The organism is Kitasatospora sp. NPDC087271 (assembly GCF_044744605.1).
GTDB lineage: Bacteria > Actinomycetota > Actinomycetes > Streptomycetales > Streptomycetaceae > Kitasatospora.
In genome coordinates this window covers 196,906-254,576 of the sequence record NZ_JBIUYQ010000005.1, presented here as the reverse complement: position 1 = coordinate 254,576, position 57,671 = coordinate 196,906, and the positions used below count along the sequence as shown (strand labels likewise).

The 57,671-nt window shown below is 73.6% G+C and carries 40 protein-coding genes (2 of these 40 only partly in view); 20 read left to right on the top strand and 20 right to left on the bottom strand.

The genetic code is table 11. The features are described 5' to 3' along the window. A protein-coding gene (locus ACIO9K_RS11595) for a hypothetical protein (RefSeq protein WP_400328742.1) crosses the window boundary here: on the top strand, nt 1-1,863 show its 3' portion. Its footprint begins 189 nt before the window's first position; only the last 1,863 of its 2,052 coding nucleotides appear in the window; the start codon falls outside the window, past its left edge; the stop codon is at nt 1,861-1,863. Nucleotides 1,864-1,907: 44 nt separating this feature from the next. On the opposite strand, the gene ACIO9K_RS11590 is transcribed toward ACIO9K_RS11595, so the two are convergent. Both ACIO9K_RS11590 and ACIO9K_RS11585 read right to left on the bottom strand, forming a co-directional pair. Continuing rightward, nucleotides 1,908-2,402 carry a hypothetical protein gene (locus ACIO9K_RS11590; protein ID WP_350883659.1) on the bottom strand — a complete coding sequence of 165 codons (495 nt, stop codon included), beginning with the start codon at nt 2,400-2,402 and terminating at the stop codon, nt 1,908-1,910. 183 nt (nt 2,403-2,585) lie between these two features. Continuing rightward, nucleotides 2,586-4,154, bottom strand: a complete 1,569-nt coding sequence (locus ACIO9K_RS11585) for a CehA/McbA family metallohydrolase (RefSeq protein WP_400328739.1) — start codon at nt 4,152-4,154, stop codon at nt 2,586-2,588. A 200-nt stretch (nt 4,155-4,354) separates the two neighbouring features. Here ACIO9K_RS11585 and ACIO9K_RS11580 point away from each other — a divergent pair, with 200 nt between their 5' ends. Next, nucleotides 4,355-5,287 carry a polysaccharide deacetylase family protein gene (locus ACIO9K_RS11580; RefSeq protein WP_400328736.1) on the top strand — a complete coding sequence of 311 codons (933 nt, stop codon included), beginning with the start codon at nt 4,355-4,357 and terminating at the stop codon, nt 5,285-5,287. A gap of 49 nt (nt 5,288-5,336) precedes the next feature. On the opposite strand, the gene ACIO9K_RS11575 is transcribed toward ACIO9K_RS11580, so the two are convergent. The 3 genes from ACIO9K_RS11575 to ACIO9K_RS11565 all read right to left on the bottom strand — a co-directional run bounded on the left by ACIO9K_RS11575 (nt 5,337) and on the right by ACIO9K_RS11565 (nt 7,046). Continuing rightward, on the bottom strand, nt 5,337-5,720 hold the full coding sequence (locus ACIO9K_RS11575; RefSeq protein WP_063346419.1) for a barstar family protein: 384 nt from the start codon (nt 5,718-5,720) through the stop codon (nt 5,337-5,339). Between the two features lie 41 nt (nt 5,721-5,761). Continuing rightward, nucleotides 5,762-6,415, bottom strand: coding sequence for a 4'-phosphopantetheinyl transferase superfamily protein (locus ACIO9K_RS11570; RefSeq protein ID WP_363581774.1), 654 nt, complete (start codon nt 6,413-6,415; stop codon nt 5,762-5,764). Between the two features lie 502 nt (nt 6,416-6,917). Next, a complete protein-coding gene (locus ACIO9K_RS11565) occupies nt 6,918-7,046 on the bottom strand; it encodes a hypothetical protein (RefSeq protein ID WP_400328732.1) in 129 nt (42 codons plus the stop codon). Nucleotides 7,047-7,185: 139 nt separating this feature from the next. Here ACIO9K_RS11565 and ACIO9K_RS11560 point away from each other — a divergent pair, with 139 nt between their 5' ends. Together ACIO9K_RS11560 and ACIO9K_RS11555 are read left to right on the top strand one after the other, a co-directional pair. After that, nucleotides 7,186-7,692, top strand: coding sequence for an SDR family oxidoreductase (locus ACIO9K_RS11560; RefSeq protein WP_400328729.1), 507 nt, complete (start codon nt 7,186-7,188; stop codon nt 7,690-7,692). 25 nt (nt 7,693-7,717) lie between these two features. Then, nucleotides 7,718-8,527, top strand: a complete 810-nt coding sequence (locus ACIO9K_RS11555) for an SMP-30/gluconolactonase/LRE family protein (RefSeq protein ID WP_363623698.1) — start codon at nt 7,718-7,720, stop codon at nt 8,525-8,527. A 57-nt stretch (nt 8,528-8,584) separates the two neighbouring features. On the opposite strand, the gene ACIO9K_RS11550 is transcribed toward ACIO9K_RS11555, so the two are convergent. Next, nucleotides 8,585-8,794 carry a hypothetical protein gene (locus ACIO9K_RS11550; protein WP_363581784.1) on the bottom strand — a complete coding sequence of 70 codons (210 nt, stop codon included), beginning with the start codon at nt 8,792-8,794 and terminating at the stop codon, nt 8,585-8,587. Nucleotides 8,795-9,055: 261 nt separating this feature from the next. Between ACIO9K_RS11550 and ACIO9K_RS11545 the strand changes: the two genes are divergently transcribed. Further along, nucleotides 9,056-9,541, top strand: coding sequence for a cysteine/serine endopeptidase inhibitor (locus ACIO9K_RS11545; protein ID WP_400328726.1), 486 nt, complete (start codon nt 9,056-9,058; stop codon nt 9,539-9,541). 124 nt (nt 9,542-9,665) lie between these two features. Here ACIO9K_RS11545 and ACIO9K_RS11540 read toward each other — a convergent pair whose 3' ends face one another. Further along, entirely contained in the window at nt 9,666-10,820 is a 1,155-nt protein-coding gene (locus ACIO9K_RS11540; RefSeq protein ID WP_363623702.1) for a serine hydrolase domain-containing protein, read from the bottom strand. Between the two features lie 462 nt (nt 10,821-11,282). Here ACIO9K_RS11540 and ACIO9K_RS11535 point away from each other — a divergent pair, with 462 nt between their 5' ends. The 5 genes from ACIO9K_RS11535 to ACIO9K_RS11515 all read left to right on the top strand — a co-directional run bounded on the left by ACIO9K_RS11535 (nt 11,283) and on the right by ACIO9K_RS11515 (nt 15,820). Further along, the gene (locus ACIO9K_RS11535) at nt 11,283-12,671 is read left to right on the top strand and encodes an FAD-binding oxidoreductase (RefSeq protein WP_363623727.1); all 1,389 of its coding nucleotides are present in this window, start codon (nt 11,283-11,285) and stop codon (nt 12,669-12,671) included. A gap of 183 nt (nt 12,672-12,854) precedes the next feature. After that, entirely contained in the window at nt 12,855-13,805 is a 951-nt protein-coding gene (locus ACIO9K_RS11530; protein ID WP_363623706.1) for a DUF6528 family protein, read from the top strand. 288 nt (nt 13,806-14,093) lie between these two features. Beyond that, a complete protein-coding gene (locus ACIO9K_RS11525) occupies nt 14,094-14,393 on the top strand; it encodes a hypothetical protein (protein ID WP_350880739.1) in 300 nt (99 codons plus the stop codon). Beyond that, nucleotides 14,390-15,001 (top strand): acyl-CoA thioesterase, encoded by a 612-nt coding sequence (locus ACIO9K_RS11520; RefSeq protein WP_400328721.1) that lies wholly within the window; start codon nt 14,390-14,392, stop codon nt 14,999-15,001. The genes ACIO9K_RS11525 and ACIO9K_RS11520 overlap by 4 nt, the downstream gene beginning before the upstream one ends. 342 nt (nt 15,002-15,343) lie before the next feature. Next, nucleotides 15,344-15,820, top strand: coding sequence for a DUF2267 domain-containing protein (locus ACIO9K_RS11515; RefSeq protein ID WP_079135401.1), 477 nt, complete (start codon nt 15,344-15,346; stop codon nt 15,818-15,820). Here the strand turns inward: ACIO9K_RS11515 and manA are convergent. From manA to ACIO9K_RS11480, 7 genes are all read right to left on the bottom strand, one after another. Further along, nucleotides 15,703-16,962, bottom strand: coding sequence for a mannose-6-phosphate isomerase, class I (gene manA / locus ACIO9K_RS11510; RefSeq protein ID WP_400328717.1), 1,260 nt, complete (start codon nt 16,960-16,962; stop codon nt 15,703-15,705). The genes ACIO9K_RS11515 and manA overlap by 118 nt on opposite strands. A 24-nt stretch (nt 16,963-16,986) precedes the next feature. Continuing rightward, nucleotides 16,987-17,937, bottom strand: a complete 951-nt coding sequence (locus ACIO9K_RS11505) for an ROK family protein (protein WP_363623712.1) — start codon at nt 17,935-17,937, stop codon at nt 16,987-16,989. A 209-nt stretch (nt 17,938-18,146) separates the two neighbouring features. After that, nucleotides 18,147-21,188, bottom strand: coding sequence for an alpha-mannosidase (locus ACIO9K_RS11500; RefSeq protein WP_400328714.1), 3,042 nt, complete (start codon nt 21,186-21,188; stop codon nt 18,147-18,149). Nucleotides 21,189-21,231: 43 nt separating this feature from the next. Beyond that, entirely contained in the window at nt 21,232-22,500 is a 1,269-nt protein-coding gene (locus tag ACIO9K_RS11495; protein ID WP_363623716.1) for a glycosyl hydrolase, read from the bottom strand. Between the two features lie 76 nt (nt 22,501-22,576). Then, entirely contained in the window at nt 22,577-23,494 is a 918-nt protein-coding gene (locus tag ACIO9K_RS11490; RefSeq protein WP_363623717.1) for a carbohydrate ABC transporter permease, read from the bottom strand. 5 nt (nt 23,495-23,499) lie between these two features. Further along, the gene (locus ACIO9K_RS11485) at nt 23,500-24,372 is read right to left on the bottom strand and encodes a sugar ABC transporter permease (protein ID WP_363581806.1); all 873 of its coding nucleotides are present in this window, start codon (nt 24,370-24,372) and stop codon (nt 23,500-23,502) included. Between the two features lie 97 nt (nt 24,373-24,469). Then, a complete protein-coding gene (locus ACIO9K_RS11480) occupies nt 24,470-25,759 on the bottom strand; it encodes an ABC transporter substrate-binding protein (protein WP_400328709.1) in 1,290 nt (429 codons plus the stop codon). Nucleotides 25,760-25,929: 170 nt separating this feature from the next. On the opposite strand from ACIO9K_RS11480, the gene ACIO9K_RS11475 reads away from it, so the two are divergent. The 4 genes from ACIO9K_RS11475 to ACIO9K_RS11460 all read left to right on the top strand — a co-directional run bounded on the left by ACIO9K_RS11475 (nt 25,930) and on the right by ACIO9K_RS11460 (nt 34,661). Beyond that, complete coding sequence (locus ACIO9K_RS11475; RefSeq protein WP_363623721.1) at nt 25,930-27,006, top strand: LacI family DNA-binding transcriptional regulator; 1,077 nt, start codon at nt 25,930-25,932, stop codon at nt 27,004-27,006. Between the two features lie 215 nt (nt 27,007-27,221). After that, nucleotides 27,222-29,666, top strand: coding sequence for a discoidin domain-containing protein (locus tag ACIO9K_RS11470; RefSeq protein ID WP_400328705.1), 2,445 nt, complete (start codon nt 27,222-27,224; stop codon nt 29,664-29,666). An 82-nt stretch (nt 29,667-29,748) separates the two neighbouring features. After that, nucleotides 29,749-33,969 (top strand): NEW3 domain-containing protein, encoded by a 4,221-nt coding sequence (locus ACIO9K_RS11465; RefSeq protein ID WP_400328702.1) that lies wholly within the window; start codon nt 29,749-29,751, stop codon nt 33,967-33,969. Next, on the top strand, nt 33,966-34,661 hold the full coding sequence (locus ACIO9K_RS11460; RefSeq protein WP_400328699.1) for a hypothetical protein: 696 nt from the start codon (nt 33,966-33,968) through the stop codon (nt 34,659-34,661). Before ACIO9K_RS11465 ends, ACIO9K_RS11460 begins: the two co-directional genes overlap by 4 nt. Nucleotides 34,662-34,720: 59 nt before the next feature. On the opposite strand, the gene ACIO9K_RS11455 is transcribed toward ACIO9K_RS11460, so the two are convergent. The 4 genes from ACIO9K_RS11455 to ACIO9K_RS11440 form a co-directional block, all read right to left on the bottom strand. Then, the gene (locus ACIO9K_RS11455) at nt 34,721-35,908 is read right to left on the bottom strand and encodes a DUF4157 domain-containing protein (protein WP_400328696.1); all 1,188 of its coding nucleotides are present in this window, start codon (nt 35,906-35,908) and stop codon (nt 34,721-34,723) included. 266 nt (nt 35,909-36,174) lie between these two features. Continuing rightward, nucleotides 36,175-36,534: a nuclear transport factor 2 family protein gene (locus ACIO9K_RS11450; RefSeq protein ID WP_363624678.1), complete on the bottom strand. Its 360-nt coding sequence runs from the start codon at nt 36,532-36,534 to the stop codon at nt 36,175-36,177. Then, nucleotides 36,531-36,833 carry a muconolactone Delta-isomerase family protein gene (locus tag ACIO9K_RS11445; RefSeq protein WP_400328693.1) on the bottom strand — a complete coding sequence of 101 codons (303 nt, stop codon included), beginning with the start codon at nt 36,831-36,833 and terminating at the stop codon, nt 36,531-36,533. The genes ACIO9K_RS11450 and ACIO9K_RS11445 overlap by 4 nt, the downstream gene beginning before the upstream one ends. 71 nt (nt 36,834-36,904) lie before the next feature. Beyond that, a complete protein-coding gene (locus tag ACIO9K_RS11440; RefSeq protein WP_400328690.1) occupies nt 36,905-38,098 on the bottom strand; it encodes an MFS transporter in 1,194 nt (397 codons plus the stop codon). A 100-nt stretch (nt 38,099-38,198) separates the two neighbouring features. Between ACIO9K_RS11440 and ACIO9K_RS11435 the strand changes: the two genes are divergently transcribed. Continuing rightward, on the top strand, nt 38,199-38,705 hold the full coding sequence (locus ACIO9K_RS11435) for a MerR family transcriptional regulator (protein ID WP_400328687.1): 507 nt from the start codon (nt 38,199-38,201) through the stop codon (nt 38,703-38,705). Here ACIO9K_RS11435 and ACIO9K_RS11430 read toward each other — a convergent pair. Both ACIO9K_RS11430 and ACIO9K_RS11425 read right to left on the bottom strand, forming a co-directional pair. Beyond that, nucleotides 38,654-39,892: a cytochrome P450 gene (locus ACIO9K_RS11430; protein ID WP_400328684.1), complete on the bottom strand. Its 1,239-nt coding sequence runs from the start codon at nt 39,890-39,892 to the stop codon at nt 38,654-38,656. The two genes, ACIO9K_RS11435 and ACIO9K_RS11430, sit on opposite strands and share 52 nt — an antisense overlap. Before the next feature lie 193 nt (nt 39,893-40,085). Continuing rightward, nucleotides 40,086-43,292 (bottom strand): M28 family peptidase, encoded by a 3,207-nt coding sequence (locus ACIO9K_RS11425; RefSeq protein WP_400328681.1) that lies wholly within the window; start codon nt 43,290-43,292, stop codon nt 40,086-40,088. 302 nt (nt 43,293-43,594) lie between these two features. Between ACIO9K_RS11425 and ACIO9K_RS11420 the strand changes: the two genes are divergently transcribed. The 5 genes from ACIO9K_RS11420 to ACIO9K_RS11400 all read left to right on the top strand — a co-directional run. Continuing rightward, nucleotides 43,595-45,043 (top strand): helix-turn-helix domain-containing protein, encoded by a 1,449-nt coding sequence (locus ACIO9K_RS11420; protein ID WP_400328678.1) that lies wholly within the window; start codon nt 43,595-43,597, stop codon nt 45,041-45,043. A gap of 353 nt (nt 45,044-45,396) precedes the next feature. Beyond that, entirely contained in the window at nt 45,397-46,254 is an 858-nt protein-coding gene (locus tag ACIO9K_RS11415) for a sterol desaturase family protein (RefSeq protein ID WP_400328675.1), read from the top strand. 69 nt (nt 46,255-46,323) lie between these two features. Continuing rightward, entirely contained in the window at nt 46,324-55,566 is a 9,243-nt protein-coding gene (locus tag ACIO9K_RS11410) for an amino acid adenylation domain-containing protein (RefSeq protein WP_400328672.1), read from the top strand. Continuing rightward, nucleotides 55,553-57,232 (top strand): phytoene desaturase family protein, encoded by a 1,680-nt coding sequence (locus ACIO9K_RS11405; RefSeq protein ID WP_400328669.1) that lies wholly within the window; start codon nt 55,553-55,555, stop codon nt 57,230-57,232. The genes ACIO9K_RS11410 and ACIO9K_RS11405 overlap by 14 nt, the downstream gene beginning before the upstream one ends. A 5-nt stretch (nt 57,233-57,237) precedes the next feature. Then, nucleotides 57,238-57,671: the beginning of a phytoene desaturase family protein gene (locus ACIO9K_RS11400; protein WP_400328666.1), read on the top strand. 1,252 nt of this gene lie beyond the right edge of the window; 434 of the gene's 1,686 nt are visible here — the first part of the coding sequence; it begins with the start codon at nt 57,238-57,240; its stop codon lies off the right edge, out of view.

Here is a 57,671-nt window from a genome sequence, read left to right as displayed (position 1 = left end):
CCCGGGGTGCGGTACTTCGTCCAGGCCAAGAACACGATCAGCGTGTCGGCCGCGCCGACCTCGGACTTCGGGTCGGTGCTGGGCCAGTTCGTGCGGCAGTACGTGACGGACAGCCGGCCCGGGGACGTCTATCTGCTGGCGACCTCGACCGAGGCGTCCGCCCGGGTGCGCAGGGAACTGCGCAAGTTGACGGAGGCCGCGCGGCTGAGCCGGTCGAGCAGCGCGGAGCTTCCGCTCAACGGGGCCGAGCGGGACGTCCTGGAGAAGACCGAGGGGCTTGTCCGGGCGCACTACGAGACGGCGACCGGGCGCGCGATCACGGCGGTGGAGCTGCGGGAGATCCTGGCCCGGATCAGGGTCAGCTCGCTGGACGTGCGGGAGGGCGGTTCGCTGGAGTCGGCCGCACTGCTGATGCTCAGCGTCCGGTCGGCGATCGGACCGCGGCTGCTCTGGGGCGGCCTGATCGCGCTGGCGGTGTCGCTGGCACGGGACAGGCTCGCGATCGATGCCGAGGGTCTGCGGGCGCGGATGGGCAAGTACGTCCGGGACCACCCGGAGCCGCCGGGGCCCGGCGCGAGCGGGCTGCTGAACCGGGAGACGGTGGCCGGGCTGGCGTTCGGCCGGGAGGTGGTGCTCGCGGAGGCCTCCTTCGAGGGGCGCGAACTCGTCATCGCGGACTTCCGCAGGTTCGACGAGGCCGGGGCGAAGCGCGTCACCTTCGCGGACGGGCACGTCGAGTGGGCGCCGGGGGAGCGGTGGAGGGTCGTCGGACGGTGGGCCACCTGGGCGGGACTGGAAAGGCACCTCGAAAACCGTGCGGAGGAGTACCGGGACCGGCGGGTGCTCATGATCCCCGCCACGTTCACGGACGACCCGAGTGACGCACCGGCGGCCCGCGCGCACGCGGAGCACTGCGCGAACCTCGCCGAACGCGTCGAGGACGCCTTCGGCTGCCGGCACTGCGGCGACGCCGTGTCCGAGGCGGGCGCACCGCTGATCGAGGTCGACGAGGAGGGCCGCCCCGAGGACATCGGCCTGGTGCACCAGGAGTGCCTGCGGCCGACGGACCGGGTGCTCGGCGGGGTGGACGGCGAACTCCTCCGGGAGAATCCGCGGTTGCGCAACTTCGACTACGCGGGCTGGATCGCCGCCCTCCAGGGCGGCCAGTGGATGTTCGGCGGGATCGCGAGGGCGCAGTTGCCGGTCGCCCGCATCGCCTGGAAGTCGGAGTACGACGACTTCTCCCGGGGCGGCTGGTGTGTCCGGATCTCGTTGGAGGACGGCGGCGCGAACTACGTCACCGACCGCGGTCGGGTGGCCCGGCGCTCGGAGCGGAGGGCGGCGGAGGGCGCCGAGCGGATGAACGCGGACTTCGCCGCCGCGCGGAGGTCGGGGGACCCTTGGTGCTACACGCCCGACGGCTCCGGATTCGCCCCCTACTCGAGGCTGCTCCGCCAAGGGGAGGAGCCGATCCCGTGCGTCCGGGCCAAGGCGGTGCGGTACACCCGGGCCATCGAAGAGGCCTACTCGGACTGCCGGCGGTACTACGCGCCACTGGCGTACCTGGTGGACGCGGAGACCGGGGACCCCGTGGTCGTGGACGGGGTGATCACACTGCTCACCGATCCGCTGGAGCTGGACTCCTACGTGCGGAACTGGGCGCGCAGCGGCGTCCAGCTGCCCGCGTTCACGGTGGCCGGGATCCTGAGCGACGAGCAGTTCGACCGCTTCGTCCGGCTGGCGATGACGCGGGGCACCAACCTGGTCGTCAACCCGAAGCTGGCCCTGGACGGCTCCCTGGTGAGCGGGTACCTGTTGGACGTCTTCGAGGACCTGACGCGGGGCGCCGCGCCGGTCCTGTAGCGGGGCCGGGTGCCCGGGGCCGGGGCCTCGGGCACCCGGCGGGGTCACCAGCCGAGGAGGTGGGTGCGGCGGGTGAGGGCGGCGAGGATGGACTCGGCGGCGCCGGCGGGGGTGAGGGAGCTGGTGTCCAGGGTGTGCGGGCCGGGGACGGCGCCCGGGGTGGGCTGGAGGACGACGAGGTGGAGGGCGGCGCCGGTGGTGCGGCTCTCGCGGCGGAAGGTGTCGAGGGTGGGCGGGGCGGCCGGGCACTCGACGATGACCTGGTAGCCGCCGGTCGCGTAGGCGAAGGCGGCCTGCGCGGCTGCGGCGAGGGCGGTGGTGTTCTGCCGCTCGGCCTCGGGGAGGTGCGGCGGGAGCTGGCCGCGCCGGATGACCCGCAGGAAGTCGTGCGCACGCAGGTGGACGCTCGGGTGCAGCTCCTCCGCGAGCCGGCTCGCGACCGGGCTCTGGCCGGCCCCGGCCGGGTCGACGAGCACGAGGACGCCGCCGGCGCCCCGGCCGCCCCCGAGCTCCGGCCCACCTACGGTCGTACGGTTCACAGCTGCTGATCCCTTCGCGGGCCGGGGACGGACGGGTAGCCGGGGCGAGGCGGTCGGAGTGCGGACGGGCCGGCCGGCCCGGATACGGACAGCCGACCGCCTCGTCCCTACGACTGGTGCTTTCGGGGATCAACCTAGTCCACGCCGGTGCCCCGAGTCGTCCCCACTCCTGCACCGGGGCGCTCAGCGGTCCTCGACGCGCAGCACGATCGGGTTGGTGAGGGCCGCCATCGGGCCCCAGGGGAGGTCCGGGCCCATCGCGTTGCCCTTGCCGGGCGACCCGTCCGGCTTCGGGTGGCGGACCTCGGCCCGGACGTAGGCGGCGAGCGAGGCCGTCGTGCGCCAGACCACCGTGCCGGAGCCGTCGGCGGGCAGTGACTCCTGGTGCAGCTGGCCCTCGTCGGTGAGGAGGCGGACCGTCCCGCCGGGGACGCCGGAGACGGCGAGCCGGACGTCCAACGGGGCGTCCGCCGGGACGGCCAGCTCCTCGCCGATGCCGGCCCGGCGGCCGTGCCCGGTGACGGTGAACTCCAGCTGGACGGAGGCGGATTCGGCGAGCCAGCTGCGCCCGTCGCGCAGCCCGTCGAGGATCGCGTCCCGGGTGAGGTCCTCGGCCAGGACGACGTTGTGCGGGGAGCCGATGACCTGCGGGGCGCTGTGCGCGTCGCTGTTGCCCAGGGCGGGCAGCCAGGAACGGCCCTCGCGCAGGGCGACGGCGAGCCGGCCGTCCCAGGTGTCGACCGCGGACTCGTCGTCGTACGTCCAGGGCCCGTTCCACACCTCGACGCCGTCGGCCTGCTCGTAGCCGAACTTCCACTGGCAGGCGACGTACGGGCAGTACGGGTGCGCGGGCACCACCAGGCCGCCGGAGCGGTGGACCTGACGGACGAAGCGCGGGTGCTCCTCGTCGCGGGAGCGGTAGCGCCAGTCGACGAACTGGCCCGCTTCGAGGCCGAGGGCCAGCCAGTGGCCGTTGCGGGTGGTGATCTCCTCGCCCGGGATGATCAGCAGGTCGGCGCCGGCCAGCGGGCCCCAGACCGCGTGCGAGGAACTGGTGTTGTGGTCGGTGGAGACGATGAAGTCGAGGCCGGCCGCGCGGGCTCCGGCGGCCACCTCCTCCGGGAGGCGCCGTCCGTCGGAGTGCACGGTGTGCAGGTGGCAGTCGCCCCGGTACCAGGCGCGGCCGCGGCCGCGGGCCCGCTCGGACGGGTAGTGCGGGGTGAACGCCGGCCCGGGGGCGCCGAACCGGAGGGTGACCTGGACGTGGTAGTCCAGCCCCTGCGGCGCGATCTGGTAGGGGCCGAGGGCGAGGTGCCAGGTGCCCGGGTTGATCGGGCCGGGGAGGTAGCCGGGGGTCGCGGTGTCGCGGGCGAGGCTGAACTCGGTACGGAAACCGCCGGACCAGCCGCGGAAGCCGGGGCCGCCGAGGTCGGTGCCGCGTTCGTCGAAGATGCCGATGTCGCAGGAGTTGCCGGGAGTGCCGGCCGGGACCGGGGGCTTGTCGTAGCCGTAGCTGACGGCGATCTCGCGGACACCGGCGGGGACTTCGACGGGGAGGTGGACGAAGTCGGGGGAGCCGGTGGGGAGGTGGCCGGTGAGGGTGAGGGTCCGCTCGGTGCCGGGTGCGCCGGGTGCGGCGGCGGCGGCGGGGGTGGTCGCGGCCAGGCCGAGGGCGGCGGCGGCTCCGGTGGTGAGGCCGGTGCGGAGGAGGTCGCGACGGGCGGGGCGTGGGGTGTCGTGGTCGGCGGGCATCGGGTCCTCCGGGGCAGATCGGGCGGGGTCCGTTCGGCTCCTTACCCGTGGTGGTGAATCAGGGGTGAGCCGGGGCCCACGGGCGGGGGGCGGGTCGGTGAAGGGGGTCGCCGTCGGCCGGGTCGGCGAGTTGCGGGCGGTGATGAATAGTCCGTTCATATTCATAGCGAGCGGATCGGATCATCGCGGAGGAGACGGGTGTGGCACTGAGTCGGCGGGCGCTGCTGGCGGCGGTGGCCGGGAGCACGCTGGCGGGGTGCGGGCCCTCGGCGGGCGGCGGGGCGGCGGCCCCGGCGGCTTCCGCTTCGGTTTCCGAGGCCGCCGAGGCCTCGGCGATATCGGCGGCGACGCCGTCGGAGCCCCCGACGCCCGCCCCGACCACCCCGACCAACCCGACCAACCCGACCGCTGCGCCCGGGCGCCCGGAGCCGTCCCGGGCCGAGCTGGTCGCCCGGTACGGCGGCACCGAGCCGAAGCAGTGGGGGATGGAGGTCACCGGGGTGATCACCGAGCTGCCCGCCGGCGAGAGCGCGACGGCGCTCACCTTCGACGCCTGTGGCGGCCCCGGCGGGAACGGGTACGACGCCGACCTGATCGACTTCCTGCGGAAACGTTCCGTCCCCGCCACGCTCTTCCTGAACGCCCGCTGGATCGACGCCAACCCGGACGTGTTCGAGCAGCTCGCCGCCGACCCGCTCTTCGAGATCGGCAACCACGGCACCGTCCACCGCCCGCTCTCGGTCACCGGCCGCTCCGCCTACGGCATCGCCGGCACCGGTGGCGTCGGCGAGGTGTACGACGAGGTCGCTGGCAACGCGCACAAGCTCGCCGGGCTGCTCGGCCGCCCGGTGCGCTTCTTCCGCTCCGGCACCGCGCACTACGACGACGTCGCCGCCAGGGTGGTCGCCGACCTGGGGGAACGCGCCGCGGGCTTCACCGTGAACGGCGACGGCGGGGCGACGCTCAGCGCCGCCGAGGTGCGGCAGGAGATCGCGGCGGCCCCGCCCGGGGCGATCGTGATCTGCCACATGAACCACCCGGGCGGCGGCACCGCCCCCGGGGTGGTGGCGGCGGTGCCGGGGCTGCTGGCGGCGGGGCGGCGCTTCGTCCGGCTGTCGGACGTGCTGCGGTGAGGCGCGGGCGTGCCGCGTTGCGGCGACGTGCGCGGACCGCGTTGCGGCGTTAGGCCAGTCGGAGGCCTCCCGGGTGCTCCTCCTCGATGATCCGGACCAGCCAGTCGAACACCGTCGGCCCCTTGCCGGCCCTGGCGGCGGCGAGGTCGGCGCGGACGTGCTCGCGGTTGGCGGGGTGGCAGTGGGCCAGCCGCAGTTCCAGCTGGCGGACCGTCTCGGGGTAGCCGAGGTTGCGCCGGGAGACCGCGTGGTCGCGCCACTCGATCAGGTAGTCGCCGTCCTCGGGGGTGCCGTAGCCGCCGCGCAGGCAGTCGGCGAAGGCGTCGAGGTTCCGGCCGAAGTAGCCGTCGCTGCCGATGGTCTCACCGACCACGTCCCAGAAGTCGTCCAGCGTGTGGATCCGGGTGCCAGCTATCACATAGGTCACGGTCACGGGGTCGAGGATATGCCGAGTGCGGTCGTCGGTGCGCCGGACTACCGGGCGACCGCGATGGCGGTGGCGAGCAGGCCGTCACCGACGGCCCAGCGGCCCTCGAAGCCCTCGATGCGGCGGCCGTTGACGTTCGGGCCGGGGACCAGCAGCCGGGCGGTGAAGGAGCCGTCGGGGGAGAGGACCAGGTCGGCCTCGCTGAAGTCCAGGAACTGCTCGGTGAGCGGGAACCACGCCTTGTACACGGATTCCTTGGCGCTGAACAGGATGCGGTCCCACGGGGTGCCGGGGTGTTCGGCGAGCAGTTCGACGATCCGCTTCCCCTCCTCGGGCAGCGCGATGACGTCCAGGACGTCGTCCGGGAGCGGCAGGGCGGGCTCGGCGTCGATGCCGACCGAGGCGAGGTCGCCGGAGTGGGCGACGGCCGCCGCTCGGAAGCCCTCGCAGTGGGTGAGGCTGCCGACGACGCCGTCGGGCCAGCTCGGGGCGCCGCGCAGGCCGGGGACCAGCGGGCGGTAGGGGATGCCGAGGCGGGTGAGGGCGGTGCGGGCGCAGTGGCGGACGGTGGTGAACTCTCGGCGGCGCTTGGCCACCGCCTGGACGACGGCGGCCTCCTCGGCCGGTTCCAGCCGGGCCTCCGGCGGGTCGTCGTAGGACACCTCGGTCACGACGGCGTCCGGCAGCAGGTCCCCGATCACACGCTCCCCCTCGGTCGGTGCGCGGACGGCCGCCGCGCGGATCGAGCCTAACCCGGGTGGGGGTGGTCCCGGCGGGCCTTCCGGGGAAGATCCGCCGGGACCACCCGGAGCACCGGGAGCACCGGGAGCACTGAGGCCAACTCGCGGTACTGCTCGGCGTCGTCCAGCGACCGCAGCGGCCGGCCGCCGTGGCTCGACGGCCGGCCGAGGCCAGGCCCCAGCTGCGCGGGTAGCGCACCAGGCTCTGCGGGCCGCCGATGAGCGCGATCTCGCGCTCGACGTCCGGGCTCCAGTCGTCGGGCAGGTTCGGGTGGTGGAGGAAGCGGCCGAAGTGGCTGCGGGTGCCCTCGGGGAAGTGTCCGGCGGCGAGTTGGCGGGCGAAGCGGCTGCGGCGCAGTTCGTCCCAGCCGCCGTCGTAGCGGCCCCGGTGACGGGCAGGGGGGAAGAGGCCGGTCAGGCCTTCCAGGACGCCGTAGTACTGGTCGAAGGCCTGCTGCAGCGGTTAGTTGGCGCGGTCGTCGGCGGCGCAGGGGTCGCGGCGGCGGGGGTCGGCCGGCGGGTCGACGGGCCGGTCGGTGTGCGGGGTGGTCTGCGGAGCGGTCTGCGGGACACGGCGGACAGCGGTGTGCATCGGCCCTCCTTCCGGCTTGCCGCGAGTGGGCTCGGCGCTCATCGTGCTGAAGGGCGGGGCGCGCTGTCAATCGTCAACTTGACTGCTGGGAAAGGGTGTTGCCGACGCGTTGCGGTGTGTTGCGGCGGATGTCGCGGGGGTGGCGGGTGTGTTGCGGGCGGGAGTTCGACCTTGTGACGGGCTCGCGGCGGTTACTAACTTGCGGAGCGGAAGTAAGTTCGGAGCGGGCCGAGGGCGCGCCCTCGGGCCTTGGCGAAGGGGAGGTCGGTGCCCGTGCTGGAACTGCTGCACGCCCGCGTGCCGGTGCGGACCACGTGACGGGTGGCGCGACCGTCCGGCGGTGACGGAGCGTACGGACTGGGCGAGTGCTCCGAGGCCGGCCCGGGCGCCGGGCGGGCCAGGGCGGGCCAGGGCGGCGGTCGCTCCCGGCTTCGTCCCGGTGGAGCGCAACCGGCGCGTGTGGACGGCTCCGCAGCCGAGCGCCGCGATGCTACGGTCGTCCCCACTGGGGCGGTTCGGCAGTGCGGCCGAGGTCGCGCGGGTGGTCGGCTTCCTGGCGGGCGGGGAATCCTCGATCGTCAGTGCCGCCCGCCTCGCCGTGGACGGAGGAACGACCGCGATGCTGCCCGAAGCCCCGCTGCGCTGACACCTTGTTCGAGGAGGGCCCCGCTGTGCGTGCCGAACCGGTCGCCGACACACCGTACCTGGAGCTGGGCGAGGGCCCGCTGTGGGACCAGTCCGCGCAACTGCTGCGCTGGATCGGCATCCCCGACCGGCGGGTGCTCACCCTGGACCCGGCCTCGGGCGCGATCGGCTCGGTCGAACTCGACGCCACCCCCGGCACCTTGATGCCGTACGGCGACGGCGGGCTGATGCTCGCCACCGAGCGCGGCTTCGAACGGTTCGATCCGGCCACTGGCCGCACCACGCTGGTCGCCGCCGTCGAGGCCGACCGCCCGGACCGCCGGATGAACGACGGCAAGACCGACCCGTACGGCCGACCGGTCGCCGGCTCGATGGGGCGGGGGGAGCCGCGCGAGCCCGGATCGCTGTACCGGCTGGAGCGCGACGGCGGTGTCCGGGCGATCCTCGGCGGGCTCGACATCCCCAACGGCCTCGCCTGGCCGGAGCCCGACCGGCTCTGGCACATCGACACCACCACGCGCCGCATCGCCCTCTACCCCTACCCCGAGCACGGCCCCCTCGGCGAGCGGATCCGCACGCTCGACGTCTCCCACCTGCCGGGTTACCCGGACGGCATGACGCTCGACGCCGACGGCAACCTGTGGGTGGCGTTCTGGGACGGCTGGGCGGTGCGCTGCCTCTCGCCCGAGGGCGAGGTGCTGGCGTCGGTCGAGCTGCCGGTGCCGCGCGTCACCAGTTGCGCCTTCGGCGGGCCGGACGGGCGGACGCTCTACATCACGTCCGCCCGGTCCGACCAACACCCGCTGTCCGGCGGTCTGTTCAGCGTCCAGGTGTGAGGGGTCCGGGTGTGAGGGGTCCGGGTCTGGCGGCGCCGGGTTCGAGGGGGCGCGACCCTACTGCCCGAGCAGGCGGGCGAAGTCCAGCCCGAGGCTGCCGAGCACCGGCAGCGCGCCGAGGTCGGTGACGGCGCCGACGGGGATGCTGTAGCCCTGGTTCACCGCGCGGGGCGCGGGCGCGCCGTTGGCGGACACGGCGTTGGCGGGTGCGGCGGCGGCCGGGATCAGGGCGGCGCCGAGGAGCAGGGCGGCGAGTGCGGTGCGCATGGGGCGGGGCCTCCGGGGGTGGGCGTGGTGGCCTGTCAACACCCTGCGGCGCGGTGCGGTCACGTATCTTCGCCCCTTCGGCCGTATTGGTAAAGATTCCTGCCTTGTGTTCATGTCAACATGGCGGCGGTCTGGACCATGCCACCGTCGGGCGCATACGTTCTCTTCACTCGGACGGGCATCGGGCGATCTCGCTGAACCCCCTTGCGGCTTCGGCGACTTCTGCCTGTCATGCCCATGGCTAGAGAACCGGAGGGAACCATGCGCGCCATCAGCAAGAACCTCAGGATCCTCGCGGGCGCCCCGCTCGCGGCCGCCGCCCTCATCGCCCTCACCGCCGGCACCGCCAGCGCGGCGATACCGATCAACACGCCCATGTCCGGCAAGGCCACCTACTACAACGACGCCGGCTACGGCGCCTGCGGCACCCAGATCAACGCCTCCAACCAGATGCTCGTCGCGGTCTCCCACGCCTGGTGGACCAGCGCCAACCCCAACAACGACCCCCTGTGTCAGGGCATTTCGGTCAAGGTCAGCTACCAGGGCAAGACCGTCACCGTCCCCGTCCGGGACAAGTGCCCCTCCTGTGACGCCGGCCACCTCGACCTCAGCCAGCCCGTGTTCGCCCAGCTGGCCCCGCTCGGCCAGGGCGTCATCAACGGCCTCACCTGGCAGTTCGTCAAGGCCGGCCTGAACGGCAGGACCGTCGAACTCTCCGAGCCCGTCACCGGCTCCACCATCGGCTGAGACTGCGGATGAGCGACCGTGCCCGCCCCGTGACGCGGGGGCGGGCACGGCCGTCGCCCGGGGCCGCTTCCGGGCCTGGATGTTTCAGCGCCTCAGCGCCTCAGCGCCTCAGCGCCTCAGCGCCTCAACGGCAGAGCGCGGCGTCGACGGCGTCGGCGACGCGCTGCTTGACGTCGGCGGAGGGCAGGGTGGTGACGGCGATGTCGGCGGCGCGACCGTCCTCGGTGACACCACCGCGGGTCACGTAGCCCGGGAGCGTGCCGCCGTGGCCCCAGTACACGCCGCCGCAGGACAGCGGGCGGCTGGCGAGGCCCAGCCCGTAGCGGCCGCCGGGGCCCATGTACTCGGCGGGGACGGTGACCTGCATCTGGGCGAGCTGGGCCGGGGCCAGCAGCTCGCCGCCGAGCAGGGCACGGAAGAAGCGGTTGAGGTCGCTGTTCGTGGACACCAGGGCGCCGGCCGTCCAGGCCCAGGACATGTCCTGTTCGGTGACGTCCAGCGGCTGGCCGCCGGGCTCCTCGGTGAAGTAGCCGTGCGGGTGGCGCTCGTGCACCGTCATGTCGCCCTGGGCGGGGAAGTACGTGTGGCGCAGGCCGATGCGGTCGATGACCCGCCGGGTGATCTCCTCGCCGGCGGGCCGCCCGGTGACCTTCTGGATGATCAGACCGGCGATCAGGTAACCGGTGTTGCAGTACTTCCAGCCCTTGCCGGGCTCGAAGTCGGGCTTCTGTGCGAGCGCGAGGTCGAGCAGGTCGCGGGGCTCGTGGTACTGGGAGAGGCTCTGGTCGGGCAGGAAGTGGGTGTAGTCGGGCAGGCCGCTGGTGTGCTGGAGGATCTGGCGGACGGTGATCTTCCGCCCGTCGATCTCGCCACTGGCGCCGGTGCCGCGGACGAGGCCCGGCAGGTAGGTGTCGAGGGAGGCGTCCAGATCGACCTTGCCCTCGGCGACGAGCTGCAGGACGACGACGGCCGTGAAGGACTTGGTGTTGCTGCCCGCCCGGACCTGCCCGTCCACGGGCACCGCCGCGCCAGTGGCCAGATCGCCCACCCCGGCCGTGTAGGTGCGGGTGTGCCCGTTCCGGTCCCGCACGGTGGCCAGCGCGCCGGGCACACCGTCCTGCCGGACCAGCGCGTCGAGCCGCTGTTGGACGAGGTCGGCTCGGGGGCCCGCCGCCTGGGCTGCCGGCGCGGCGGCCACGCCGAACAGCAGGGCGCCCGCGGCGACGGCCGCCGCGCTGAGCCGGAGTGGTCGAATCCTGTACGGGGTGGACGGGTTCACGGAGCGTCTCCTCTCGTCGGGCCGGCGCGCCCGGGACCACCAGGGCACCACGCGGCACCGGCGACGGTCGTCCGCGCGCAGGAGGAGGGCAGGTCGGAGCCGTGGTCCTGACGGTCTACGACCTGCGGGGTATGAACGGCGATCCGGCCGGCGCTGTGTGATGGTGTCCGCCCCTGCGCGCCGCAGGGGCGGACACCCGGGTCCCGGTGGCGGTGCAGCCCTGCCTGAGCGCGGCGCAGGCGGCGCATCCGGCGTACGGGGAGAGCTTGACCAGGCTGCGGAGCATGGGTGTGCGGATCGCGGAGTTCACGCCGGGGGCGTACAGCTGGACGCGGGTGCTGGAGCTGCTGGCGGTCTGACAGGGTGGCTGGCCGGGCGGGGGGATCTTGGCAGTGTGGGGGTGTTCCGGCGTGACCGGTGCGGCGTAGCGTCCGGGCAGGTCGGCGACGGGTGTGGGAGGTTCTGGTGGCGGTCAACGGCGAGGTGTCGTTCTGGTACGCGGCGAGCGGGTTGCCGGAGCCGGGGCCGGCGTTGCCCGGGAGCGCGGATGTGGACGTGTGCGTCGTCGGCGGCGGGTACACCGGGCTGTGGACGGCGTACTACCTGAAGAAGGCGGAGCCGTCGCTGCGGATCGCGGTGTTGGAGCGCCGGTTCTGCGGTTACGGCGCCTCGGGCCGCAACGGCGGGTGGCTGTACAACGGTTTCGCGGGCCGGGGCGCGTTCGCGAAGCGGTACGGCCCGGGCGCGGCGGCGGCGATGCAGCGGGCGATGGACGAGGCGGTCGGGGAGGTCGTGGACGTCGCCGCCGCCGAGCGGATCGACGCGCACATCGTGCGTGGCGGGGTGCTCGAAGTAGCCAGGAACAGAGCCCAGTTGGAGAGGCTCAAGGCTTTCGCCGCCGCCGAGCGGGCGTACGGCGAGGGCCGCGTCGAGCTGCTGGGCGCCAAGGAGGCCGCCGACCGGATCGCCGTCGCGGGCGCCCTCGGCGGCACCTGGACGCCGTACGGTGCGCGGATCCAACCGGCCGAGCTGGTACGCGGGTTGGCGCGGGTGGTGCGGGACCTCGGGGTGGCGGTGCACGAGGGGACGGCGGTGACGGCGATCCTGCCGGGCACCGCGTACGCCCGGCCGCGCGCGGTGACGCCGCAGGGCACGGTGACCGCCGAGTACGTGCTGCGCGCCACCGAGGGGTTCACGGCCGGCCTGCGCGGCGAGCGGCGGACCTGGTTGCCGATGAACTCGGCGATGATCGCCACCGAGCCGCTGCCGCCCGCCTTCTGGGCGGACGCGGGCTGGCAGGGCCGCGAGGTGCTGGGCGACTTCGCGCACGCCTACATGTACGCGCAGCGCACCGCGGACGACCGGATCGCGCTGGGCGGCCGGGGCGTGCCGTACCGGTTCGGCTCGCGGACGGATGCGGACGGCGGCACCCAGGTGGAGACCGTGCGCCAGCTCCGGCAGATCCTGAACCGCTTCTTCCCGGCGGCCGCGAGCGCCCGGATCGACCACGCCTGGGCGGGCGTGCTCGGCGTCCCCCGGGACTGGTGCGCCACGGTGGAGCTGGACCGTGCGAGTGGCCTCGGCTGGGCGGGCGGGTACGTCGGCAGCGGGGTGACCACGACGAACCTGGCGGGCCGGACCCTGCGCGACCTGGTCCTCGGGCGGGACACCGGGCTGACCGGGCTGCCCTGGGTGGGCCACACCGTGCGCCGCTGGGAGCCCGAGCCGCTGCGCTGGATCGGGGTGCACGCGATGTACGCGGCCTACCACGCGGCGGACCGCCAGGAGGCGGGCGGACGGGCCACCACCTCGCCGATCGCCCGCGTCGCGGACGTCGTCTCCGGGAGGTAGTGAACGCGGCCGCGCGGGTCCGGGCGTGAGGGCGGGCACCCGCGCGGATCCGGACGGTGGCGAGCACGGTGGCGGATTCGCCACCCCGGATCCGCCACCGTGCTCGCCACGGCCGTTCGGACGCTCCGCCGTGCAAAGCGGCCCGGGAACAAGCACGGTGGGGGCGTGCTGAGGAGAACGCTGGTGGCCCTGTGTGCTCTGTGCGTCCTGCTGTTCTGCGTGCCGGCGACCGGCGCGCAGGCCAGGTCGCCCGGGTGGGCGGTCGTGGTGGTGGACCAGGAGTCCCGTAGCGTCCTGGTGCTGCAGAGCGCCGAGGAGCTGATGGCCTACCGGGGCCCGGGGCGGCTGCCGGTCGTGTGGGGCTGGAGCGCCGACCGGGCGGCCGGGCTCGCGGACCTGACGCCCGCGCGGAGCTGGACGAATCCGGACGAGGCGAAGAGCCGGGTGCGGCAGGGCCGGCGCTACCTGCTGACCACCGCCTCCGGCGGCCTGGCCGCCGTCGTGGACACCACCACCGGCGCGACCCGCTGGGCGGCGGACCTGGGCGGGGCGGTCAATCCGCACAGCATCGAGCTGCTGCCGGACGGCAACGTCGCGGTCGCGGCGAGCGGCGGCGGGTGGGTGCGGCTGTACGCGGCCTCGCAGGGGCCGCGCGCCACCGCCCACGCAGGCTACCCGCTCCCGGGCGCGCACGGCGTGCACTGGGACGGCCGGACGGGCCTGCTCTGGGTGCTCGGCGACGACGTGCTGACCGCGCTGCGGGTGGGCGGCACCCCGGCGGCGCCCACCCTGACCGCCGTCCGCTCGACGCCGCTGCCCGACCACGGCGGGCACGACCTCGCGCCGGTGCTGGCCGAGCCCGGACGGTTCTGGGTGAGCACGCTGACCGGCCTGTGGCGGTACGACCCGGCGGCCGACCGCTTCACCGCCGTGCGGCTGGGCGACCCCGCAGCCGTCCGGGACGTGAAGAGCGTCGGGGACGAGCCCGGCACCGGACGGCTGCTGACCGTGGCCCCCGACCACAGCGGGCCGTGTTCCTGGTGCACCTCGGTGATCACCCTGCACCGGCCGGACGGGACGCGGATGCTGCGCGGGACGCATCTCTACAAGGCGAGGTGGTGGGGAGGCTGGTAGCAGATCCGCGACGTGCAGGTGTCGGTTTCGGGGTTCGGGTCGGCGATGCCACCCGTTCTGCCGACGGCATTCGGATGATGGGGCATATTGTGTACCCCGCCAAACTACTCCAATAGGAGTGAGTTTCCCGTCGCCGTCCGTAAACCATCCGTCGACCGTGTCGGCTGGGATAGCGTCGAAGGCGTCGGGGGGCCGACACCGATTCGGTGTATTCGAACACTAGTTACCGGGCCGTAATGGCCGGAATGAGTCATGGAGAAAAACGTGTCGAATTTGATGCCGGAAAACATGCCGGAGAAAATGCCGGACACCGTCGACGACCTGCAACTCGCGGCGGAATCGCTGGCCGCTTTCCCGGCCCGGGGTGCGGCCGTCGGCGCCGATGTCACCGAGCGCCTCGCGGCGGTCGCCGAACTCTGCCGGTCGGTCGACGCGGTGCTCGACAGCCTGGTCGTCCAGGTCGCCGCGGAAGCGGCCGAGGAGGGTTGGACGGCGGCCCGGATGGCGGCGGAGCAGTCCGGTTACTACGCGAGGTTGCGCCGGGCACTGCTCCCCGCCGCGACCGGCGCCGGGCTGACGCAGCAGTGAGCGCGCTGCACCCGGGCGTGCACGTGCTGTCCTGCCCCACCCGGTGGAGCGACGTCGACGAGAACGGGCACATCAACAACGCCCGGCTGGTCGGCTACGTCCAGGAGGGGATTTACGACATGTTCTGCCACCACGAGACCGCCGTCCGGGACGCCCTGTTCCCGTCCGGATTCATTATCGCGCGGCACGAGATCGATTTCCTGGAGCAGTTGTACCACCGGCCCGAGCCTTTGTCGGTGCAGTTGACGGTTGAACGGATCGGGCGGAGTTCCACGCATGTCGTGGTGAATGTCTGCCGTGACCCGCTCACCTTTATGCGGGCCAGGACCGTGGTGGTCGCGCGGGACCGTGAATCCGGCCGCTCGCGCAAACTCAGTTCGAACGAGCGGCGTTTTCTCGAGGCGTTTATGCCGGATGCCGTGCAGGCCGTCGCGGTCCCGCCGGCCGCGTCGGCTGTGTCCACCGCGCCGGCTGTGTCCACCCTGCCCGCTGTGCCCGCCGCACCGGCCGTGCCGGTCACGGCGCCTCCGCCGCAGCGCGTGGCGGCCCGCTCGGGCGCCGCTCTGCCGCACCGCACCCGCAGACGGTGTCGGGCGTCGGTGGCCTGACACCCGGCCCCCTGGTGGCCCCGCGCCGGGCAGGGCGCGGGCCGGCGGCGTGATCGACAACGGCGTCGATCCGTCCGGCCGGTCTCCCTGCCGCCGTGCCGCCGTGCCGCAGTACGCTGAGCAGCACGGGTACCGGCGAACCCCGGGCGGTCACGGGCCGTGACGGCGCAGCCGACCGGACCTCCCCGCCACCAGTCGTCCGCCACGGGCCGTCCGCCACACCAGCCGTCCGCCGCCTCCGGGCCACCGGGCCAGGGATCGTCCGCGAGAGGGCCGGCGGCTCTCGGCCTCCGGCTTCCGGGCGGAGCGCAGCCGGTCCCCGCCGACCGGAAGGAGGACGCGATGACCATCTCCCCGGAGGACTTCCGCGCCCGCGTCGTCGACTGCGGGGAGTACCCGAGCGAGGCGGAGGCGGAGCACGCCATCCGGGTCGTGCTCGCGCTGCTCGGTGAGCACCTGGTCGGGGCCGAACGGGCCGAGCTCGCCGACGCGCTGCCCGAGGCGTACGCCCCGCTGCTGCGCGATGCCGGGCCCGCCGCCGAACCGCTGACCGCCGAGCGCTTCGTGCGCGGCGTGGTCGGCTGGATCGACGGCGCGACCGAGGCGACCGGGCCGTGGGACATCGGGGCCGTGCTCGGCACCCTCGCCGACCTGGCCCCGGGGGAACTGGTCGACCGCGTGGTCGAGCAGCTCCCGGACGGCTACGACCTGCTGTTCGGCCACCCGGTGCCGGCCTGGGCCGGCGCGCCGGTGGTGGCCCGGAACAGCTCCGCACCCCGGCCGGTCAGCTCGACCGGTCCGGCGCCCGGCCGCAGGTAGACGGACGCGCCCCGGGGGAGGTCGAGGTCCGCGAAGCCGGGGGCGTGCAACCGGGCGCGGCCCTCGACGCACAGCAGGATCTGCGGGGTGGGCAGCTCGGCGCGGACGGCGGCCGGGCCGGGGCGCAGCCGGGAGAGCCTGAACTCCTCGGCGGGGGAGGGGAATTCCTCCTCGAATCGGTCGCCCGGGAGTGCCGTGAGGACCTGCGGTTCATCGGTGCGGAAGGACGTGACCGCCAGCAGGCCGTCGACGTCGACGTGCTTGGGGGTGAGCCCGCAGCGCAGCACGTTGTCCGAGTTGGCCATCAACTCCACGCCCACGCCCCGGAGATAGGCGTGCGGAACCCCGGCGTCCAGGTAGAGGGCCTGGCCCGCCGTGAGCCGGACGTGGTTGAGCAGCAGCGCGGCGATCAGGCCCGGGTCGCCGGGGTACTGCGCGGCGGCGCGGGCGTAGCCGGCGCAGGCCTCGGCGAACGGGCCGCCCTCGGCCGCGAGCCGGTGCAACGCCCTGGTGACGTCGCCGAGTTGGCTGCGGGTCGGCCGGTCCTCGGCCAGGACCCGGCGCAGCAGCGCGGGCAGGGCCTCGGCGGCGGGGTGCGCGCGCAGGTCGTCCGCCCAGGGGGCGAGCAGCGGGACGGCGAGCGCGTCCAGCAGCCGGGCCGTGTCGGCGGCCGGTCGGAAGCCGCACAGCGCTTCGAAGTCCCCGAGGGCGCAGATGAGTTCGGGCTTGTGCCCGGGGTCCTTGAAGACCCGCTCGGGTGCGTCGAGCGGGACGCCGCGAGCCTCCTCGGCCGCGTACCCGGCCGCCGCCTGGGTCCGGGTCGGGTGGACCTGGAGGGAGAGCGCCCGGTCGGCGGCCAGCACCTTGAACAGGAACGGAAGCGTCGGGCCGAACCGCCCCACGGTGTCCGGCCCGAGCATGGCGTTCGGGTACCGCTGGATGAGTTCGTCCAGCGGCTGCGGCCCGCCGGCGCCGTCCGGAGCCAGCAGCTCGGAGGGCGCCGACGGGTGTGCGCCCATCCACAGTTCGGCCTGCGGGGCGCCGGTCGGCGTGGTGCCGGTCAGCGCGGGGATGGCGGTGGGCGAGCCCCACGCGTACGGGCGGACCGGGTTGTGGAGCAGGGCGAAGGGCGGGAGCGACATGGCGCGGCCTCCGAGGGGTTCGGGTCAGCGGCAGAGCGCGGCCGCGCCGATCAGCCCGGCATCGGTGCCGAGTTCGGCGCGGCGGACGTCGAGGCCGCGGATGTAGGACAGCGTGGCGTAGCGGTCGAGGTGGCGGGCGAGCGGTGCGAACAGGACGTCGCCGGCGGTGGCGACGCCGCCGCCGACCACCACCCGGTCGAGGTCGACCAGGGCCGCGGTGGCGGCGATCCCGGCGGCGAGGGCCTGGGCGGCGCGGTCGAAGGAGGCGAGCGCGATCGGGTCGCCCGCCTCGGCGTCGGCGGCGACGGCCCGGGCCGAGCGGTCCTCCCCGGCCGGGCGCCAGCCCTCGGCGAGGGCCCGGCGGGCGATGGCGGTGCCGCTGGCGAGGCCCTCCAGACAGCCGCGCGAGCCGCACGGGCAGGGCTCGCCGTCCAGGTCGACGGTGATGTGGCCGAGGTGGCCGGCGTTGCCGCTGGGCCCGGGGCGGACGGCGCCGTCGAGCACCAGCCCGGCGCCGACCCCGGTCGACACCACCAGGCACAGCGCGTTGGCCGCGCCCCGGGCGGCGCCCTGCCAGTGCTCGGCGGCGGCCATCGCGACGCCGTCCCCGGCCAGTTGGACGGGCAGCCGCCGGGCGGCCACCGCCGGGTGCGCGGCGACCTCGGCGACCAGCGGGAAGTCGAGCCAGCCGGGGATGTTGACGGGGCTGACGGAGCCGGCGACGAGGTCGACCGGGCCGGCACTGCCGATCCCGACGGCCGTCACGGCGGCCCAGTCGGCGGTGCGGGCGAGCCGGTCCAGCACCTCGTGCACGACGGCGAGCACGGCCGCGCCCGGCTCCCGGGCCGGGGTGGGCAGTTGGTGCCGGTGCCGCAGCCGCCCGTGGCCGTCGACCAGCGCCCCGGCGATCTTGGTGCCGCCGATGTCCACGGCGGCGAACAGCGGGGTGGCGGCGGGCGGCGGGGTGAGGGTCATCGCGGCGGGCTCCAGGCGGGTTCGGGCGGGGGCGGCGCCCCGGCGGGCGGGCCGGGGCGCCGATCAGCGTAGTGCGGCATGCGGGGCGCGGCGGGCGGGGTGCGGGACCCCGAACGGCGGGGCTCCGAACAGCGGGGCTCCGAACAGCGGGGCTCCGAACAGCGGGGCCCCGAACGGCGGGGCCCCGCCCGCCCGTCAGTCGGCGGTGCTCAGCCCGCCGCGCTCAGGCGCAGCGTGACCAGCTCGAACGGCCGCAGCGCCAGCCGCACCGCGCCGTCCTCCACGGCCACCTCGCCGCGGGTGCCGTCCCAGGGCCGCTCCAGCAGGTCGCAGGGGACGGCGCCGGCCAGCGGGTAGGAGGTGGTGAGCAGGCCCCGGGCGCGGCCGCCACCCGCCTCGTAGACCCGGACGATCAGGTCGCCGCTGCGGTCGTCGGCGAGCTTGACCGCGCTGACCACCAGCGCGTCGTTGTCCAGCTGCACCAGCGGCGCGACCTGCTCGGCGCTGCCGGTGACGCGCCGCTCGGGCAGGCCGATCCGGTAGCCCTCGCGGACGGCGTCGCCGATCGCCGCACCCGGGACGAGGGCGTGCCGGAAACGGTGCAGGCCCTGGTCGGTCTTCGGGTCGGGGAAGCGGGGCGCGCGCAGCAGCGAGAAGCGGACCGTGGTGGTGGTGCCGCCGTCGGTGTCGCGGACGGCGCGGGTGACGTCGTGTCCGTAGGTGGAGGCGGTGACGAGGGCGACGCCCCAGCCGGGCTCGTCGAGGTGGACGAAGCGGTGGTTGCAGGCCTCGAACTTGGCGGCGTCCCAGCTGGTGTTGGTGTGGGTGGGCCGGTAGAGGTGGCCGAACTGGGTCTCGGCGGCGTACCGCTCGGTGTGCACGTCCAGCGGGAACGCGGCCTTGAGGAACTTCTCGGTCTCGTGCCAGTCGACCTCGGTGTCGATGTCGAGCCGCTGCTCGCCCGCCCGCAGGGTGAGCGTCTGGACGACGGTGGACGAGCCGAAGGAGCGCGCCACCCGGACGGCAGCCTGGTCGGGGGCGGAGAGCGCCGTCAGCGCGTCCACGGCGGTCAGGTCGGTGACGGTGTTGCGGTAGAACTGGTCGACGTCCCAGGCGTCCCACATGTTGGGGAAGTCCGGGTGCAGCTGGAGCAGGTTGGCCCGGGTGCCGGGGGCGACGGTCTCCCGGCCGCTCGCCACCTCGACCACCGACGCGACCAGGCCGTCGGCGTCCACGACCACGTCCAGCAGCCCGTTGCGCAGCAGGAAGCCGCCCTCGGGCCGCTCGATGACCTCGCAGGCGCCCGAGCCGAGCGCGGCCGGGGCGGCCCCGCCGGCCGGGACGGCCGAGCGCGGGTGCGGCGCCGAGTTGAACACCAGCTCGCGCCCGCCGGCGGAGTCCCCGGCGAGGGCCTGCTGGGCGCCGTCGATCAGCGAGTCCAGCTCCGCGGCCAGCGCCGCGTACGTCGCCTCGGCCTCGCGGTGCACCCAGGCGATGGAGGAGCCGGGCAGGATGTCGTGGAACTGGTGCAGCAGGACGGTCTTCCAGATCCGGTCCAGCTGCTCGTACGGGTAGGCCGCGCCGGTGCGCAACGAGGCGGTGGCGCACCAGAGTTCGGCCTCGCGCAGCAGGTTCTCGCTGCGCCGGTTGCCCTGCTTGGTCTTCGCCTGGCTGGTCAGGGTGGCCCGGTGCAGCTCCAGGTAGAGCTCGCCGACCCAGACCGGCGGGTTCGGGTACTCGGCCTCGGCCTTGGCGAAGAACTCGGCGGGCTTCTCCCAGCGGACGGTGGCCGAGCCCTCCAGGTCCTTCATCCGGCCCGCCTTGGCGACCATCTCGCGGGTGGTGCCGCCGCCGCCGTCGCCCCAGCCGGTCGGGGCGAGCGAGTGCCGGGCCACCCCCTTGTCCTTGAAGTTCCTTGCCGCGTGGGCGATCTCGCTGCCCTTCATGGAGCAGTTGTAGGTGTCCACGGGCGGGAAGTGGGTGAAGATCCTGGTCCCGTCGATGCCCTCCCAGAGGAAGGTGTGGTGCGGGAACTTGTTGATCTGGCTCCACGAGATCTTCTGCGTCAACAGCCACTTGGAGCCCGCGTTGCGGATGATCTGCGGCAGGCCGCCGGTGAAGCCGAAGGTGTCGGGCAGCCATGCCTCGTGGTTCTCCACCCCGAACTCGTCCAGGAAGAACCGCTTGCCGTGCACGAACTGCCGGGCCATCGCCTCCGAGCTGGGCATGTTGGTGTCGGACTCGACCCACATGCCGCCGGCCGGGACGAACCGGCCCTCCGCCACGGCCTTCTGCACCCGGGCGTACACCTCGGGGCGGTGCTCCTTGATCCAGGCGAACTGCTGTGCCTGGGACATGGTGTAGAGGAAGTCCGGCTCGTCCTCCAGCAGCGCGGTCATGTTGGCGGTGGTGCGCGCCACCTTGCGGACGGTCTCGCGCAGCGGCCAGAGCCAGGCCGAGTCGATGTGCGCGTGGCCGATCGCACTGATCCGGTGCGCGGACGGCACGGCGGGCGCGGCCAGCACGTCGGTGAGCTCCGAACGGGCGGCGGCCGCCGTGCCGTTGACGTCCTGGAGGTCGATCGCGTCGAGCGCCCGCTCGACCGCGCGCAGGACGTCCCAGCGGCGGGCGCCGTCCACCGGCAGCTCGGCCATCAGCTCGCCGAGCACCTCCAGGTCGATCACCAGTTGCCAGACCGTCTCGTCGAAGACGGCGAGGTCCATCCGGGTCAGCTTGTACTGCGGCTGGTCGCCGGCGGTGTCCTTGTCGCCCAACTCGGTGGGCAGGAAGGGGTGGTAGTCCAGGATGACCGGGTTGGAGGCCGCCTCGATGTGCAGCAGCACCTGCTCGCCGCCGGCCGCGGGGGCGGCGATGCGCACCCACTGGTTCTGCGGGTTGAGGCCCTTCACCGGGGTGCCGTCCGGGCGGTAGACCAGGCCCTCGCACTGGAAGCCGGGCATGTTGGCGTCGAAGCCGAGGTCGATCAGCGCCTCGACCGTCCGCCCGGCCCAGGCCTTCGGCACGGTGCCGGTCACGGTGATCCAGCTGGTGCCCCACGGCGCGCCCCAGGCGTCGCCGACCGCGACCGGGGTGCGCGGCGCGGCCAGGCCCTCGGCGACCGGGACGGGCTCGCCGGGTGCGGTCCAGATGCCGACCTCCAGCGGGACGGACTCGGGGTAGACGGCCGGGCGGATGCGCTCGTCCAGGACGCGCTTGAGGCGGGACTCGACCAGCGTGCGGTCATCGTGCATGTCAGCGGGCTCCGTTGCGTGACTGAGGGCGGAACAACAGGGGTCAGAGAGAACGTACGTCGTCCGGGTGGACCACCTCGGTGATCCCGCGCGCGGCCAGGTGGGCCTGGTCCTCGGCGTGCTCGGCGAGGACGGTGGTCGGGCGGGCGCCCGCCTCGGCGAGGCGCATGAACGCCTCGTAGACGGCGCCGCCGGGCCCGCAGACCGAGCGCTTGGGCGCGGTCACCTCGTCCCCGGTGGCCACCACCACGGCGGTGGTGCGCGGCTCGGGCGGCTGCCAGGAGCGGCGCGCCTCGGCGGCGGCCTCGGCCAGCCGGGCGCCGGCCGGCTTGACCGCGCGGTCGGTGGTGAGCAGGCCGAGGCTGTACTCCAGCTCGGGGAAGTCGGCCAGCGAGCGGTCCACGTCGTGCGAGCACCACCAGGTGACGCCCCACACGTCCGGGCAGTCGAGCACGGCCTCGACGGTGGCGCCGGTGAACCGGGCGGCGTCCTCGGCGGTGATGTGCGGGGCGGGGGCGCCGACCTCCTGCAGCCAGACCGGGCGGGCCGGGTCGTCCGCCCAGGCCTTGGAGAGCTCGACCAGGTAGGCGGCGTGCTGCGCGGTGGCGGTGGAGTGGGCGCCGTAGCGCTGGGCGGTGCCGTTGAACACCCAGGAGTGCACGGCGGTGGCGGCGCCGATCCGGGCCGAGTGCCACGGGGTGAACGGGTGTTCGTCCAGGTACCAGGCGGCGTCGTAGGAGGCGTGCAGGTGCATCCGGCCGGGCGCGCCCTGCTCGCAGGCGTCGAGCATCCGGCGCAGCCAGGCGTCGGCCTGCCCGGGGGTGATCCGGTCGGGGTCGGGGTGCGGTTCGCCGGAGAACTGGTTGATCTCGTTGCCGAGCGTCATGCCGAGGAAGTTGGGCCGCTCGTGCAGCGCCTCGGCGAGGGTGCGCAGGTAGGCGGCCTGGCCGTCGAGGACCTCGGGGTCGGTGAAGATGTTCCGCCGGTGCCAGGTCTGCGTCCAGGAGGGCAGGAAGTCGAAGCTCGACAGGTGGCCCTGGAGGCCGTCCACCGCGACGTCCAGGCCGCGTTCGCCGGCCGCGTCCACCAGGGCCGCCAGCTGCTCGACGGCGCGCGGGCGGATCAGGGTGCGGTTGGGCTGGAACAGCGGCCAGAGCGGGAAGACCCGGACGTGGTCCAGGCCGAGTGCGGCGATGGAGTCGAAGTCGGCGCGGACGGCGTCGAGGTCGAAGTCGAGCCAGTGGTGGAACCAGCCGGCGCTGGGCGTGTAGTTGACGCCGAAGCGGGGGCGCTGCGGTGCGGGGTTGCTCATGGGCGGGTGAGTCCTCAACGGGTGTGGGGCGAACGGGCGGTGGGGTCAGGAATCGTCGGACACGTCCGGCCGGGGCCTAACCCTTGACGGCTCCCTCCTCGACGCCCTTGAAGAAGAAGCGCTGGCAGACGCCGAACACCACGACGATCGGCAGGAAGGCGATCATGGTGCCGGCCGCGATCAGCCGCGGGTTCGCGGAGAAGGTGCCGTTGAGGTACTGGAGTCCGACGGTGAGGGTGTACTTCTGCGGGTCGTTGAGCACGATCAGGGGCCAGAGGAAGTCGTCCCAGGCGCCGATGAAGGTGAAGATGACGATCACGCTGAGCATGCCGCGCACGTTGGGCAGGCCGATGTGCCAGAGCCGCTGCCACACGGTGGCGCCGTCGACCAGGGCGGCCTGGTCGAGCTCGAGCGGGACGGCGGCGAAGGCGGTGCGCATCAGCAGCACGTTGAGCATGGCGATCGCGCCGGGCAGGGCGACGCCGGTCAGGGTGTCGGCCAGACCGAGGCCGCGCACCAGCACGTACTGGGAGACGATGGTGACCTCGCCGGGGAGCACCAGGGTGGCGAGGAAGAGGCCGAGGACGAGCTTGGCGCCGCGGAAGCGAAGCCGGGCGAGCGCGAAGCCGGCCAGGGTGCAGCCGACCACGTTGCCGGTGATGCAGATGGCGGCGACGATCAGCGAGTTGAGGGCGTAGGTCCAGACCGGAATGGTCTCGGCGACCTTGCCGTAGTTGCCGAAGGTCAGCTGTTCGGGGATGAAGCTCGGGGTGCTGGTGTAGACGTCCTCGTTGGGACCCTTGAGGGAGGTGGAGAGCTGCCACAGGAACGGCCCGACCACCAGCAGCAGGACGAGCACCAGGAGCAGGTAGCGACCGGCGGTCTGGGCGGTGGAGGGGGTGTTGAAGCCCCGGGATCCCTGGGAGCCGCGGGATCCCTGCGAGCCCTGGGAACCTTGAGCGCGGCGGACGGCCTTCGAACGGGGGGAGGTCACGGGGTTCAGGCCGCCTTCCGGTTCAGGCGCATCAGCAGCAGCATCGGGCCGAGGGTGATGACGAAGAGCATCAGGCTGAGCGCGGAGGCGTAGCCGAGGTGGCCGTTGAAGCCGCGGCTGTACATCTGGATCAGCATCACCACCGACATGTCCCGCCCGCCCGGGCCGCCCTGGCCGTGGGAGAGCACGTACAGCTCGGAGAAGACGCGCAGCGCACTGACCGAGATGAGGACGGAGACGAGCATCATGGTCGGCCGCACCCCGGGCAGGGTGACGTGCCAGAACCGGCGGATCGGGCTGGCGCCGTCGACGGCCGCCGCCTCGTGCAGTTCGCGCGGGACGTTGGCGAGGGCGGACAGGTAGATGACCATGTAGTAGCCGAAGCCCTTCCAGACCGTCAGGGCGATCGCGCTGAACAGCAGCAGCCAGCGGTCGGTGAGGAAGGCGACCGGGGAGTCGGTCAGACCGGACTGCTGGAGCAGGCCGTTGACCAGGCCGCGGTCGTCCAGCACCCAGCCCCAGATCAGCGCCACCACGACGGCGGAGGCGATGACCGGGGTGTAGAAGGCGGTGCGGAAGAAGGTGATGCCGGGGATCTTGCGCTGGACGAGCAGGGCGAGCAGCAGCGGCAGGATGGTCAGCAGGGGCAGGCAGACCAGCATGAAGACGATGCTGTTGAGCAGGGCGTCGGCGAGCTGTTCGTCGTCGAGCAGGCGCCCGTAGTTCTCCAGGCCGGTGAACTGCCCGCCGCCCAGGGGCTTGGCGTTGGTGAAGGACAGGATCACCGTGTTGACGGCCGGCCAGAGGTTGAAGACGGCCAGCCAGAGTATCGCGGGCCCGGCGAGCAGCCAGGGGGTGAACCAACGCCGGTGGGTCATGCCGTTGCCTTCCTGGGGGTGGTGCGGGTCATTCCCGGGTGCGGCGGGCGGGGGTGGCCCGCCGCTTGACCGGTACGGTCGGGGTGGCGCCTGGCCGTCAGCCCTTGAGCAGCTTGTTGCACTGCTCGACGGCGGAGTCCAGCGCCTGCTTGGAGCTCGCGTCGCCGCTGATGGCCAGCGCGATCTGCTGGTTGATGATGGTGCTCATGGCGTCGTCGACCTGGACGGGCTGGATCAGCTTGGCCTTGGCGAGCGAGTCGAAGGCGACGACCTTGGCGTCGCCGGCGTTGGTGCCGTCGCTCTTGCTGAAGAACGGGTCGTTCGCGGAGGCCTTGGTGGACGGGAAGACGCTGGTCAGGTGGGAGAACGCGGCCTGGTTCTCGGCGCTGGTGACCCAGCGGGCGAGGGCGACGGCGGCGGCCGGGTTCTTGGTGTTCTTCGGGATGGTCAGGCCCTGCACGTACAGCGGCGGGACGCCCATGGTGGGGGAGGAGACCATCTTCGGGGCGATCGTCGGGTTGTCGGTGGCGAGGCTGGTGATGAAGTTGCCGCCGCCGGTGGTCCAGGCGGCCGTGCCCGCGTTGAAGAGCTTGGAGTTGCCGACGTAGGTGTTGGTCAGCACGTCCTTGGGCAGCAGGCCCTCCTTGAAGGCGTCGCGGTACTTGTCGAGCAGCGCGGCGGCCTCGGGGGTGTTGAAGGTGAAGGACTTGCCGTCGTCGGACATGAGCTTCACGCCGGCGTTGTAGAGGTCGCCGAGGCCCGGCTTGCGGCTCATCAGGTAGGTCTGGCCGCCGGACTTCTCCTTCATCACCCGGGACTGGGCGATCAGGTCGTCCAGGCTGGCGGGGAGCTTCTTCGGGTCCAGCCCGTTCTTCGTCAGGAGTTCCGAATTCCAGTAGTTCACATCGGTGTTGAGGTACCACGGGTAGCCGAAGGTGCCGTTCAGGCCGGTGTAGCGGTAGGCCTCGACGCCGCCCGCGACGTACTCGTCGGCGAGCTTCGGGTCGGCCTTGAGGACGTCCAGCAGGAGGTCCTTCTTGGCCAGCGGGAAGGCGAAGTCCGGCGGGAGGTTGACCACGTCGGGCAGGCCGCCGGACGCGGCCTGGCTGAGCACCTTGTCGGAGTAGCCCTCGCCGGGCTGGTCGAGCCACTCGACCTCGACGCCGGGGTACTTCTTCTTGAAGCCGTCGAGGACGCCCTGCATGTAGTCGGTGAACTTCGGCTTGAGCGCCCAGGTCTGGATCGAGACCTTGCCCTTGACCTCGCCGGTGGCGGCCGCACTCGCCACGCTGTCGCTGTTCTTGCTTTCGCCGGAGCCGAGTCCGCAGCCGGTGAGTGCGGCCGCGGTGAACGCCGTCGTGGTCAGTGCCGCCCAGATTCTTCGCATGAGGGTCTCCCGGTCCTGGGGGTGGGTGGGGGATCGTGCCGAGCTCGGGGGGTGGTTTTGGGTCACGGGGGTGGTGCCGAGTTCCAGAACCTGTCTTACTAAACCGGTCTAGCTATGCCAGGGACTATGCTCCCGCCTAAACTTGGATGTCAAGAGAGGAGTCGGGTTCTGTGGCCAGACCGACGATCGCCGACATCGCGCGCCAGGCCGGTGTCTCCAAGGGCGCGGTCTCCTTCGCGCTCAACGGCCGCCCCGGCGTGAGCGAGGCGACCAGGGCCCGGATCCTGCGGGTCGCCGAGGAGATGAACTGGCGCCCGCACAGCGCCGCGCGGGCCCTCGGCGGAGCCAGGGCCGACGCCGTCGGGCTGGTGATCGCCCGCCCGGCCCGCACCATCGGCGTCGAGCCGTTCTTCAGCCAACTGCTGTCCGGCCTCCAGGCGGTGCTCTCGGCGAGCTCCGTCGCGCTGCACCTGATGGTGGTCGAGGACACCGCCGCAGAGATCGAGGTCTACCGGCGCTGGGCCTCCGAGCACCGGGTCGACGGCTTCATCGTCGTCGACCTCCAGGTCCGCGACCCGCGGCTGCCGGTGCTGGACGAACTCGGCCTGCCCGCCGTCATCCTGGGCGGGCCCGGCAAGGGCGGCGGCCCGCTGCGGATCTGGGCCGACGACCGGGAGGCGATGCTCTCCATCGTCGACTACCTGGCCGCCATCGGGCACCGCCGGATCGCCCACCTGGCCGGGCTGCCGCACTTCCAGCACACCCAGCGGCGGATCCGCGCGCTGCGCGACGCCTCCCGCCGGCTCGGACTGGAGGAGGCCGTGTCGGTGCCCACCGACTTCAGCGACGCCGAGGGCGCCGCCGCCACCCGCACCCTGCTCTCCCGGCCCCGGCGGCCCACCGCGATCGTCTACGACAGCGACGTGATGGCCGTCGCCGGGCTCGGCGTGGCCGGGGAGATGGGCGTCGCGGTGCCCGCCGAACTGTCCATCGTCTCCTTCGACGACTCGGTGCTGGCCCGGATCGTCCACCCGCCGCTGACCGCGCTCAGCCGGGACACCTTCGCGCTCGGCGAGCAGGTCGCCCGCAGCCTGCTGGCGGCCCTCGACGAGCCCGGCCCGGGGCGCGACCTGCAGATGCCCACACCGCGGCTGACCGTGCGCGAGTCCACCTCGCCGCCGGGGGCCGAGCCACCCGACGGGGTGGTTGCTGCGCGAGTCGTTGACAGCGCTCCTGAACCGGTTTAGGTTCGCTGCGCCGAGCGGCCTCCGCCCGGCGCGCACCCAGGCCCGCACCCTCCGCAGGCCCGCACCCCCGGCGGGCCCGCCGCGTCGCGGCTGCGGCCGGCCGCAGCCGCGACACGGTCACCCCGCCTCCTCGCGCACCGCCACGCCCACATGCACCCGGCCCGTCCACGCCGACGGCCCGCCCCCACCCACCTCCGCTCGATCGGAGCCACCGCATGTCACGACGGATACCCCTGCTGCTCAGCGCCGCCCTCGCGGCCGCCGTGCTGGGTGCCGCCCCCGCCGCCCACGCCGGGCCGCAGGCGCCCACCACCCCGGCCGCCGGCACCCCGGGCACCCAGCCCTACGCCTCGTACTGGTACCCCTCCACCATCCTCAACTGGGACCCGGCCACCGACCCGGACGCCCGCTTCAACCGCTCCCGCGTCCCGCTCCAGCCGCGCACCAGCGACCCCGCCCTCAAGGCCAACCCCAACGCCCGCACCGGTGAAGGGAAGATCGCCTCCCTGGTCTCCTTCGGGCCCACCTCCAACAACCCCTCCCAGGGCTCCGCCGACCCCAACTACTACGCCTTCGGCTACTGGCAGTACGTCGACAAGCTGGTCTTCTGGGGCGGCTCGGCCGGCGAGGGCCTGATCCTCGCCCCCAACCCGACCGTCATCGACGCCGCCCACCGCAACGGCGTCAAGGTCTACGGCACCGTCTTCTTCCCGCCCGCCGCCTACGGCGGCCAGCTCCAGTGGCTCCGCGACTTCGTCCAGAAGTCCGGCAACACGTACCCCGTCGCCGACAAACTCGCCCAGGCCGCCCAGTACTACGGCTTCGACGGCTGGTTCATCAACCAGGAGACCGGCGGCGGCGATTCGGCCCTCGCCACCGAAGTGCGCAACCTCATGCAGTACAGCAAGGCCAAGAGCGGCACCGAGTTCATGTGGTACGACGCCATGACCACCTCCGGCTCGGTCAACTGGCAGAACGCCCTCACCTCCGCCAACTCCCCGTTCCTCCAGGAGGGTTCGAAGCGCACCTCGGACTCGATGTTCCTGAACTTCAACTGGAGCTCCGGCGGCCTGAACTCCTCCCGCGCGCTGGCCCGGCAACTCGGCCGCAGCGAGTACGACCTCTACTCCGGCATCGACACCGAGGCCAACGGCTACAACACCGGCGTCGACTGGAAGTCCCTCTTCCCGACCGGCCAGCCGCACACCACCTCGCTCGGCCTCTACCGGCCCGAATGGACCTGGAAGTCCGCCACCGACCGGGCCGACTTCTACGCCAAGGACGCCCGCTACTGGGTCGGCGCCGACAACGACCCGTCCAAGGCCAACCCCTCCGACAACTGGCCCGGCCTGGCCGGCTACGTCGCCGAGTCCTCGCCGATCACCGCCAAGCCCTTCGTCACCAACTTCAACACCGGGCAGGGGGACTTCTACAACTCCGCCGGCACCCGGGTCGCCACCGGCGGCTGGAACAACCTGTCCCTCCAGGACGTCCCGCCGACCTACCGGTGGATGGTCGACTCCGGCGGCAGCAAGCTCACCCCGTCCGTCGACTTCACCGACGCCTACCAGGGCGGCTCCTCGCTGCGCCTCACCGGCACCCTGGACGCCGCCAACACCGTGCGGCTGTACGAGACCAAACTGCCCGTCGCCGCGAACACCAAGCTGGACCTGGTGGTCAGGACCCCGGCCGCCGGGCCCACCAAGCTCAAGGCCGCGGTCTCCTTCACCGACGCGCCGAACAGCTTCACGACGATCGACGTCGGTGCCAACTCCGGTACCGGCTGGGAGCGGCACACCCTCGACCTCGCCCCGTACGCGGGCCGTACCATCGCCCAGCTCGCCCTCCGGGCCGACGGCTCCGACCCCGCCTACGACGTGCGGATCGGCCAGATCTCCGTCCACGACGGCGACGTGGGTGCCCCGGCGGCGCCCAGCGGCCTCACCGTCCTCGGCGCGAGCGACGTGACGGCGGGTTCCAGCCAGTCGCTGCGGCTCTCCTGGACGGCCGCGCCCGGCGGCGACGTCCACCACTACGAGGTGTACCGGCGCAACGCCGACGGCAGCCGGACCTTCCTCGGCGCGACCCCCAACGACGCGTACTACGTCGGGCGGCTCGACCGGGCCGGCACCGAGGACGCCACCACCCTCGACGTCGAGGCCGTCTCCACCACCTACGGCCGCTCCACCGCCGCCTCCACCACCGTCGGCTGGACGGGCACGCCGCCCGCGACCGGCGGCAACCTGGCGCTGAACCGCCCGGCCACCGCCTCCGGCCAGTGCAACGCCAACGAGGGCCCGGCCAAGGCCGTCAACGGCAGCGTCAACGGCGGCACCGGCGACAAGTGGTGCAGCCTGAACAGCTCCAAGTGGCTTGAGGTGGACCTCGGTTCGGCCAAGCAGCTGTCGAAGTTCGTGGTCAAGCACGCGGGCGCGGGCGGTGAGAGCGCGGCCTTCAACACCCGCGACTTCTCGATCCAGGTCCGCTCGAACACCACCGACCCCTGGACGACGGTCGCCGACGTCACCGGCAACACCGCGGGCACCACCACCCACCCGGTGACCACCACCGCCCGCTACGTCCGGCTGGTCGTCACCAAGCCCACCCAGAACACCGACCCGGCCGCCCGCATCTACGAGTTCGAGGCCTGGGGCCAGTAACCGGGCACGTCAGCACCTCCCGCCGGGCGCGGCACCCGACCCCGCGCCCGGCCCCCGCACCTGCACCGAAAGGACCCTCCCCGTGCCGGTCACCATCACCGCCGTCGAGAACACCGACCTCTTCACCGGTCCCGAGGAAGCCCCGCGCCAACTGCTGCGGGTCACCCTCGACGGCCCGGCCGCCCGGATCACCGTCAGCGGTCCGGGCGTGCGCGGCGAGGCGACCGGCACGGGGCTGGTCGAAGTCCCGTTGGAGCTCACCGGCGCCCCCGAGCCGGGCACCGAACTCCCCGTCACCGTCGAGGCGGAGGGCGCCTCCGTGGACGCCCTGGTGGAGGTCGCCGAACCCGGCTGGACGATGTTCCTGGTCTCGCACTTCCACTACGACCCGGTCTGGTGGAACACCCAGGCCGCCTACACCTCCCCCTGGGAACTGCTCTCCGCCGACGCCACCACCCGGCCGCTCTGGGAGCGCAACGGCTTCGCGCTCGTCGACGCGCACATGGACCTCGCGCTGCGGGACCCGGTGTACAAGTTCGTCCTCGCCGAAGTCGACTACCTCAAGCCGTACTTCGACCAGCACCCCGAGCGCCGCGAGACCCTGCGCACGCTGCTGGAGCGCGGCCAGGTCGAACTCGTCGGCGGCACCTACAACGAGCCCAACACCAACCTGACCGGCGCCGAGACCACCATCCGCAACCTCGTCTACGGCATCGGCTACCAGCGCGACATCCTCGGCGGCGACCCGCAAACCGCCTGGCAGCTCGACGTGTTCGGGCACGACCCGCAGTTCCCCGGCCACCTCGCCGCGGCCGGCCTCACCGGCAGCGCCTGGGCCCGCGGCCCCTTCCACCAGTGGGGCCCGATCCAGAAGAACTTCCGCGAGGCCAAGGACGACGCCCGGGTGATGCAGTTCCCGAGCGAGTTCGAGTGGATCGCCCCCTCCGGCGAGGGCGTGCTCACCCACTACATGCCGCACCACTACTCGGCCGGCTGGTGGATGGACTCCTCCCCGGACCTCGCCACCGCCGAACAGGCCGTCTACGAGCTGTACCGCAAGCTCAAGCCCGTCGGCGCGACCAGGAACCTGCTGCTTCCCGTCGGCACCGACTACACCCCGCCCAACAAGTGGGTCACCGAGATCCACCGCTCCTGGGCCGCCAAGTACCTCTGGCCGCGCTTCGTCTGCGCCACCCCGCGCGACTTCCTCGACGCCGTCCGGGCCGAACTCGCCGCCACCGGCCGCCGGCCCAGCCCGCAGACCCGCGACATGAACCCGGTCTACACCGGCAAGGACGTCTCGTACATCGACACCAAGCAGGCCCAGCGGGCCGGCGAGGTCGCGGCCGCCGACGCCGAGAAGCTCGCCACCCTCGCCGCCGTCCACGGCCTGGGGCAGTACCCCTCCGCCGCCCTCGACAAGGTCTGGCGCCAACTCGCCTACGGCGCCCACCACGACGCCATCACCGGCTCCGAGTCCGACCAGGTCTACCTTGACCTGCTCGGCGGCTGGCGAGAGGCGCACGACCTCGCGGCCGCCGTCCGGGACCAGGCGCTGGACGCGCTGACCGCGCGGATCTCCACCGCCGGCGTCGGTCCGGAGGGGGCCGGCGGGTCGGCGGTGGCCGCCGGTTCGGCCGTGGTCGTCACCAACACGCTCTCCTTCGACCGGACCGACCTGGTCGTCGTCCAACTCCCCCCGCAGACCGGTGCGGTACGGGTGCTCGACGACCGGGGCGAGCCCGTGCCGAGCACCGTCGACCGGGGAGCCCTGCGCTTCCTCGCCGCCGACGTTCCCGCGCTCGGCTGGCGCACCTGGCGGCTGGTGGAGGGCCCGGCGGCGGAGCCCTGGACGGCGGCCGAGGGGGTGGTGATCACCAACGACCGCTACCGGGTGAGCGCCGACCCCGTCCGTGGCGGCGGCCTGTCCTCCGTCCACGACCTCCTGCACGACCGGGAGTTGATCCAGGGCGGCCGGATCGGCAACGAACTGCGGGTCTACGAGGAGTACCCGCAGCACCCCGACTTCGGAGAGGGACCCTGGCACCTGGTGCCCAGCGGACCGGTGCGCGGCTCCGGCACGGCCCCGGCCGACGTGCGCCGCGAGACCGGCCCGCTCGGCGAGCGGCTGGTGATCGGCGGCACCGTCGACGGGATCCGCTACGAGCAGACCGTCACCCTGTGGCGCGGCCTCGACCGGGTCGACTGCCGCACCCGGGTCGTCGACTACTCCGGCGCCGACCGGCTGCTGCGGCTGCGCTTCCCCGTCGACCTGCCCGGTGCGCTGCCGGTCAGTGAGGTCGCCGGCGCCGTCGTCGGGCGCGGCTTCGCCCTGCCCGACGTCGACTCCGCCGAGGCGCCGTGGACCTTGGACAACCCGGCCAACACCTGGTTCGGCCTCGGCGCCACCGCGCGCGCCGTGCTGTCCGATCCGGCCGGATCGCCGCTGGGGGAGCGGGCGTTGGGCGTCGCCGAGGTGGTCGTGCCGAGCCTGGACGACGCCGCCGACGCCCGCTCGCTGGTGGTCGCCCTCGCCCGGGTCGGCGTCACCGCCACCACCTCCGGCGCCGACTGGGCCCGGTACGGCTGGCTGGACGTCGACTCCAACCTGCCCGACTTCCGGATCGTCCTCGGCGGTCCGGAAGAGAACGACGCCGCCCGGGAGTTGATCGAGCGGGCCGGCGAGGAGTACGCGAGCGTCCTCAAGACGCACGGCGCGGTGTGGGTGCCCGCACTCACCCCGCTCGCCGAGGTCTGGCAGCCCGGCGCCGACCTGCGGGACCTGCGGGCGCTGCCCGCACTGGTCGTCACGGACGCCGCCGCGCTCGTCGCGGACCTCGCCGACGCCCGGATCGGAGCCGTCTGCCCGTCCGAGGTCGTGGACCAACTCGCCGACCACACCGTCGCGTTGCTCAGCTTCGGCCTGCCCGGCTTCGCGGTCGACACCACCGGAGCCCTGCACCTCTCCCTGATGCGCTCCTGCACCGGCTGGCCCTCCGGCGTCTGGATCGACCCGCCCCGGCGCACCCTGCCCGACGGCGCCTCCTTCCAACTCCAGCACTGGACCCACGAGTTCAGTTACGCACTGGTCGGCGGCCCGGGCGACTGGCGGAGCCAGACCCTGCCCGCCCAGGGCCAGGAGTTCAACCACCCGCTCTACGCCCGGATCGCGCCGCCGCAGGACGGCCCGCTGCCGGCCACCCTCTCCTGGCTGCGGATCGAGCCGCAGCGCGAAGTCCTGCTCGGCGCGCTCAAGCCCGCCGGCAACCCCATCGCGCACGGCTCGGCGGCGGCCGTCGGGCGCGAACTCGCCGTCCGGCTGGTCGAGTCGACCGGCCTCGGACGCACGGCGGAACTCGGCGGCGCACTCGGGCTGAGCCACCTGCGACCCGCCGACCTGCTGGAACGCCCCCTCGGCGAGGCCGTCGAACGCGTCGACCTCGCCGGTTCGCAGATCGCCACCCTGCTCGCCGCCCCGGGCGTCGCCGCCGAGCCCGGCGGCCCGGTCCTCGGCCCGGTCGCCGAACCCGCGCAGCCCGTCCACGCCCGCTACTGGCTGCACAACCGGGGCCCGGCGCCGCTCGGCTACCTGCCGGTCTCCGTCGGCGCCTCGCCCGGCCTGCTGCGGACGGACGGCGAGGCGGTCGAACTCTCCGTTGCCCTGTCCTCGCAACTGCGCGACGCGGCGGTCGAGGGCACGGCCGTCGTCCTGCCGCCCGAGGGCTGGCAGACCAGCCTCGGCAGCCGCCCCTACCGGCTGGAGCCCGGCGGCCACCTGCGCTTCCCGGTCACCCTCACCCCGCCCGCCGAAGTCCTGCCCGGCCTGCACTTCGCCGCCGTCCGGATCGTGCACGACGGCCAGGAGATCGAGGACGTCGTGACCATCGCCGTCGGCGACCTCCCCAACCTGCTGCCCGTCCCCGGCGACACCCCCGAGGACTGGACGATCGCCCAGGGCACCAAGGCCACCACCGGCCGCGACACCGGCCTGGACGTCGCCGTCTCCGAGGAGGCCCTGCGCGTCACCGCGGGCGGCCGCACCACCCTCGGCCTCACCCTCACCAACCGCACCCGCGGCGAGATCCGCGGCGAACTCCAACTCGTCTCCCCCTGGGGCACCTGGGACGCCATCGCCGACCCGGTCCGCGGCTTCACCGTCCCGGCCGGATCGTCCTCGACCGTGGCCTTCGAGATCGCCGCCCCCGAATCCACCGACCCCGGCGCGTACTGGGCGCTGGCCAAGGTCATGTGGTTCGGCCGCTGCCAGTACGCCCCGACCGTCGCCCTGGAGGTGGAGGCATGACCCTCGGTCTGCTCGACGGAAAGCCCCTCCCGCGCGCCGCCCTCGACCACCGCCTCGCCGCCCTCCGCACCGGCCCGCGCTCCACCGCCCTGCCCCAGCCCGGCAGTTCGGAGGACCGCCAGCTCAGCCGCTGGGTCGCCCAGGTGCTGCTGACCGAGGCGCTGTGCGAGGCGGTCGCCACCGAGCGCGCCCTGCCCGTACGGTCCACCGGCCCGGCCCGCCTGGATCAGCAGGCCGCCGTCGAACTCGGCTCCATCACCGCCGCCGCCTACGAGGGCAGCCCAGCCGTCCGGGCCGTCTACGCGGCGGTCACCGCCGACGTCGAACCCTCCGCCGCCGACGTCGCCCACTACCGCACCCTGACCACCCGCGCGCCGTCGGCCGTCTGGCACCTGGCCCTGTCCGACGGCGAACTCGACGCCGACCCCGACACCCTCCCGGCCGCCCTCGCCGAAGCCCTCCGCGAGGCTCCGCCCGGCACCTGGGTCACCGCCGGCCCCTGGAGGGCCGCACTCCGCTCCGTGCACACCGTCACCGAGGAGCACGACCCCACCGCCGACCTCACCGAGGCCGCCCGCCGCGCCGCCTTCGTCCGCTGGCTCGACCACGAGCGCGCCCGACGCCTCACCCTCGTCGAGGGATTGGAACACCCCGGCGACCCGGCCCAACCCGACAACCACCACCGCCACTGAGACGCCACCGCTGCCGACCTCGCCGGGATCACCAGCGAGGTCGGCAGCGGGACGGGCGGTCAGACGATCTTGCAGGGCGCGTACGCGGCGCCCAGCTGAACGGCCGCGCCCAGGCGGTGGTTCCCGTCCTGGATGCTGATGCCGCCCCCGTCGACCCGGATCTTGATCGGTTCGAGCGCGGCGCTGTTCTTCATGCCGGTGACGGCGGCGCTGAGTCGCTTCTCGTCGAGCCCGCCCGCCACCGTCTGCGCACGACCGCTGGCCTGCCGCAGCAACGCGACGCTCACTTCGACCAGTTGGCCGGTACGCACGCCCTGCGCGGCGAAGTCCTGCAACTGGTCGATCTGCGCGCCCTGGAAGGTCCCGGCGCCGGCCCGGACGTGGTAGCTGGAGTCCCGCTGCCGGTTGACGTGGCCGCTCAGGTCCGCCTGGGCCTGCTCGGGGCCGATCTCCATGTTGACGAGCTTGTAGTAGGTCTCCAGGTCGTCGTCGGCCTTGATGTACCCGTAGCTGCCGTCCTCGTCGAAGATCACGCGTTCCTCGGTGCCCGCGAGCTGGTAGATCTTCTCGTAGTGCTCGTCGGTCAGCTTCTGGTCCAGGATGAGCCGCAAGCCCGGATAGTCGGCGTCGACGTGGGTGTGGTCGCCCTCCTCCTCGGCGGGCTTCGCCGTGGGGCGCCGCTGCACCGAGGGCTCGCCGGCCTGCGTGCCGTGCGCGTGGGCCGCGTGTTCCGCTTCGGACTCCCGGGCGAGCGGCCGGGACAGCACCCGGGAGGCGTTCGCCTCGGCCTCGCGCTCGAAGCGGTCCGAGGGGTCGCTGACCCGTAGCCCGCTCCCGTTGTCGGTGCCCGCGACGGGGCCGCTGCGCTGCTGGATGAGGTGGGTCAACTCGTGCGCGAGCGTGTGCTTGTCGCCCCCTCCGGCGCCGAGCACGATGTGGCTGCCCGAGGTGTACGCGCGGGCGCCGATCCCGGCGGCCGACTCCCGGGCGGTCGCACCCGTGTGCAGCCGGACATCGGAGAAGTCCGCGCCGAGCCGGGTCTCCATCTCGGCCCGGATCCCGTCGGCCATCGGCGTGCCGGGGCTCCGCAGCACCTCGTGGACGGCCGAGCGCTGCACGTCGGCCGCGACTTCGTCGTGCTGCTCCAGCATCCGGCTCACCGTGGCGTTACCCACGGCCCGCTGCATGGCGGTGAGTGCCGCCGGCGTCACGACCCCGGCACCGGACGGGCGCCGCACAGGAGTCATCGGCCGACTGCTACGGCCCGGTCGTCGGTCGGCGGCAAACGCACTACCGGAGTCATGGGCACGCACAGGAAAGGCCCCTTCGAGGGATCGGCGACAGTCCCTCCCAGTCTGTTCGACCCCGTACCTCCGGCGGAAGGTACGCCAGGGCAACGTCCGATGTCCCCCGGGGCCACCTCCCCCGTCAGCCCGCCGAGCTGGGTGCTCGGCGGGCCGGGTTCACGACGTGGTGTGCGACGGATCGCGGCGATGGGATGTGTCGGCGCAGCTCAGGGCAGCAGCGAGACCTGGTAGTGGGCGATGGACCAGCCGTCGTCGGAGCGCCGCAGCAGGACGCCGAGGTTGACGGTGAGGGTGGGGCGGTCGGGGAAGGCGAAGTCGACGCTGTGGTAGCCGAGGAGGAGGGTCGGGGTGAGCCGCCGGGACTCCAGGATGCGGTAGTCGGCCGTCATGCCGGGGGGCTGGGAGGCGTAGTAGGCACTGATGCCGGCCCGCCCGACGGTGTACGGGTGGAGGCCCTGGAAGATCGCGTCCTCGGTGAAGCAGTCGGCTGCCTGCTCGGGTTGGTGGGCGTCGACGGCGGCCTTCCAACGGTTGAGGACGCCGCGCAGCACGGCTTCGTCGCTCATCGGGCGCCTCCCGTGCCGGGGTCGTTGGGGTGCGGGGAGAGCGGGGTGACGGTGTCCTGGCGCCATACCCGCAGGGGCATGGACGCGAGCGCCTGTTCCAGCCGGGTCTCGTCGGGGGCGCTGAAGAGGCCCCAGGTGCGCCATTCGCCGGGCGCGAGCGGCGGGCGCCAGAGCCGCAACAGGGTGCCCTGGGATGCGAGTTCGCGCGACCGCCGGGCCTCGCGGGCCCGGATGTCGGCGACCGCGTCCTCGGTGGTTCCGTCCGGGACGGTGGTCACCATGTCGACCAGGAATTCCATCGGTGTCCTCTCGTACGGGGCTTACCGGAGTATCGAGGGGCGGCGCGGTCGCCGGTGCGGAGGCACGCCGGTCACGGCCGGGCGTCGTGGCCGGCGCGCAGGCTGAGGACGGAGCCGGCCAGGAGCAGGCCGACCAGGGTCAGCAGCGGGGCCGTCCAGGAGCCGGTGGCGGTGTGGAGGGCGGCGGTGAGGGCGGGGCCGGTGGCGGCGAGGAGGTAGCCGCAGGTCTGGGCCATGGTGGAGAGCGCGGCGACGTGGTCGTGGTCGGTGCCCCGGCGGGCGAAGAGCACGGCGGCCAGGGCCTGGCCGCCGCCCATGCCGATGCCGAGGATGCCGGCCCAGAGCGGAGCGCCGGTGGCGGGGGCGAGCACGACGCCGAGCAGGCCGAGGATGCAGACGGCCACCACGGCGAGCAGGTGCGGCCGCTGGTCGGCGCGGGCGGCGGCGAGGACGGGCGCGAGGAAGCCGCCGACGGCGAGGCCGAGGATGAGGACGGCCTGGTCGGTGCCGGCGGCGGTGCGGCTGAGGCCCGCGTCGACCAGGATCGAGGGCAGCCAGGCGAGGGTGGCGTAGAAGACCAGGGTCTGGATGCCGAAGAAGGCGGTCAGGCTCCAGGCGAGCGCGGTGCGGCCGACGGGCCGGCGGTGCACCGGCGCGGCGGCGGCCGGTATCCGCCGTTCCACCCGCAGCTGCGGCGCCATGCCCGCCGCCGCGAGGACGGCCGGGAGGACGGCGAGGCCGATCGCGGCCCGCCAGGACCACGCGTCGGCGACCGGCGCGACCAGGGCGGCGACCACGGCCGACCCGGCGCCCATCGCGAGGGCGTAGACGCCCATCATGGTGCCGATCCGCCGGGGCGCGAAGCGGGCCCGGACGAACACCGGGATCAGCACGTTGACGACCGCCACCGCGATGCCCACCAGCACCGTCCCCGCGTAGAGCCCGGGCAGGCCCGCCGTGCGCAGCAGCGCCCCGGCGACGAGCAGCACGCTCGCCCAGAACAGCCCGCGCTCCTCGCCGATCCGCCGCCGGGCGAGGGCGCCGAGCGGCGCGAACAGGCCCATGCACAGCGGGGGCAGCAGCCCGAGCACGGTGACGGTGCCCTGGCCCCAGCCGGCGACCGGCGCGAGCGGTCCGACCTGTCCGAACGCGACCCGGGTGTTGAGGCTGAGCAGGACGAAGCCGACGACGAGCAGCGCGCCGGAGGCGGGGGCGGCACGGCCGGGTGAGGTCCGGCTGGGGGCGGAGGCGGTGCTGAGCGGCATGAGTGGCGAACCCTTCGCTGCGGCAGGAAGTTAGGCTTGCCTGAGCTTTCACGCTCAAGTGCGCTTGAGTGCAACCCGCCGGCCGTGAAGGAGACGACGCGTGGAGCAGCTCTACTCGATCACCGAGGTCGCGAAGGCCTTCGGCCTCTCCGTCCCCGCCCTGCGCTACTACGAGGACTGCGGCCTGATCACCCCCGCCGCCCGCCGCGGCCGGGTGCGCCAGTACGACCGGGCGGCCCTGGAACGCCTCGCCCTGGTCCAGCTCTGGCACGTGGACGGCATGATCCCGCTCGCCGGGACGGCCGCCGTGATGGCCAGCGAGCAGGCGGCGGAGCGGAAGGCACTGCTGGCGGCGCAGCGGGACGAGATGACGGCCCGCGCCCGCCGTCTGGAGCGCGCCGCGGCCGTCCTGACCCACATGCTCGACTGCCACCGCGACCGCCCGCTGGACTGCCCGGTCACCCACGCGCACATCGACGCCCGCGTCGACGCCGCCCTCGCCGGCGAGGAACTGACCGACGACTTCCTCCCGCCGGCGACCGGGACCGCGATCGGTCAGCCCAGCACCGCCGGCGTCGGCCCGTCGGGTCGCACGGTGATGCTGTAGGCGGAGCCGGTCGGGACGGAGCGGAACCGCACGGTGTGGGCGGGCAGCAGGAGTTCGAGCAGCGCGGTGGTCTCGCGGACGGCGAACTGGGTGCCGAGGCAGGCGCGGGCACCGAGGCCGAAGGGGAGGTACGCGCCGAGCTGGGCGGGGCGGGCGCCGGTGGCGGTGAAGCGGGCGGGGTCGAAGCGTTCGGGGTCGGGCCACAGGGCCGGGTCGCGGTGGGTGAGGTAGGGGCAGACCAGGACGTCGGTGCCGGCGGCGATGCGGTGGCCGTCGATCACGTCGTCCTCGACGGCGTGCCGGGGGAGCAGCCAGGCCGGGGGGTAGAGCCGCAGGGCCTCGCTGACCAGGGCCTGCGGGTCCGCGCCGCGCGCCTCGGGGTGGCGGTCGAGGAGGAGGAAGAGCCAGGTCAGGGTGGTGGCGGTGGTCTCGTGCCCGGCGACGAGCAGGGTGACGAGTTCGTCGCGGATCAACCGGTCGGTGTACTCGGGGTGTTGGGCCGCGGCGTCGAGCAGGGCCCGCAGCACGCCGGGCTCCTCGGCGTCGGTCGCCGAGCGCGCCGCGTCGATGGCGGCCAGCGCGACGGCGTCGATCCGGGCGAGGTCGGCGGCGACGGCGTCCCGGGCGTCCCCGGCGTCCGTGGGCAGGGTCGGCATGGACGCCACCACCCTTTCCACGGAGCGGAGTTCATGGTCGGTGCGGTCGTCCAGCGGCAGCCCGGTGAGGGCCCGCCAGACGGTGTCGAGGGCGAATCCGCGCATCTCCTCGCCGAGGTCGAAGGTCTCGCCGCTGCGCGCGTACCCCTCCCAGCGGTCGGCCGTCCGGCGGGCGGCGGCGGCGATCCGCTGCTCGTAGCGGCGCATCCCGGTGCCGGTGAACTGGGACTGCAGCAGCCGCCGTTGGCGCTTCCAGGCGTCCCCGGTGGCGGAGAGCACGCCGTCGCCGACCAGCATCCGCGCGCGGTGCGAGCGCTTGACGTAGCGGTCGGGGTGGCGGCCGAGCACGTGCTGCACGGCGGCCGGGTCGGTGACCAGCACGGTGGGCGTGGGGCCGAGCCGGAAGGCGGCGATGCCGCCGATGCCCCGCTGCGCCCGGGCGAGCAGGTCGACGAGGTCGGCCTCCTCGCTGCGCCACTGCTCGACGGCCTCGGCGGCCAGCTCCGGTACGGGGCGGGTGTCGGTGGTCACCAGGAGTCTCCTCGGGGGTCGGCCGTCGTGGGCGGGCGGCCCGCCCCGCAGCCGACTGTACGTCAGCCGAGTGGCGGTCCGGTTACGCCCGGTGACCCGGGGGTGCGCCCGGCACACGGCTGCGCCGCGATCCGTCCCCCTCGACGGACCGCGGCGCAGCGGCTTACGGGGTGTCAGGCGGGTGCCCTACGGGTCACACGGCCTGCCACAGGGCGGGGACGATCGGCGGCTCCCAGCCGACCTGGGCGGTGTGACCCTGGAGGCAGCGGTAGCTGACCCCGTTGTAGGTCACGACGTCGCCCGCCTGGTAGGTGGTGCCGGGCGTCCAGGTGCCGCCGGGGTTGGTCGGGCCGTTGCCCACGACCAGCGAGAAGCTGGTGCTGTGGGTGGCGGAGCCGGTGCCGGTGAGCGTGATGCTGTAGGTGCCGGCCGCCGTGTTCGCGGCGGTCGCGATGGTCAGCGAGGCCGAGGCGCCGGACTGCACCGAGGACGGGCTGAAGGAGACCGTGACGCCCGCCGGGGCGCCGGAGGCGGTCAGGTTGACCGTCTGGGCGGAGCCGGAGGTGGTGGCGGTGGAGACCGTCGCGGTGGCCGAGTCGCCGGGGTTGACGGTGGCGGTGGCCGGGTTCACCGCGAGGGAGAAGTCGTTGGCGGGGGTGGTGCCGCCGACGGAGGTCTTCCAGATGGTGTAGGCCACGCCGTCGGCGCTGCGGTTCAGCGCGGTCGGGTCGATGTTGCTGGTGGTGTCGCAGGACTGGTGGTAGCAGGAGTCGTACGAACGGCCCGCGCTGCCGCCCCACTTGGTCGCCTGGCCGGAGGTCTTGACGGCGTCGGCGCCGGCCGCGTAGCCGGAGGTGGGGATGCCGGCCTGCTGGAAGGAGTAGTCGTCCGAGCGGCCCTGGCCCTCGACGTTCTCCTCCGGCTGGAGGTTGAGGGAGTCCCAGTAGGCCTTCATCGGCGCGGCGGCGGCGGAGGTGATGTTGTTGATGAAGTAGCCGGCGTTGGGCGATCCGACCATGTCGAAGTTGTAGTAGGACTTGATCGCGGAGCGCTGGGTGGAGCTGAGCTGGCCGACGTAGGACTGCGAGCCCTGGAGGCCCTGCTCCTCACCGGTCCACCAGGCGAACCGGACGTGCCGGGTCAGGGTGGGGTTCTGCTGGGCGAGGACGAGGGCGTTCTCCAGCAGGGTGGCCGAGCCGGAGCCGTTGTCGTTGATGCCGGGGCCGGCCGAGACGCTGTCCAGGTGGGCGCCGAACATGGTGACCTGGTCGGCGGGGCCGCCGGGCCAGTCGGCGATCAGGTTGTTGGACTGGTAGGTGCAGGAGGTGCAGGTCTGCTCGGTCACGGTGTAGCCGGCGGCCTGCAGCTTGCCCTTGATGTACGCCACGGACTGGCTGTGCCCGGCGCTGCCGGCCCGGCGGTTGCCGCCGTTCTGGCTGGCGATGGTGTTCAGCTGGGTCAGGTGGGCCTGGACCTTGGCGACGTCGATGTCGGGCGCGGGCCCGCCGGGGGTGCCCCCGCCGCCGACGGTCAGGGTGTACTGGGCGGTGTGGGTGGCCGCGCCGGCGGTGCCGGTGACGGTGATCACGTACGTCCCGGCCGGGGCGCCCGAGGAGGCCGACAGGGTCAGCGTCGCGGACGAACCCGTTTGCACGGAGGAGGGGTTGAGCGTCGCGGTGACCCCGGTCGGGGCGCCCGAGGCGGTCAGGTTGACGGTCTGCGCGGTGCCCGAGGTGACGGCGGTGGAGACCGTAGCCGTGGTCGAGGCGCCGGGCTGGACCGAGCCGGAGGCCGGGCCGAGCGCGAGCGAGAAGTCGTTGTTGCCGGACGGGGTGCAGGTCGGGTCGCCGCTCTGCGCGGGCACGCTGATCGCGTCCCAGGCGGCCTTGGTCCGGTTGAAGTAGTTGCAGGTCGGGTCGAGGTTCTTGGCGGCGGTCAGGGTGGTGGTGCGGTACCGCTTGTAGGTCATGCCGCTGGTCTTGAGCAGCATGCCGCCGTAGAAGACCTGGCCGGCCTGCTTGACGCCGATGCCGGTGACCGAGGAGTTGTTGCAGGTGGGGCTGGACGGCTTGCCGCCGCCCGGGTTGGAGCCCATCGACAGGAGGTAGAACCAGTGGTTCAGCGGGCCGGCCGCCGCGTGCACCTCGGTGCTGGGGATGGAGGAGGAGTAGCAGTTCGGGTCGTTGTTGACCAGTGAGGGCTGGTAGAGGTTGCGGATCGGCCCCTGGCCGACCAGGTTGACCTGCCGGCCGACCTGGTAGTCGGGGTAGTCGTAGGGCGCGGGCTGGTTGGCGTATTCCTTGGTGAGCGCGCCGAAGATGTCGCCGGTGCCCTCGCCCAGGCCGTTCTCGTTGTTGGCGCCGCCGGGGGTGTACTGGTCGATGCCGTGGCCGAACTCGTGGCCGACGACGTCCTGGGCGGCGATCCACTCGTTGTTCTGGTTGTGGCCGATGGAGATGGAGCTGCCGTCCCAGTAGGCGTTGACGTCGTTGAGGCCGACCTTGACCGGCCAGCTGCCGCCGTTGCCGTTGTGGCCGTTGCGACCGAGCCAGTCGCGGAGCATGTCCCATTCCTTCTGGGCCGCCCACATGGCGTCGGCGCAACCGGTCTCCTTGCTGGAGGGGTTGCCGGTGCCCCAGGAGTCGGAGGACTTGCTGAACACCTGGCCGCTGCTGTAGTCGGAACAGGTCAGGCCGGGCCGGTTCGGGTCGCGCAGCGAGTACGAGCCGCCGGAGTTGGTGGTGCTGATGGTCAGCGGGCCGGGGCCGTTCCACTTGCTGTTGATGGTGCCGGCGCGGACATCGTCGTAGCTGTCGATCACCTCGCCGCTGGCGGCGTCCACGAAGACGTGCAACGTGCTCGGCGCGCTCTCGGTACGGCCCTTGAGGACGGTCTCCCAGGCGAGCCGGCTCGCACCGTCCTTGACCCGGACGACCAGGCGGCGCTCGGCCACCGAGTCCACCGCGGCCAGCTTGGTGCGCGCGGTCTTCTCCGCGTTCGCCGCGCTGACCTGCGGGGTTATCGAGCCGCCGACCGGCCCGGTGGCGGCCGACTGGAGGCCGCGGACCTTGCCCTGGCCGTCGGCGAGCACCACGGCGTCGCCACCGACCACCGGCAGGCCGCGGTAGCTGCGGTCGTACGCGACGGAGTAGAGGCCGCCGAGCCAGGGGGTGACGGCCCGGCGCTCGTAGGTCTCTCCGGGGCCCTTGGCCAGTGCGTCCAGGCCGGCGGCCGCAGCCGCGTCGGCGGCGTTGACGGCTGCCGCGAGGGCGCTGGGTGGTGCGGGAGAGGGGGTGGGCGCGGCGGTGGCCGGCCCGGCCGTGGCGGCGATCATGCCGGCCAGCACGGTCAGGGTGGTCGCCGTGGTCAGCAACCGTCCTGTGGAAACTCTGCGTTGCATCGAGGCTCCTCGCATGTGGGGGTCCTCGACCGCGGACGGCAGGGCTGGTGGCCCACCGCAGGGCCGTGTCTGGGGGACGGCCGTGCGGGCCGTCCGCGCTCGGGTGCCGGAACCCTCACACGGCGTCATGCTCTGGTCAATGGCTGGTGCACGCGATGCATAGGGTTGGCAAATTCCGTCAAGCTGGGCTTTTGCCCGAGTGGTTGAGACCACCTCATGTACGGACCGGGTGTCATCGAGTACCGTCCTGATGGTCGGAAGGTTGGCGAGGGGCCCGGGGGAAGCGACCGGAGGAGGCAGCCGTGCACCGGAACCGCGTGGCCGTGGCACCGGCGTCCGCGCCTCCGTCCCCACCCGTCGCCCCGCCCGCCCAGGAGTTGGGCGCCTGGCGGGACTTCGGTGCCCGGCTGCGCCACTGGCGGCGCCGGGCCGGCCTCACCCAGGCCCAACTCGGCGCCGGAATCGGCTACGACCACACCGCGGTGAGCAAGATCGAGCACGGCGCCCGCCGGGTCACCCCTCGGATAGCCGACCGGATCGACGAACTCCTCGGCGCGGAAGGTGAGTTGCGGGCCGCCTGCCAGCGGGCCGAGACCGCCGAACTGCCCTCCCTGGCGCCCCTCGCGCCCGCCCTGCTGCGGCCCCCGCTGCCCACCGCGGCCGCGAACGTGCCCGGCGGCCCGGCCCGCTGGAGCGCCCCCGCCCAGCCGCCGCCCCGGCTGCCCGACTACGGCCTGCTCTGCCCGCTGCACGGCGCCGACGGCTGCGACGTCCCCGACCCGGTCGAACTCGCCGCGCTGCACGCCGAGTTCTGTGCCGCGAACCCGGCCGGCGCGCCACCCCTGGACGCCGCCACCGCACACGCCCTCACCGGGCTGCTCGCCGCCCACCTGCGCTCCGGCGAGGCCGGCGGCCTGCCCGGCCTGGCCGCCGCCGTCGAACGCACCTTGCAGGCCGTGCTCGCCCGGCTCGCCGCCGCCCCCGCCGCGCAGCGCCGTCCGCTCGCCCGACTGGCCGCCGAGCACGCGCACGCCGCGGGCGCGCTGCGGATGCAGGACGGCCGCAACGCCACCGCGATGGCCTGCTTCGACCGCGCGCTCGCCTGGGCGGAGCTCGCCGGGGACCAGGCCACCCAGGTGGCCGCGCTGAGCGACATGAGCACCCTCGCCCGGATGGACGGCGACCCGGCCGCCGCCCTCGGCTACGCCCGGGAGACCGGCCGCGCCGCCCCCGGCCGGCACTGGGCCGGCGCGATGGGCCAGATCGGCCAGGCCCGTGCGCACGCTCTCACCGGCGACGTCCGGGCCACCATTCGCCACCTCGGCCGCGCCCGGCTGCACCTGGACCACATCGGCGCCCGGGACGAGGACGACGCGCCCTGGCTCTCCATCGCCTCGATGCGGCTGCGGGTGGAGTCCGGCGCGGCCGCCGCGCTGCGCGACCTCGCCGCGGTCGTCGGCGACCCCCGGCTGGCCCGCCGGGCGCTGACCGCGGCCGAGACCGCGCTCGGCCTGCTCGGCCCGGCCCAGCTCCCCTCCAGCCGTCTCCTCTTCACCGTCCGGGTGGCGGACTGCCACGCCTGCGCGCACGACCCGCAGACGGCCGTCCAGCTGCTCGGGCCCGCCCTGGAGACCGCCCCGGCGGCGGCCCTGCCGGCCCTGGTCGGGTACGAGCTGCGCGGCCTGCGCGACCGCCTCGCGGCGTACCGGCCGGAGGCGGCGTGGCGGCTGGCGGAGCTGGCGGGATCCTGACGGGCGGCGCCACCCGCACGGCCCGCGCCCTCGCGCCCGGCTCGCGCTCGCCCGGTGCCACCCGCGCCGCCCTCGCTGGACCGGGGGGCCGGATCCGGGTCCGGACCGCCCCCTGTGTCAGGGGGCGTGCGACCTCGCCCGGCGTGGGCCCGACCCCGCTGCGCTCCGGTTTCTCCAGCGCCTGCGAACAAACGCGCCCCTTTCACGCCGGTCTGGTGTCAACTTCGTGCGCAGATCTTCCTCCGATCGGGTTATTTATGGCGTTAACACGTCGAATGACTGCCGTAGCTGACCTCTCCCGCTAGAGTCTCTGACGTTTCCAGTCATTAGTTCGCGAATAACCAAGGGGGCGCGTGCTGTCCGCCATTGCACGCCGGCTCGCTCATCCGCTTCTGCTCCTGGGGGTGCTGTGCACGGCCGTCGCCACACTGCACTTCCACTGGGAGCCCGACCGGGTCTCCCCCCTCGTGCTGGTCGGCGTCCTCGGGTACCTGGCGGTACTGGAGCGGGTGATCCCGTACCGGACCGACTGGCACCCGAGTGGGCGTGAACTGCGCTGGTACACCGTGTACTTCGTGCTGAGCATGGTCGGCGGTGCGCTCGCCCAGGGGCTGGTGACGGCGCTGGTGCAGGAGCTCGGGGCGGCCCATCCGGTGCTCCCGTTCGCCCTGGAGATCCCGCTCGCGCTGCTGGTCGGCTCGCTCGGCGACTACCTCGTCCACCGCTGGTCCCACCACAACCGGTGGCTCTGGCGCCTGCACGGCGTCCACCACGTGCCGGACAAGGTGAATGTCGCGAACAACGGTGTGAACCATATTCTCGACGTGTTCGTCGCGCAGTCCGTGGTGCAACTCCTGCTGTCGCTGATCGGCTTCTCGGCGGAATCCGTGTTCGTGGTCGGAATATTCATTCTTGCGCAGGGGTATTTCGTTCACGCGAACATCGACGTCCGCCTCGGGTTCCTCGGCCACCTGCTGGCCGGCCCCGAGCTCCACCGACTGCACCACAGCACCGACCTCGCTGAGGCCGGGCACTACGCCTCCGACCTCTCGCTGTGGGACCACGTGTTCGGCAGCTTCACCTGGCGCCCCGGCCGGGTGCCCACCGCCGTCGGCCTCGCCGATCCGGCCGCCTTCCCGGCCACCGGCGAAGTGGGTGCCACCCTGTTGCACCCCTGGCGCCAGGTGAAGACCACCGAGCCGTCCGTCTGACCCTGCCCGCGAGGCCGCTCCTCCTCCGCCCGTGTCCGCGCCGCCACGCCATCACCCTCGGATTGGATCATGAACACCTCGCCCTTCGCCGTGCCCTGCGACCGGATCGCGATCACCGGCATCGGCTGCCGCCTGCCGGGACACGCCAACGACCACCGGACCTACTGGCGCAACCTCGTCGAGGGTCGGGACTGCCTCACCGCGACACCCGCCGACCGCTACGACACCGGCACGCTCGGCAGCCGGGACCGGTCCAAACCGGGCCGCCTGGTCGGCGGCCGGGGCGGCTACATCGACGGCTTCGACACCTTCGACCCGGACTTCTTCGGCATCAGCCCGCGCGAGGCCGAGCACATGGACCCGCAGCAGCGCAAGCTCCTGGAGGTCAGCTGGGAGGCCCTGGAGGACGGCGGCCTGCGCCCCGGCGAGCTGGCCGGCCGCGACGTCGGCGTCTACATGGGGGCCTTCACCCTCGACTACAAGATCCTCCAGTTCGCCGACCTCGACTTCCGCACGCTCGCCGCGCACACCGCCACCGGCACCATGATGACGATGGTGTCCAACCGGATCTCGCACTGCTTCGACTTCCGCGGCCCCAGCGTCTCGATCGACACCGCCTGCAGCTCCTCCCTGGTCGCGGTGCACCTCGCCTGCCAGAGCCTGCTCCGCGGCGAGACCGAACTCGCCCTGGCGGGCGGTGCGTTGCTGCACATGGCGCCGCAGTACACGATCGCCGAGACCAAGGGCGGCTTCCTGTCCGCCGACGGCCGCTCACGGGCCTTCGACGCCTCCGCCGACGGCTACGTCCGGGCCGAGGGGGTCGGCGTGGTCGTCCTCAAGCGGCTGTCGGACGCGCTGCGCGACGGCGACCCGGTGCACGCCGTCATCCTCGGCAGCGGCGTCAACCAGGACGGGCGCACCAACGGCATCACCGTCCCCAGCGCGGACGCCCAGGTCACCCTGATCGAACGGGTCTGCGCCGAGGCCGGGGTGCTGCCCGGCAGCCTCCAGTACGTCGAGGCGCACGGAACCTCCACCCCGGTCGGCGACCCGATCGAGGCGGCCGCGCTCGGCCGGGTGCTGGGCAACGGCCGCCGCCCGGGCGACCGCTGCTACGTCGGCTCGGTCAAGACCAACATCGGGCACACCGAGGCCGCCGCCGGCGTCGCCGGGCTGATCAAGACCGCCCTGGCCCTCAAGCACCGGCGGATCCCGCCGCACCTCAACCTGGAACGGCCCAACCCCGGCATCGACCTGGCCGCGCTGCCCTTCGACATCCCGACCGCCCCGATCGACTGGCCCGAGCACGAAGGACCGGCCCGGGCCGGCGTCAACTCCTTCGGCTTCGGCGGCACCAACGCGCACGTCCTGCTGGAGGAGCCGCCGAGCACCGGGCCCGCCGCCCAGGCCCCGCAGCCGGCCCGCACCGTGCTGCCGCTGAGCGCCAAGGACGCCGCCGGGCTGCCCGAACTCGCCGCCGGAATCCGTCGGGAGCTCGCCGCCGGGGTGCCGCTCGACGACCTCGGCCACACCCTGGCGCACCGGCGCCAGCACCTGCCCGAGCGGCTCGCGGTGGCCTACTCCACTCGGGACGACCTGGACGAGGCGCTGGCCGCCCACGAGCGCGGCGAGGCGCACCCCCGGGTGCTCCAGGGCCGCGCCCGGGAACGCCAACAGCGCCGCCTCGCCTGGGTGTTCACCGGCATGGGCCCGCAGTGGTGGGGCATGGGCCGGGGCCTGTACGAGAACGAACCGGTCTACCGGGCGGCCGTCCAGGCCTGCGACCGGGAGATCCGGGAGCAGGCCGGCTGGTCCCTGCTCGACGAACTGCACCGCGACGAGGCCGACTCCCGGATGGCCGAGACCTGGCTCGCCCAGCCCGCCAACTTCGCCGTCCAGCTGGGCCTGTCCGCGCTCTGGCGCAGCCACGGCCTGCGCCCCGACGCGGTGGTCGGGCACAGCACCGGCGAAGTCGCCGCGTTCTACGAGGCCGGGGTGTACGACCTGGCCGACGCCGTCCGGGTGGTGCTGGCCCGCAGCCGCCTCCAGCAGCGGCTGGCCGGCACCGGCACCATGCTCGCCGTCGGCCTCCCGGAGGCCGAGGCGGAGCGCCGGATCCGCCCGTACCGCGCCCGGGTCTCGCTGGCGGCCGTCAACAGCCCCTCCACCGTGACCCTGGCCGGCGACACCGACGCGCTGCGCGAACTCGCCGAGGAACTGCGCGGGCAGGAGGTGTTCACCCGCTTCCTGGAGGTCGAAGTCCCGTACCACAGCGTGCGGATGGACCCGATCAGGGACGAGCTGACCGCCGCGCTCGCCGCGCTCAAGCCCAACGAGGCCCGGCTGCCGCTCTACCTCACCGCCCGCGAGGGCCTCGCCCGCGGCCCCGAACTCGACGCCGGGTACTGGTGGCACAACGTCCGCAACCCGGTGCGCTTCCGCGCCGCCGTCGAACGGATGGCCCAGGACGGGCACGGCCTGTTCCTGGAAATCGGCCCGCACCCGGTGCTCGGCCACGCGATCCGCGAGTGCGTCGACGGCGCGCAGGCCCTGCCGTCCATCCGCCGGCACGCCGACGAGCCCGCCTGCTTCATCCGGTCGCTCGCCGAACTGCACACCCTGGGCGTCGAACTGGACTGGCGCGCACTGCACCCGGCGGGCCGTCCGGTGCCGCTGCCCGGCTACCCGTGGCGGCGCGACCGGTACTGGGTCGAGCCGAGCGCCGTCCGGCAGGTCCGGCTCGGCGAGGTCGACCACCCGTTGCTCGGCCGCCGCACCGCGAGTGCCCAACCCGCCTGGACCACCGCACTCGACCCCGAGCGGCTGCCCTACCTGGCCGACCACCGGATCGAGGGCCAGATGGTCTTCCCGGCGGCCGGGTACCTGGAGATGGCCGCCCAGGCCGTCCGCGCCCTCACCGGCGGCACCGAGGTGGTGCTCGCCGAGATCGAGCTGAACCGGGCCCTGTTCCTCTCCGACACCGAGCCCACCCCCGTCCAGCTCGGCTACGCCCCGGAGGACGCCCGCTTCACCATCGCCTCCACCCCGGCCGGCGGCGAACCGGTGGTGCACGCCGGCGGCCGGGTCCGCACCGGCCAGCGCCGCGCCCACGGGCCGGCGCTGGACGCCGAGGCGATCCGCTCCCGCGGACAGCGCTTCGACGGCCCCGACTGCTACCGGCTCCTGGCCGCCCGCGGCTACGACTACGGGCCCGCCTTCCAGGCCGTCCAGGAGGTGTGGACGAGCCCCGGCGAGGCACTGGCCCGGATCAGCCCGACCGACCGGCTCGGCCCCGAGGCGGCCGACCACCAGCTGCACCCGGTGCTGCTCGACGCCTGCTTCCAGACCCTGCTGGCCACCCGGCTGCTCACACCCGAGGACGGCGGCGTCCGGCTGCCGGTGTCCATCGAGGAGGTCCGGCTCGACCAGGCCGGCGACCGGCCGCTGTGGGCGCACGCCACCGTCACCCGCGAGGGCGGCGGCGAACTCGTCGGCGACCTCGCCCTGTACACCGAGGACGGCACCCCGGTCGGCCGGATCACCGGCTTCCGGGTCGCCGACGTCGCGCAGGCCCCCGCCTCGGTCGGCCTCGCCACCATCGACGGCTGGCTCACCGAACTCGCCTGGACGGACGCCCCGGCCGCGCCCGCCGACCAGGACCTCGGCGACCTGCTGCTGTTCGCCGACGCCGGCGGCCTCGCCGAACGCCTCGCCGCGCTGGCCGCCGAACGCGGCGCCCGCTGCCACCTGGTCCGGCCCGGCACCGACTACCGGCCCGGCGACGGGCGCTCGACCGTCCGCCCGGACTCCGCCGAGGACCTCACCCGGCTCCTCACCGACCTCGGCCCCGGCTACCGCACCGTCGTCCAGCTGTGGAACCTCGACCAGCCCGCCCTCGACACCACCACGGCCGACCGGCTCGACCAGCTCGCCACCCTCGGCGGCTACGCGCTGATCGCCCTCGCCCAGGCCCTGCCCGCCGCCCTCCCGGACGCCCGGCTGCACATCGTCACCCGGGGCACCCAGGCCGCCGCCCCCGACGACCGGGTCGAACCGCTCGGCGCACCCGCCTGGGGCATCGGACGGGTGCTCTGGCAGCAGGAACTCGTCGCCCAGCGCGGCACCCTGATCGACCTCGACCCCGCCGCCGAGCCGCTCGACCAGGCCGAGGCGCTGCTCGCCGAACTCGCCTCCCGGGACGAGCAGGAGATCGCCCTGCGGGCCGGCCACCGCCGCACCAGCCGGCTCCGCCGGGCCGAGGGCCTCACCCGCCCGCTGCCGCCGGTCCTGCGCCCCGACGGCAGCTACCTGGTCACCGGCGCGTTCGGCGCGCTCGGCCGGCTGCTCTGCCGCACCCTGGTCCGGCGCGGCGCCCGGCGGCTGATCCTGGTCGGCCGTACCGCGCTGCCCGAGCGCGACCAGTGGTACCGGACCGACCCCGCCAGCCCGGCCGGGGAGCGGATCGCCTTCCTGCGCGAACTCCAGGCGCTCGGCGCCGAACCGCTGCTCGCCCCCGTCGACGTCACCGACGAGACCGCCCTCGCCGCCTGGCTCGCCGACTACCGGCAACGCCAACGCCCGCCCATCCGCGGGGTGTTCCACCTCGCCGGACAGGTCAAGGACGTACTGGTGCCGCAGATGGACCGGGCCGCCTTCGACGCCGGATACGCCCCCAAGGTGGTCGGCGGCCACCTGCTGCACCGGCTGCTGCGCGACGAACCGCTCGACCACTTCGTGCTGTTCGCCTCCGTCGCCTCGCTGCTCACCACCGCCGGGCAGACCAACTACGCGGCCGGCAACGCCTTCCTGGACGCCCTCGCCCACCACCGTCGGGCCGCCGGCCTGCCCGCGCTCAGCCTCGACTGGGGCCCCTGGGCCACCGGCATGATCGAGGAACTGGGCCTGGTCGCCCACTACCGCGACGCCCGCGGCATGAGCTCGCTCCCGCCGGACGCCGGCACGGCCGTGCTGGAACGCGTCCTCGGCCAGGACCGCGCCCAGCTGCTGGTCGCCACCGTGGTCGACTGGCCGACCTTCCTCGCCTGGTACCCCGCGCCGCCGCCGCTGGTCGCCGACCTGGCCGCCGGCGCCGCCGAGCAGGCCCCGGCCGAGACCGGCGGCTTCCTGGACGCCTACCGCACGGCGGATCCGCCGACCCGGCACCGGCTGGTCACCGAGCGGTTCACCGCCGCCGCCGCGGCCGTGCTGCGGATCGGCGCCGAGCGGATCGCCCCGGACACCAGGCTCGGCGCGCACGGCCTGGACTCGCTGCTCGCGATGGAGCTGCGCGCCCGGGTGCACGGCGAACTGGGCGTCGCCCTGCCGGTGGTGGCGCTGCTCAGCAACGGCACCGTCGGTGACCTGGTCGACCTGCTCGTCGCCGGCCTGGCCGAGCGGCTCGACGCCGAGGGCGGCCCCGAGCAGGCCGAGGTCGAGCTGCACACCGACGAGGCCCGCTACCCGCTCACCCACAACCAGCAGGCGCTGTGGTTCCTGCGCCAGCTGCACCCGGACGGCTTCGCCTACAACATCGGCGGTGCGGTGGAGGTGCGCGCCGAGCTCGACCCCGAGCTGGTCTTCGCCGCCTTCCGCGCGCTGGTCGCCCGGCACCCCGGGCTGCGGGCCGCCTTCACCGCCGAGGAGGGCCGACCGGTCCAGCGGATCCGCCCGGAGGCGCTGGCCGACACCGGACTGTTCGACGTCGAGGGCCGCCCCTGGGAGGAGATCCACGCGCTGATCGTCGCCGAGTACCGGCGGCCGTACGACCTCGCGAACGACCCGCTGGTCAGGCTGCGACTGTTCCGGCGCGGACCGGACCGCTGGGTCCTGATGAAGGCCGTCCACCACATCGTCTCGGACGCGATCTCCACCTTCACCTTCATCGAGGAGCTGTTCGAGGTCTACGAGGCGCTGCGGCACGGCCGCACCCCCGAACTCCCCGCCGTGGCCGCCCGCTACCTCGACTTCCTCAACCACCAGAACCGCTTCCTGGCCGGCCCCGACGCCCGGCGGATGCTCGACTACTGGCGCGGCCACCTGCCGGCCGAGATGCCCGTCCTCGCCCTGCCCACCGACCGGCCCCGGCCGGCCGTGCAGACCCACAACGGCGCCTCGGCGTTCTTCCGGCTCGACGCCGACCTGACCGCCCGCGTCCACGAGCTGGCCCGCGCGCACCACGCCACCCCGTTCATGGTGCTGCTCAGCGCCTACTACCTGCTGCTGCACCGCTGGTCGGGCCAGCAGGACATCGTGGTCGGCAGCCCCGTCACCGGCCGCACCCAGGAGGAGTTCGCCTCCGTCTACGGCTACTTCGTCAACCCGCTGCCGCTGCACGTCAGCCTGGCCGGGGAGCCGACCGTGTCCGAGCTGCTGGCCCGGGTGCGGGAGAGCGTGCTCGGCGGCCTGGACAACCAGGAGTACCCGTTCCCGCTGCTGGTCGAGCAGTTGGGGCTCCAGCACGACCCCAGCCGCTCGGCGGTGTTCCAGGCGATGTTCATCCTGCTCACCCACAAGGTCGCCGTGGAACGCTTCGGATACCGCCTGGAGTACATCGAACTCCCCGAGGAGGAGGGACAGTTCGACCTGACGCTGTCCGCCTACGAGGACCGCGCGGACGGCTGCTTCCACTGCGTGTTCAAGTACAACTCCGACCTCTTCGACGCCGCCACCGTCGAGCGGCTGGCCGCGCACTACCGCAACCTGCTGGACGCCATGACCAGCGCCGGTGCCGACCGCCCGGTCGGCCGGCTGCGGATGCTCGACGAGGCCGAACGCCGCCGCATCCTCACCGGCTTCAGCGGCGCCGACCGGCGGGCGGACCACGACACCCCGGTGCCCGAACTCGTCGCCAAGGCCGCCGCCGAACACCCCGAGGCCGTCGCCGTCACGGCCCCCCGCCCGGACGGCGCCCGCCGCCTCACCTACGGCGAACTCGACCGGCGGGCCCAGCGGACGGCCCTGCGGCTGCGCGAACTGGGCGTCGGCGAAGGCTCGGTGGTCGCGGTCTGCCTGGACAAGTCACCCGAGCTGATCGTCGTCCTGCTGGCGATCTGGCGGGCCGGCGCCGCCTACCTGCCGCTCGACCCCGGACACCCGGCCGACCGGCTCGCCTACCAGGTGACCGACGCCGGAGCGGCCCTCGTCGTGGTCGCGGAGCGGAACCCGTTCGGCACCGAACCGCCCGTCCGCCCCGTCACCCTGGACGAGCTCGACCGGCCCGCCGCCGAGAGCGGCCCGCTGCCCGCCGCCGACCCGGACCGCCCCGCCTACGTCATCCACACCTCCGGCTCCACCGGCCGCCCGAAGGCCGTGCGGGTCGACCACCGCAACCTCGCCGCCGTCACCGCGGGCTGGCGCGCCGAGTACCGCCTCGACACCGAGGCCCGGGTGCACCTCCAGATGGCCGGGACCGCCTTCGACGTGTTCTCCGGCGACCTCGCCCGGGCGCTGAGCACCGGCGGCACCCTCGTCCTGGTCGACCGCGACCTGCTGTTCGACACCGCCCGGCTGTACCGCACCATGCGCGAGGAAGCCGTCGACTGCGGCGAGTTCGTGCCCGCCGTCGCCCGCGGCCTGCTGGCCCACTGCGAACGCGAGGGCCTGCGGCTGGACTTCCTGCGGCTGCTGGTCGTCGGCTCCGACTCCTGGAAGGCCGCCGAGCACCGGCGGCTGCGCGACCTGTGCGGGCCGGACACCCGGCTGGTCAACTCCTACGGCCTGACCGAGGCCACCATCGACACCAGCTACTACGAGGGCGGCGCGGACGCCCTGGAGCCCGGCCGGATGGTGCCGATCGGCCGGCCCTTCCCCAACAGCGCGCTGTACATCCTCGACCACTACGGCGAGCCGGTACCGCCCGGCGTGCCCGGCGAGCTGTGGATCGGCGGCGCCGGTGTCGCCGCCGGCTACCCGAACGACCCCGAGCAGACCACCCGGCGCTTCACCACCCTGGAACTCGACGGCCCGCCCGTCCGGCTCTACCGCACCGGCGACCTCGGCCACTGGGACGCCCACGGCACCGCCCACCTGCTCGGGCGGATCGACAACCAGGTCAAGGTGCGCGGCCACCGGATCGAGATCGGCGAGATCGAGGCCCACCTCACCGCCCGGCCCGAACTCGCCCAGGCCTGTGTGACGGCCCGTGAGGATTCCACCGGCGAAGCCGTGCTGGCCGCCTACCTGGTCCCCGCCGAGGGGACCACCCTGGACCGCCGGGAACTGCGCCGCCACCTGGCCGAGCACCTGCCCACCGTGATGATCCCCTCCCACCTCACCGAACTGCCCGCCCTGCCGCTCACCCCCAACGGCAAGGTCGACCTGGCCGCCCTGCCCGAGCCCCGGATCGACACCGGCGGCGCGCAGCACGAACCGCCCGTCACCCTCTACGAGATCCGCACCGCCGAGCACTGGAGCAACCTGCTCGGCGTGGCGGAGGTCGGCCTCCAGCACGACTTCTTCGAGCTCGGCGGCAGCTCCATCCGGCTGATCGAGCTGATCCACCACCTGCAGACCGAGTTCAACATCAGCATCCCGGTCGGCCTGCTGTTCAAGGTCACCACCCTGCACGGGATGGCCCGCACGCTGGAGCAGATCATCACCGGCGAGGTCGCCGGCGGCCAGCCGTACCTCTGGTTCAACCCCGGGGCGCCCGAGGGGCGGACGGTGTTCTGCTTCCCGCCGGCCGGCGGCCACGGCCTGGTCTACCGCCAGCTCGCCGCCCACCTGCCCGACCACCGGCTCGCCGCCTTCAACTACCTCACCGGCGACGACAAGACCGCCCGCTACGCCGACCTGGTCGAGGACCTGGAGGAGGCGGGGCCGTACGTCCTGCTCGGCTACTCGCTCGGCGGCAACCTCGCCTTCGAGGTGGCCCGGGAGCTCGAACGCCGAGGCCGTACGGTCGGTTCCGTCCTGGTGGTGGACTCCTACCGGATCCCCGAGCCCTTCGAGCTCGGCGAGGAACACCTGGCCGTCTTCGAACGCGAACTCCACGAGCACCTGCACCGGCACACCGGCTCCCGGATCGTCGCCCAGGAGACCCTCGAACAGGCCCGGGACTACCTGGCGTTCTGCAGCAGGACCCCCAATCTGGGCGTCCTGAAGGCCCCGCTCAACGTGGTGTGCGAACGGGACCGGCTGGCGCTGCACGCGGGCGGCGAGCACGGCTCCTGGCACGGCGCCTCCAGCGCCGGAACGGCCGTCCACGCCGGGCACGGCAGCCACGCCGAGATGCTGGACGCCGAGTTCGCCGCCCGCAACGCCGAACTGGCGGGCGCCATCCTGGCCGGAGGCACCGCCGATGGCCGGGCCTGAGCGCGGGCCGGACTGGTCGAGCCGGGAGCGGGCCCCCGGCGGCCCGCCCCGGGTCATCGTGATCGGCGCGGGCATCGGCGGGCTCTCCACCGGCTGCTACGCGCAGATGAGCGGGCTGGAGACCCGGATCTTCGAGAAGCACGTGCTGCCGGGCGGCTGCTGCACCGCGTGGTCCCGGCACGGCTACCTGTTCGACTACTGCATCGACTGGCTGATCGGCACCGCCGAGGGCACCGGGGCGAACCAGGTGTGGCGCGAACTCGGCGCCCTCGACGGCAAGTCGATCACCCGTTTCGACGTCTTCAACCGCGTCGTCGACGAACACGGCCGCGCCGTCACCTTCTACGGGGACCCGGACCGGCTGGAACAGCACCTGCTGGCCACCGCCCCCGGCGACGCCAAGCCGATCCGCGCCTTCTGCCGGGACCTGCGCCGCTTCGCCGCCATCGACCTGCCCTGGGACCTCACCCCGCCGCCGCTGCGCGGCCCGGCCGAGCGGCTGCGCACCCTGCGCACCGTGCTGCCCGCGTTCCGGCTCTTCTGGCGGACCGCGACGACCCCGATGAGCGGCTTCGCCGAGCGCTTCCAGGACCCTCTGCTGCGGCGGGCGCTGCCCAACATGTTCCTCCAGGAGCCGGCCGGCTTCCCGCTGCTGCCGTACCTGTACACCCTGGCCGCCGCGCACAACGGCAACACTGGCTTCCCGCAGGGCGGTTCGCTCGGGCTGGCCCGCTCGGTGGAGGAGCGCTACACCTCGCTCGGCGGGGTGGTCGGCTACCGCTGCCGGGTGGAGCGGATCCTGGTCGAGGGGGACCGCGCCGTAGGCGTCCAACTCCGGGACGGCTCCCGGCACTTCGCCGACCACGTGGTGGCCGCCTGCGACGGGCCGACGGTGCTCGACCGGCTGCTCGAAGGCCGCTGGTCCAGCCCCGCCACCGACCGGCTGTACGGCGAGCTGCTGGACAAACCCGGCAACCTGTACCCGGCCGTGGTCTCGGCCTTCGTCGGCGTGGACGGCCCGCTGCCCGAGGGCGAACCGCACAGCACCACCTACCTGCTGTCGCCCGAGCAGGGCACCCGGCTGCCCGGCTCGCTCCAGCACAGCCTGGTCGTCCAACTGCGCTCGGACTACGCGGAGGGCTTCGCGCCGCCCGGCAAGTCGGTGCTGCACTGCACCTACTTCAGCGACTACCGCTCCTGGAAGGACCTGCGGGTCCGCGACCGCCGCGCCTACCGGGCGCGCAAGCAGGAAGTCGCCGAGTTCGTCCGGGAGTTCCTGGAACGGACGTACCCGGGGCTGGGTCGCCGGATCGAAGTCGTGGACGTCGCCTCCCCGGTGACCACCGAACGGTTCACCGGCAACACCTACGGCAGCATCCTCGCCTGGCAGGCCTTCTCCGAGGCCGAGGACGCCGCCAACCGGCTGGTCAACCGGGACCGGATGCGGCTGCCCGGTCTGCGCGGCTTCTCGATGGCCGGGCAGTGGGCCGGCCTCGGCGGTCTGATCCGCGCCGCCACCAGCGGCCGGTACTCCGCGCAGTACCTCTGCCGGGAGCTCGGCCGGCCGTTCCGGGCCTGGCCCAGTGACAACCAGGAACCTTGGCATGCGGGCAAGTTGGGCAAACTGCCGCAACTCGACCGGGCCACCGTGGGAGTGCCGGAATGACCGGAATGAGCACCAGCAGGCAGACCATGGTGATCGTCGGGGGCGGGCTGGGCGGCCTGTCGACCGGCTGCTACGCACAGATGAACGGCTACCGCACCACCGTCCTGGAGATGCACGAACTCCCCGGCGGCTGCTGCACGGCCTGGGACCGCGGCGAGTTCACCTTCGACTGCTGCGTGAGCTGGCTGCTCGGCAGCGGCCCCGGCAACGAGATGCACCAGATCTGGCTCGAACTCGGCGCGTTGCAGGGCAAGGTGATGCGCAACTTCGACGTCTTCAACGTGGTGCGCACCCGGGACGGGCGCGCCGTCTACTTCTACTCCGACCCCGACCGCCTGGAAGCGCACCTGCTCGACCTCGCCCCGGAGGACGCCCGGCGGATCCGGCAGTTCTGCGAAGGACTGCGCAAGTTCCGCCGCGCCCTGGTCCGTTACCCCTT

What these genes read in the sequence shown, in the direction of transcription:
- ACIO9K_RS11585 (WP_400328739.1), bottom strand. Translation starts at nt 4,154, where the DNA reads ATGCCCGCCGACCACGACACCCCACGCCCCGCCCGTCGCGACCTCCTC.
- ACIO9K_RS11565 (WP_400328732.1), bottom strand. Translation starts at nt 7,046, where the DNA reads ATGCACACCGCTGTCCGCCGTGTCCCGCAGACCGCTCCGCAGACCACC.
- ACIO9K_RS11550 (WP_363581784.1), bottom strand. Translation starts at nt 8,794, where the DNA reads ATGCGCACCGCACTCGCCGCCCTGCTCCTCGGCGCCGCCCTGATCCCG.
- ACIO9K_RS11545 (WP_400328726.1), top strand. Translation starts at nt 9,056, where the DNA reads ATGCGCGCCATCAGCAAGAACCTCAGGATCCTCGCGGGCGCCCCGCTC.
- ACIO9K_RS11525 (WP_350880739.1), top strand. Translation starts at nt 14,094, where the DNA reads ATGCCGGAGAAAATGCCGGACACCGTCGACGACCTGCAACTCGCGGCG.
- ACIO9K_RS11515 (WP_079135401.1), top strand. Translation starts at nt 15,344, where the DNA reads ATGACCATCTCCCCGGAGGACTTCCGCGCCCGCGTCGTCGACTGCGGG.
- manA (WP_400328717.1), bottom strand. Translation starts at nt 16,962, where the DNA reads ATGTCGCTCCCGCCCTTCGCCCTGCTCCACAACCCGGTCCGCCCGTAC.
- ACIO9K_RS11505 (WP_363623712.1), bottom strand. Translation starts at nt 17,937, where the DNA reads ATGACCCTCACCCCGCCGCCCGCCGCCACCCCGCTGTTCGCCGCCGTG.
- ACIO9K_RS11500 (WP_400328714.1), bottom strand. Translation starts at nt 21,188, where the DNA reads ATGCACGATGACCGCACGCTGGTCGAGTCCCGCCTCAAGCGCGTCCTG.
- ACIO9K_RS11495 (WP_363623716.1), bottom strand. Translation starts at nt 22,500, where the DNA reads ATGAGCAACCCCGCACCGCAGCGCCCCCGCTTCGGCGTCAACTACACG.
- ACIO9K_RS11485 (WP_363581806.1), bottom strand. Translation starts at nt 24,372, where the DNA reads ATGACCCACCGGCGTTGGTTCACCCCCTGGCTGCTCGCCGGGCCCGCG.
- ACIO9K_RS11480 (WP_400328709.1), bottom strand. Translation starts at nt 25,759, where the DNA reads ATGCGAAGAATCTGGGCGGCACTGACCACGACGGCGTTCACCGCGGCC.
- ACIO9K_RS11470 (WP_400328705.1), top strand. Translation starts at nt 27,222, where the DNA reads ATGTCACGACGGATACCCCTGCTGCTCAGCGCCGCCCTCGCGGCCGCC.
- ACIO9K_RS11460 (WP_400328699.1), top strand. Translation starts at nt 33,966, where the DNA reads ATGACCCTCGGTCTGCTCGACGGAAAGCCCCTCCCGCGCGCCGCCCTC.
- ACIO9K_RS11455 (WP_400328696.1), bottom strand. Translation starts at nt 35,908, where the DNA reads ATGACTCCTGTGCGGCGCCCGTCCGGTGCCGGGGTCGTGACGCCGGCG.
- ACIO9K_RS11450 (WP_363624678.1), bottom strand. Translation starts at nt 36,534, where the DNA reads ATGAGCGACGAAGCCGTGCTGCGCGGCGTCCTCAACCGTTGGAAGGCC.
- ACIO9K_RS11445 (WP_400328693.1), bottom strand. Translation starts at nt 36,833, where the DNA reads ATGGAATTCCTGGTCGACATGGTGACCACCGTCCCGGACGGAACCACC.
- ACIO9K_RS11440 (WP_400328690.1), bottom strand. Translation starts at nt 38,098, where the DNA reads ATGCCGCTCAGCACCGCCTCCGCCCCCAGCCGGACCTCACCCGGCCGT.
- ACIO9K_RS11425 (WP_400328681.1), bottom strand. Translation starts at nt 43,292, where the DNA reads ATGCAACGCAGAGTTTCCACAGGACGGTTGCTGACCACGGCGACCACC.
- ACIO9K_RS11410 (WP_400328672.1), top strand. Translation starts at nt 46,324, where the DNA reads ATGAACACCTCGCCCTTCGCCGTGCCCTGCGACCGGATCGCGATCACC.
- ACIO9K_RS11405 (WP_400328669.1), top strand. Translation starts at nt 55,553, where the DNA reads ATGGCCGGGCCTGAGCGCGGGCCGGACTGGTCGAGCCGGGAGCGGGCC.